The 56,284-nt window shown below is 71.0% G+C and carries 51 protein-coding genes and 2 tRNA genes (1 of these 53 only partly in view); 16 read left to right on the forward strand and 37 right to left on the reverse strand.

Going from position 1 to position 56,284, the window contains the following annotated elements; translation table 11 throughout:
- The first annotated feature begins 70 nt into the window (after positions 1 to 70).
- Positions 71 to 571, forward strand: a complete 501-nt coding sequence (locus tag AW274_RS18430; protein WP_198169272.1) for a VOC family protein — start codon at positions 71 to 73, stop codon at positions 569 to 571.
- Positions 572 to 1,203: 632 nt separating this feature from the next.
- Here the strand turns inward: AW274_RS18430 and AW274_RS18435 are convergent.
- A complete protein-coding gene (locus tag AW274_RS18435) occupies positions 1,204 to 2,013 on the reverse strand; it encodes a serine/threonine-protein kinase (RefSeq protein WP_157520397.1) in 810 nt (269 codons plus the stop codon).
- Positions 2,014 to 2,017: 4 nt separating this feature from the next.
- On the opposite strand from AW274_RS18435, the gene AW274_RS18440 reads away from it, so the two are divergent.
- From AW274_RS18440 to AW274_RS18450, 3 genes are all read left to right on the forward strand, one after another.
- Positions 2,018 to 2,212, forward strand: coding sequence for a hypothetical protein (locus AW274_RS18440; RefSeq protein ID WP_062433600.1), 195 nt, complete (start codon positions 2,018 to 2,020; stop codon positions 2,210 to 2,212).
- Positions 2,209 to 2,496: a hypothetical protein gene (locus AW274_RS18445; protein ID WP_062433602.1), complete on the forward strand. Its 288-nt coding sequence runs from the start codon at positions 2,209 to 2,211 to the stop codon at positions 2,494 to 2,496. The genes AW274_RS18440 and AW274_RS18445 overlap by 4 nt, the downstream gene beginning before the upstream one ends.
- 249 nt (positions 2,497 to 2,745) lie before the next feature.
- Positions 2,746 to 3,165, forward strand: a complete 420-nt coding sequence (locus AW274_RS18450; protein WP_198169273.1) for an SUKH-3 domain-containing protein — start codon at positions 2,746 to 2,748, stop codon at positions 3,163 to 3,165.
- Positions 3,166 to 3,391: 226 nt separating this feature from the next.
- Here the strand turns inward: AW274_RS18450 and AW274_RS18455 are convergent, their stop codons facing one another.
- From AW274_RS18455 to AW274_RS18485, 7 genes are all read right to left on the reverse strand, one after another.
- Entirely contained in the window at positions 3,392 to 4,216 is an 825-nt protein-coding gene (locus tag AW274_RS18455) for a GNAT family N-acetyltransferase (protein ID WP_062433605.1), read from the reverse strand.
- Positions 4,217 to 4,292: 76 nt separating this feature from the next.
- Positions 4,293 to 5,243: an RNA polymerase sigma factor gene (locus tag AW274_RS18460; protein ID WP_062433608.1), complete on the reverse strand. Its 951-nt coding sequence runs from the start codon at positions 5,241 to 5,243 to the stop codon at positions 4,293 to 4,295.
- A gap of 135 nt (positions 5,244 to 5,378) precedes the next feature.
- The gene (locus tag AW274_RS18465; protein ID WP_232320173.1) at positions 5,379 to 5,834 is read right to left on the reverse strand and encodes a QcrA and Rieske domain-containing protein; all 456 of its coding nucleotides are present in this window, start codon (positions 5,832 to 5,834) and stop codon (positions 5,379 to 5,381) included.
- 23 nt (positions 5,835 to 5,857) lie between these two features.
- Positions 5,858 to 6,547, reverse strand: a complete 690-nt coding sequence (locus tag AW274_RS18470) for a hemerythrin domain-containing protein (RefSeq protein ID WP_198169274.1) — start codon at positions 6,545 to 6,547, stop codon at positions 5,858 to 5,860.
- A complete protein-coding gene (locus tag AW274_RS18475) occupies positions 6,526 to 7,071 on the reverse strand; it encodes a fascin domain-containing protein (protein ID WP_062433615.1) in 546 nt (181 codons plus the stop codon). The genes AW274_RS18470 and AW274_RS18475 overlap by 22 nt, the downstream gene beginning before the upstream one ends.
- A 635-nt stretch (positions 7,072 to 7,706) precedes the next feature.
- Positions 7,707 to 8,012, reverse strand: coding sequence for a hypothetical protein (locus AW274_RS18480; protein WP_062433619.1), 306 nt, complete (start codon positions 8,010 to 8,012; stop codon positions 7,707 to 7,709).
- Positions 8,009 to 8,491 (reverse strand): trypsin-like serine peptidase, encoded by a 483-nt coding sequence (locus AW274_RS18485; protein WP_062433623.1) that lies wholly within the window; start codon positions 8,489 to 8,491, stop codon positions 8,009 to 8,011. The genes AW274_RS18480 and AW274_RS18485 overlap by 4 nt, the downstream gene beginning before the upstream one ends.
- 135 nt (positions 8,492 to 8,626) lie before the next feature.
- Here AW274_RS18485 and AW274_RS40365 point away from each other — a divergent pair, with 135 nt between their 5' ends.
- On the forward strand, positions 8,627 to 9,196 hold the full coding sequence (locus tag AW274_RS40365) for a hypothetical protein (protein WP_157520400.1): 570 nt from the start codon (positions 8,627 to 8,629) through the stop codon (positions 9,194 to 9,196).
- Between the two features lie 121 nt (positions 9,197 to 9,317).
- On the opposite strand, the gene AW274_RS18490 is transcribed toward AW274_RS40365, so the two are convergent.
- From AW274_RS18490 to AW274_RS18530, 9 genes are all read right to left on the reverse strand, one after another.
- Positions 9,318 to 12,146 carry a TIM-barrel domain-containing protein gene (locus AW274_RS18490; RefSeq protein ID WP_062433626.1) on the reverse strand — a complete coding sequence of 943 codons (2,829 nt, stop codon included), beginning with the start codon at positions 12,144 to 12,146 and terminating at the stop codon, positions 9,318 to 9,320.
- Positions 12,143 to 15,406 (reverse strand): TIM-barrel domain-containing protein, encoded by a 3,264-nt coding sequence (locus AW274_RS18495; protein ID WP_063813428.1) that lies wholly within the window; start codon positions 15,404 to 15,406, stop codon positions 12,143 to 12,145. Before AW274_RS18495 ends, AW274_RS18490 begins: the two co-directional genes overlap by 4 nt.
- The gene (locus tag AW274_RS18500; protein WP_062433629.1) at positions 15,403 to 17,547 is read right to left on the reverse strand and encodes a glycoside hydrolase family 31 protein; all 2,145 of its coding nucleotides are present in this window, start codon (positions 17,545 to 17,547) and stop codon (positions 15,403 to 15,405) included. Before AW274_RS18500 ends, AW274_RS18495 begins: the two co-directional genes overlap by 4 nt.
- Positions 17,544 to 18,587: a glycoside hydrolase family 15 protein gene (locus AW274_RS18505; protein ID WP_198169275.1), complete on the reverse strand. Its 1,044-nt coding sequence runs from the start codon at positions 18,585 to 18,587 to the stop codon at positions 17,544 to 17,546. Before AW274_RS18505 ends, AW274_RS18500 begins: the two co-directional genes overlap by 4 nt.
- Before the next feature lie 24 nt (positions 18,588 to 18,611).
- Positions 18,612 to 19,865 carry an ABC transporter substrate-binding protein gene (locus tag AW274_RS18510; protein WP_062433635.1) on the reverse strand — a complete coding sequence of 418 codons (1,254 nt, stop codon included), beginning with the start codon at positions 19,863 to 19,865 and terminating at the stop codon, positions 18,612 to 18,614.
- A gap of 18 nt (positions 19,866 to 19,883) precedes the next feature.
- Positions 19,884 to 20,690, reverse strand: coding sequence for a carbohydrate ABC transporter permease (locus AW274_RS18515; RefSeq protein WP_062433639.1), 807 nt, complete (start codon positions 20,688 to 20,690; stop codon positions 19,884 to 19,886).
- The gene (locus AW274_RS18520; RefSeq protein WP_232320174.1) at positions 20,683 to 21,612 is read right to left on the reverse strand and encodes a carbohydrate ABC transporter permease; all 930 of its coding nucleotides are present in this window, start codon (positions 21,610 to 21,612) and stop codon (positions 20,683 to 20,685) included. Before AW274_RS18520 ends, AW274_RS18515 begins: the two co-directional genes overlap by 8 nt.
- On the reverse strand, positions 21,609 to 22,790 hold the full coding sequence (locus tag AW274_RS18525; protein ID WP_062433641.1) for an ROK family transcriptional regulator: 1,182 nt from the start codon (positions 22,788 to 22,790) through the stop codon (positions 21,609 to 21,611). The genes AW274_RS18520 and AW274_RS18525 overlap by 4 nt, the downstream gene beginning before the upstream one ends.
- Before the next feature lie 88 nt (positions 22,791 to 22,878).
- Positions 22,879 to 23,733: a universal stress protein gene (locus AW274_RS18530; RefSeq protein WP_062433644.1), complete on the reverse strand. Its 855-nt coding sequence runs from the start codon at positions 23,731 to 23,733 to the stop codon at positions 22,879 to 22,881.
- Positions 23,734 to 23,853: 120 nt separating this feature from the next.
- On the opposite strand from AW274_RS18530, the gene AW274_RS18535 reads away from it, so the two are divergent.
- Positions 23,854 to 24,504: a response regulator gene (locus tag AW274_RS18535; RefSeq protein ID WP_062433663.1), complete on the forward strand. Its 651-nt coding sequence runs from the start codon at positions 23,854 to 23,856 to the stop codon at positions 24,502 to 24,504.
- Here AW274_RS18535 and AW274_RS18540 read toward each other — a convergent pair.
- The gene (locus AW274_RS18540; RefSeq protein ID WP_269750583.1) at positions 24,497 to 26,116 is read right to left on the reverse strand and encodes a GAF domain-containing sensor histidine kinase; all 1,620 of its coding nucleotides are present in this window, start codon (positions 26,114 to 26,116) and stop codon (positions 24,497 to 24,499) included. The two genes, AW274_RS18535 and AW274_RS18540, sit on opposite strands and share 8 nt — an antisense overlap.
- A 196-nt stretch (positions 26,117 to 26,312) precedes the next feature.
- Between AW274_RS18540 and AW274_RS18545 the strand changes: the two genes are divergently transcribed.
- Positions 26,313 to 29,837, forward strand: a complete 3,525-nt coding sequence (locus AW274_RS18545; protein WP_062433670.1) for a serine/threonine-protein kinase — start codon at positions 26,313 to 26,315, stop codon at positions 29,835 to 29,837.
- Positions 29,838 to 29,920: 83 nt separating this feature from the next.
- Positions 29,921 to 31,087 carry a cytochrome P450 gene (locus AW274_RS18550; RefSeq protein ID WP_062433671.1) on the forward strand — a complete coding sequence of 389 codons (1,167 nt, stop codon included), beginning with the start codon at positions 29,921 to 29,923 and terminating at the stop codon, positions 31,085 to 31,087.
- Between the two features lie 140 nt (positions 31,088 to 31,227).
- Here the strand turns inward: AW274_RS18550 and AW274_RS18555 are convergent, their stop codons facing one another.
- Positions 31,228 to 32,418 (reverse strand): ROK family protein, encoded by a 1,191-nt coding sequence (locus AW274_RS18555; protein ID WP_062433673.1) that lies wholly within the window; start codon positions 32,416 to 32,418, stop codon positions 31,228 to 31,230.
- A gap of 69 nt (positions 32,419 to 32,487) precedes the next feature.
- Here AW274_RS18555 and AW274_RS18560 point away from each other — a divergent pair, with 69 nt between their 5' ends.
- Together AW274_RS18560 and AW274_RS18565 are read left to right on the forward strand one after the other, a co-directional pair.
- Positions 32,488 to 33,129, forward strand: coding sequence for an HAD-IA family hydrolase (locus tag AW274_RS18560; RefSeq protein WP_062433675.1), 642 nt, complete (start codon positions 32,488 to 32,490; stop codon positions 33,127 to 33,129).
- Positions 33,122 to 34,333 carry an MFS transporter gene (locus AW274_RS18565; protein WP_063813434.1) on the forward strand — a complete coding sequence of 404 codons (1,212 nt, stop codon included), beginning with the start codon at positions 33,122 to 33,124 and terminating at the stop codon, positions 34,331 to 34,333. Before AW274_RS18560 ends, AW274_RS18565 begins: the two co-directional genes overlap by 8 nt.
- Here AW274_RS18565 and AW274_RS18570 read toward each other — a convergent pair.
- The 7 genes from AW274_RS18570 to AW274_RS18600 all read right to left on the reverse strand — a co-directional run bounded on the left by AW274_RS18570 (position 34,260) and on the right by AW274_RS18600 (position 40,815).
- Positions 34,260 to 35,417, reverse strand: coding sequence for a vWA domain-containing protein (locus tag AW274_RS18570; protein ID WP_083974457.1), 1,158 nt, complete (start codon positions 35,415 to 35,417; stop codon positions 34,260 to 34,262). The genes AW274_RS18565 and AW274_RS18570 overlap by 74 nt on opposite strands.
- Before the next feature lie 2 nt (positions 35,418 to 35,419).
- A complete protein-coding gene (locus AW274_RS18575; RefSeq protein WP_062433676.1) occupies positions 35,420 to 36,622 on the reverse strand; it encodes an AAA family ATPase in 1,203 nt (400 codons plus the stop codon).
- Positions 36,591 to 37,853, reverse strand: a complete 1,263-nt coding sequence (locus AW274_RS18580; RefSeq protein WP_062433678.1) for an ankyrin repeat domain-containing protein — start codon at positions 37,851 to 37,853, stop codon at positions 36,591 to 36,593. The genes AW274_RS18575 and AW274_RS18580 overlap by 32 nt, the downstream gene beginning before the upstream one ends.
- A complete protein-coding gene (locus AW274_RS18585) occupies positions 37,850 to 38,980 on the reverse strand; it encodes a leucine-rich repeat domain-containing protein (protein ID WP_232320175.1) in 1,131 nt (376 codons plus the stop codon). The genes AW274_RS18580 and AW274_RS18585 overlap by 4 nt, the downstream gene beginning before the upstream one ends.
- A gap of 2 nt (positions 38,981 to 38,982) precedes the next feature.
- Positions 38,983 to 40,578 carry an SDR family NAD(P)-dependent oxidoreductase gene (locus AW274_RS42040; RefSeq protein ID WP_062433681.1) on the reverse strand — a complete coding sequence of 532 codons (1,596 nt, stop codon included), beginning with the start codon at positions 40,576 to 40,578 and terminating at the stop codon, positions 38,983 to 38,985.
- A 27-nt stretch (positions 40,579 to 40,605) separates the two neighbouring features.
- A tRNA-OTHER gene (locus AW274_RS18595) sits at positions 40,606 to 40,677 on the reverse strand.
- Positions 40,678 to 40,742: 65 nt separating this feature from the next.
- Positions 40,743 to 40,815: transfer RNA gene (locus AW274_RS18600), tRNA-Gly, on the reverse strand.
- Between the two features lie 86 nt (positions 40,816 to 40,901).
- On the opposite strand from AW274_RS18600, the gene AW274_RS18605 reads away from it, so the two are divergent.
- The gene (locus AW274_RS18605) at positions 40,902 to 41,942 is read left to right on the forward strand and encodes a cupin domain-containing protein (protein ID WP_062433684.1); all 1,041 of its coding nucleotides are present in this window, start codon (positions 40,902 to 40,904) and stop codon (positions 41,940 to 41,942) included.
- 101 nt (positions 41,943 to 42,043) lie between these two features.
- On the opposite strand, the gene AW274_RS18610 is transcribed toward AW274_RS18605, so the two are convergent.
- Entirely contained in the window at positions 42,044 to 43,237 is a 1,194-nt protein-coding gene (locus tag AW274_RS18610) for an Nramp family divalent metal transporter (RefSeq protein WP_062433686.1), read from the reverse strand.
- Between the two features lie 261 nt (positions 43,238 to 43,498).
- Here AW274_RS18610 and AW274_RS18615 point away from each other — a divergent pair, with 261 nt between their 5' ends.
- Positions 43,499 to 44,299, forward strand: a complete 801-nt coding sequence (locus AW274_RS18615; RefSeq protein ID WP_198169276.1) for an alpha/beta hydrolase — start codon at positions 43,499 to 43,501, stop codon at positions 44,297 to 44,299.
- Here AW274_RS18615 and AW274_RS40380 read toward each other — a convergent pair.
- Genes AW274_RS40380 through chvE form a run of 6 tightly spaced genes read right to left on the reverse strand, consistent with a single transcriptional unit; the run spans position 44,205 to position 50,053 of the window.
- The gene (locus tag AW274_RS40380; RefSeq protein WP_157520409.1) at positions 44,205 to 44,663 is read right to left on the reverse strand and encodes a DUF3147 family protein; all 459 of its coding nucleotides are present in this window, start codon (positions 44,661 to 44,663) and stop codon (positions 44,205 to 44,207) included. The genes AW274_RS18615 and AW274_RS40380 overlap by 95 nt on opposite strands.
- On the reverse strand, positions 44,660 to 45,001 hold the full coding sequence (locus AW274_RS18620) for a DUF3147 family protein (protein WP_062433690.1): 342 nt from the start codon (positions 44,999 to 45,001) through the stop codon (positions 44,660 to 44,662). Before AW274_RS18620 ends, AW274_RS40380 begins: the two co-directional genes overlap by 4 nt.
- 57 nt (positions 45,002 to 45,058) lie before the next feature.
- Positions 45,059 to 46,081, reverse strand: a complete 1,023-nt coding sequence (locus tag AW274_RS18625) for a LacI family DNA-binding transcriptional regulator (RefSeq protein WP_062433692.1) — start codon at positions 46,079 to 46,081, stop codon at positions 45,059 to 45,061.
- Between the two features lie 24 nt (positions 46,082 to 46,105).
- A complete protein-coding gene (mmsB, locus tag AW274_RS18630; RefSeq protein ID WP_062433694.1) occupies positions 46,106 to 47,353 on the reverse strand; it encodes a multiple monosaccharide ABC transporter permease in 1,248 nt (415 codons plus the stop codon).
- Positions 47,354 to 47,390: 37 nt separating this feature from the next.
- Positions 47,391 to 48,941 carry a multiple monosaccharide ABC transporter ATP-binding protein gene (gene mmsA, locus AW274_RS18635; protein ID WP_062433697.1) on the reverse strand — a complete coding sequence of 517 codons (1,551 nt, stop codon included), beginning with the start codon at positions 48,939 to 48,941 and terminating at the stop codon, positions 47,391 to 47,393.
- Positions 48,938 to 50,053: a multiple monosaccharide ABC transporter substrate-binding protein gene (gene chvE, locus AW274_RS18640; RefSeq protein WP_062433700.1), complete on the reverse strand. Its 1,116-nt coding sequence runs from the start codon at positions 50,051 to 50,053 to the stop codon at positions 48,938 to 48,940. Before chvE ends, mmsA begins: the two co-directional genes overlap by 4 nt.
- 141 nt (positions 50,054 to 50,194) lie before the next feature.
- On the opposite strand from chvE, the gene AW274_RS18645 reads away from it, so the two are divergent.
- The gene (locus AW274_RS18645; RefSeq protein ID WP_232320176.1) at positions 50,195 to 51,085 is read left to right on the forward strand and encodes a bile acid:sodium symporter family protein; all 891 of its coding nucleotides are present in this window, start codon (positions 50,195 to 50,197) and stop codon (positions 51,083 to 51,085) included.
- Here AW274_RS18645 and AW274_RS18650 read toward each other — a convergent pair.
- On the reverse strand, positions 51,039 to 51,812 hold the full coding sequence (locus AW274_RS18650) for a class I SAM-dependent methyltransferase (protein WP_062433703.1): 774 nt from the start codon (positions 51,810 to 51,812) through the stop codon (positions 51,039 to 51,041). The two genes, AW274_RS18645 and AW274_RS18650, sit on opposite strands and share 47 nt — an antisense overlap.
- A gap of 12 nt (positions 51,813 to 51,824) precedes the next feature.
- On the opposite strand from AW274_RS18650, the gene AW274_RS18655 reads away from it, so the two are divergent.
- A complete protein-coding gene (locus tag AW274_RS18655) occupies positions 51,825 to 52,913 on the forward strand; it encodes an S-(hydroxymethyl)mycothiol dehydrogenase (protein ID WP_062433706.1) in 1,089 nt (362 codons plus the stop codon).
- Entirely contained in the window at positions 52,904 to 53,506 is a 603-nt protein-coding gene (locus AW274_RS18660; protein WP_198169324.1) for an MBL fold metallo-hydrolase, read from the forward strand. The genes AW274_RS18655 and AW274_RS18660 overlap by 10 nt, the downstream gene beginning before the upstream one ends.
- Positions 53,507 to 53,638: 132 nt before the next feature.
- Here AW274_RS18660 and AW274_RS18665 read toward each other — a convergent pair whose 3' ends face one another.
- Genes AW274_RS18665 through AW274_RS18675 form a run of 3 tightly spaced genes read right to left on the reverse strand, consistent with a single transcriptional unit; the run spans position 53,639 to position 55,447 of the window.
- The gene (locus AW274_RS18665) at positions 53,639 to 54,394 is read right to left on the reverse strand and encodes a hypothetical protein (RefSeq protein ID WP_062433713.1); all 756 of its coding nucleotides are present in this window, start codon (positions 54,392 to 54,394) and stop codon (positions 53,639 to 53,641) included.
- Complete coding sequence (locus tag AW274_RS18670; protein ID WP_232320177.1) at positions 54,391 to 54,918, reverse strand: RNA polymerase sigma factor; 528 nt, start codon at positions 54,916 to 54,918, stop codon at positions 54,391 to 54,393. Before AW274_RS18670 ends, AW274_RS18665 begins: the two co-directional genes overlap by 4 nt.
- 31 nt (positions 54,919 to 54,949) lie before the next feature.
- Entirely contained in the window at positions 54,950 to 55,447 is a 498-nt protein-coding gene (locus AW274_RS18675; RefSeq protein WP_062433720.1) for a hypothetical protein, read from the reverse strand.
- A 102-nt stretch (positions 55,448 to 55,549) separates the two neighbouring features.
- Between AW274_RS18675 and AW274_RS18680 the strand changes: the two genes are divergently transcribed.
- Positions 55,550 to 56,284 carry the 5' portion of an SAM-dependent methyltransferase gene (locus AW274_RS18680; RefSeq protein WP_062433723.1) on the forward strand. The gene runs 69 nt beyond the window's last position, so only the first 735 of its 804 coding nucleotides appear in the window; it begins with the start codon at positions 55,550 to 55,552; the stop codon falls past the right edge of the window.

The following is a 56,284-nucleotide window of genomic DNA, read 5'->3' on the forward strand; positions in this document are numbered from 1 at the left end:
GGGTGGTACCGGCGATACGCGGAAAACCCGTACCTTCCACCCGTGCGGCTCGTCCATGCATGGTCGGATCATGAGCAAAGTGACCAGGATGAACCACATCGGGGTGCCGGTCAGTGATCTCGCGCGATCCGTGAGGTGGTACGAGGACGTCCTCGGCATCGCGCCGAACGGCGTCACGATCGCGGCCGCGAACCCGGCGCTCGGCGCGGTCGTGGAAGTCGAGAACCCGTCGATGCGGGCGTCGTTTCTGCTGGCCGGCGACAACGTCCTCATCGAACTCATCCAGTACGACAGCCCACGGCCGATGCCCTTCGCGGGCCGCAACTGCGACGTCGGCGTCATGCACCTCTGCTTCGAGGTCGACGATCTCGACGCGGCGCACCGCGACCTGCTGGAGCGAGGTGTGCACGTCAACGCGGACCCGGTGGTCCTGCAGGACGGCGAGGGCGTGGAGGCGGGGGTGCTGGCCGGGACGAAGATCCTCTACCTGCGGGATCCCGACGGGATCCAGCTGGAACTGTTCGAGCTGCCCGACCAGGCGGTCCAAGGGCGCTCCGTCGAACAGAAATGATCATCTGGGAAAGGGCCGGCTGAGCTCCGGCAGGGCCACATGCCAAGAAGTGATGCCGAGGTGACCTGGTCGATCCCCGTCTCATAGCCGCTGACTTCGACGCACCGGGTGAAGGCGGTGTTGGTGACCGGGTGGCGGTCGAGCAGGGAGGGTTCGATCGCGCAGCTCGTCGAGACACCAGGAGCGAGGGCAGGACTGGGCGCCTTGGCGGCGGGGATGGCGACTACTTCCCGGTCGGCCGGCAGAGGGGTTTTCTCGCCGTCCAGCTTGCGGATGTCGTCTCCATCCACGTAGAGGTTCACCCAGCTCGCCAGCCGGTCCTGTCCGGTCAGGACGCGGGTGGTTCTCGGCGAGCCAGGCGATGGCGCGCACGGCCGCCGCAATCGGAGACGCGAGGCTGACCCATGCCGATGGGATGACGATGAGGGTCACGGCCTCAGGCCGCCCGTCCGGCCCGGGAGACCATGGGTTCAATCCCGCTGCTCGACGACGGTTCTCCTCCGCGACGGCCGCGGCGGGTGCTTAATCCTCGACATCGCCCAAGGCCGACCTCGACCGCGCACCGAGACCGTAGTTGATCTCGCGCACACCTTCCCTCTGGACGCCGCCCAGCAGGAGGAGTGGGACCGCGCCTATCCGAGCTGAGACCGGGCATCCCGCCAGGCGGCGCAGAACTCGGGCAACGAGGCGTGGCGTTCGGCGGGGTCGGGGCGGCAGGCCCGCGTGACCACCTCCTGCAGCGGCCCGGGGAGGTGGTCGCCGAGGAAGACCCGGACGGTGCGGCCCATGGTGAAGACGCTGGTGCGCTGGTCGATGAGCGCGCCCAGGGTGAACTCCTCGGGGGCCATGAAACGGGACGAGCCGAACATGCGGCCCATGTCGTTGCGGTAGGGCCCCGGGCGGTAGGTGTCCAGGTCGATCACGGAGACGTGGCGGGTCGTGAAGTCGTAGATGAGGCAACCGTCGTAGAAGTCCCCGGCCACTTCGCCGTCCCGGCCCAGCAGGTCGTGGACGTCGAAGACGGTGTCCAAAACGGCGAGGATGCGCTCGGCGGGCAGACTCCGGAACCGGTGGAAGGCCGAGGTGGGGTCGTCTCGGTGTTCGCGCGGGACCCCGACCAACTCGCCGTCGGCCCAGGCGTAGACGAGCATCGGGCCGTGCGCCGACTCGACGACCGTGTGCAGGGCCGGCAGCGCCGGGTGCCGGTAGGCCAGCGCGAGCCTGACCGCGTTTCGCAGCAGGTCGACGCGCTGGGCGTGGTCGAGGAAGGGGGTGTGGCCGGGGTGGCCCGCGGTCTTCACGAAGCAGCGTTCGCCGTCGATGACGACGCCGTAGGAGACGTTGCCGGAGTCCTGCCGGTCGAAGTGGGCGAAGACGGTTCCCAGCCGGGAGAGGTAGTGGTCGGGGGCCTCATCGGGCAGGGGCGGCGTTGCTACCGTCACCGGCATGAACGGCTCTCTTTCTGACGAAGAGTTCGACACCCTGAACGGCCTGCTGCGCCGCCTGTCGGAGTACGACCTGGACCAGTTCCTGCTCTGGAAGTTGCAGACCACCTACGGCAGGGTCTACATCAGCATCACACGTGACCACTGGCCCGGATCGTCCGACGAGACGTACAACGAGCTACCCCCGCTCCGATGATGGTGCTCGATGAGGCCGAGATCAGAGAGCACCTCGCTGGGATGGCCCGAGCGGGCGCCGAACCGGTAGATGTCATTCGATGGCTGCGGCGCGAACTGGGCGGCAACTTCTCCGAGTTCACGCTGACCAGATATCTCGTCGGCGTATTCGACGTCCCGTTCGTGAATGTACGGCGAGCTGCCGCATGGAGAGAGTTGCCCTACGGCGCCTATCTCTCGGATGTCGAGGTGAACGAGCTGCTCACCCCGCTCGTCGTCAAAGGCGGTCATGTCGAATCCAGGTGACTACGGGAGCACATGGCCGGATATGAGGGGCGTGCGTGCTCATCATGAGGGTCAGCCGGCGAGGAGGTATTGAGGCGCTCCGGCTTGCGTGCGCCGCTGAGAACGTGGCCGGAGGTCGCGGAGTACGCGGCCGTGCTGATCTCCAAGCGGTCAAGGTGAACTGGTCGAGCCTCTCGATCAAAGAAAAGGATGTCGCAGCTGTAATGGGTCCGTGGCAACCGACTAGGAGTGGACTCGTTGCACGCTGAGGTGGAGCGCATCCTGCGGGGTGCCGGATGGGAACCAGGCCGACATGTGGATACGTCGACCTGGCGTCACCTCCTGGAAGGCGACGGCTTCGTGATGCACGAGGCCGCAGAGAGGTTCCTGGGGGAGTTCGGCGGACTGTCCGTGGAATACGGCGGCGCAGGAATTTCGCGCGCCCGAGAGCCGTTCGAATTCGATCCACTTCTCGGATTAGGAGAGGATGACCGTTTTTCCGAATGGGGAGAGGTGATAGGAAAGTCACTCTTTCCTATCGGTGAGCTCGACAGGGGCAGGTTCTTTCTCGGCATCGACGAGGCGGGCGCGATCTACTTGGTGGCCGATCGGCTGGCCAGGTTCGGGGCAGGGGATACCGGAATAGAGCATCTCGTGCTGGGCGTAGCGCCGGAATGGCTCTGCCCTTGATGAAACGCGAGGCGTCCTCGTGCGGGGATGTCGTGCCGGCCGAGCAAGGCGGGGGTGGCCCCAATAAGACAGCGCAATAGATACAGCGCCCTCACCAGAGGTGAGAGCGCTGCAACCGGCAGGATCGTCAGCACGATCGCGAGGTCGTCCCTCCCGATCCACCGCGCACACCGTGTTCCTGCCCGGCTCCCAAGCGTCAGCCGTGTTAGGGAGCCCCGCCGACCGATCAAGAAGGGGCGTCGGAGCGCCAGAGCCAGTTCTGCCGGGTGTAGAGCGGTCGCAGGCCCGCTCTGATCATGTTGTTGAGCGACGGGTTGACCTCGCCGGTCGCCGGTTGGCCGGTTTCGGCGACGAGCCAGCGGCAGCCCGCCTTCGCGGCCGCTTCCGCGCGGATCGCGATCAGGGCCGACTGGGCTCCGCGGTTGCGGTACTCGGGGAGGGTCGAGCCGCTGTTGAGGGAGCCGAGCTCGCCGTGGATGAAGAGGTTCGCGCCGGCGACCATGCGGTCGCCGTCCCAGGCCGCGAAGGGGCGGGTGTCCGGGTCGTCCACTCCGGCCGTCAGCATCTCCGCGATGCCCTTCTCCGGCATGCCGAAGCCGCCGAGCACGACGGAGGCCCACTCCCGGGCGTCTTCGGAAGTCACGGGGCCGACGCGCAGGTCGGTCGTGCCGGGGGTGAAGTCGTCGATCGGGCACCACAGTTTCACGATCCGGCCGCCCTCCCGCAGCTGGTGCTCGGTGCGGATGTCGTCCCAGTCCGGCGGCAGGACGGACGGGGCGATCTGCAGGGTCGCGCCGGGGCTGCCCTCGCCCCGGTAGAAGTCGAGGATCCGGTCGACGAGTTCGGCGGTGACGGGCTCCTCGAAGCCGAAGCCGAGGGCTTTGCTCCAGAAGTCCGTCGGGTCGTCGCGCATCGACAGGGCGACGCCTCCGGCGATGCGGGTAGTGGTGATGCCGAGTTCGGTGCGCGCCGACAGTGGCGCGCCCGACTGGTATCGGTACATGAACTCCGCCTCGATGCCTTCGGCGAGGGCGGTCTGGTCAAGGTGCACGTTGATCTTCCCCGTTGATGTGTTCCGGTGACGTGGGCAAGACGCGGCGACCGGCGTGGAAAGTTCGATTTCCGGGCTACTCGGGTCGCGGAGCTTCCCGGCGGGGGAGCGGATGGAACAACCGCATCTTGCGGACCCTGCCGTCCACCAGGTGGTTCACCCAGACGACGGTGGGCGGGCAGTGGAAGGGGTCGTCGGGCGGGCTGAGCAGCTGGTTCTCCCAGATGACCACGTCACGGCCGATCACGACGCCGGCGTTGCGTTGCCGCACGCCGGCCGCCAGGTCGCGGTTCATCGCCCCAAGTAGGTAGTCGACGCCCCGCGTGACCGTGCCCTTCATCATGGTGACCTCGACGTCCGGGAGGCAGAGGTCGGTCAGCGCCTGCCCGAACGAGCCGTCGCGGGCGGCCCGCATCGTCTCCTCGGCCTGGCGGCGGCATCGCCGGATCGGCGCCGTCATGTCGTCGTGGGGCAGGCCGGCCGTGGCCAGCAGCGCCTCCGACAACTTGGCCCGCGCCTGGCTGAGTCTGCTGCGCACGGTGCCGACGGGGATGCCGCACACCTGGGCGATGTCCTCGTAGGAGGTGACGTCGGTGAAGTGGCGCAGCAGCGTCACCAGGCGCAGGCGCGGCGACAGTTCGTCCAGGGCGTGCCACACCCAGTCGCGATGGACGTAGTGGTTCAGCAGCCCCTCGGGATCGCGATCAAGGCGGGCCAGGAGCAGGGGCTCGATCTCCTCGACGGGGACGGGCCTCGTGGCGCGCAGCTGCGTCAGGCAGGCCGTGCGCACGATCGCCCGCAACCACGGCTTCAGGGCGGCCGGGTCGCGGAGATCGCCGATCCGGCGCAACACGATCAAGAGGGCTTCCTGGACGGCGTCCTCGGCGTCGGGACAGTGGCCGAGGATGCCGAACGCCACCGCCCGCATGTCCGCCTGGTGCATGGCCAGCACCCGGCCGAGTGCGTGCACGTCGCCGGATTGGGCCTCGCGGACGAGGTCGGTCGCGGTGAGTGAGGCGTTCTGCATGCTTTACAGGCTATTGACACCATGTGACTGCGTTTGCCGTCTGACGGTCATTCACGCAGGTCAGCGGCGTCCTGTGGGTAAAAGTACGCACTCGGGGCACTCCACCCCCCTCGTGGGGAGTGCCCCGATGCGGGTTCAGGCGAGGGTGATGGTGTCGCCGTCGACCTTGATCTTCACCTCCGGCAGGGGCTTGGTGGCGGGGCCGCCCATGACCTTGCCGTCGAGCCAGAACATGCTGCCGTGGCAGGGGCAGTTGATCATTCCGGACGAGACGTCGGCGATCGTGCATCCCTGGTGGGTGCAGACGGCGCTGAAGGCCCGGAACTCGCCCTTGGCGGGCTGCACGACGACGACCTTCTGGTCGGGGAAGACCGTGCCGCCCTCGACGGGGATGTCGGAGGTCTTCGCGAGCACGTCGCCGGGCTTCGCGCCGGCCGAGGGGCCGGCGGGAGTGGCGGCGACGGTGGTGTGGCCGGCGTGTCCACCGCAGGCCGCCACGACGGTGATCAGGCCGGCGCCGCCCACGCCGAGGAGGACGGCCCGGCGCGAGGCGTCACCGGCGTCGGCCAGGCCCCGCTGATCCTCGGTCACGGCGCAAGTGCGTTCACTGTTCATCAGCGCCGGCCGACGCGGGCGGGGGTGGCGGTGCCGTGGACGCGTCTGGCGTGCGAGGCGTACAGGCGAGGGGCGACCAGCGGCATGATCAGCCGGGCCATGAGCGGGGCGTGGGAGAGCACTTCTCCGACCACTTCGGGGTCGCCCTCGTACATGGTCATGCCGAGGACGAGCGGCAGGTCCTTCTTGGGGCTCTTCGACAGGCCGTGCTCACCGAGTTTGGCCCACTCGGCGGCGGTGACGAGCTTCTCCGCGAGCGGCAGGATCTTGTTCTCCTCCGTGGTCATGTGCTCCAGCAGCCGGTCGAACAGCACGTCGAACGCCCCGGCGAGGGCCTCGCCGTTCCGGGTCGTGGCCTTCCATCCCGGCAGCAGCATGGTGACCAGTTCGAGGGCGGCCTCGATCCCGTGGTGCTGCTCCTCCATCGTCGGCACGATGGCCAGGGCCTGGTCGCCGCCGCGCTCGAGGAGGAGCGGCCACAGGATGACGTCCTCGCCCTCGTGGTGCAGATGCAGGACGAGGCAGAGGAGTTCGGCATGTCGCGCGACGACGGCGGCGCGCTTGGTGTCGCCCTCCGCCACGTCCCGGACCAGCTGGGGGAGGAGCTGGAACTCCCGGTGCATCATCGTGTGCACCATGAACATGTCACGCACGTCGGCGCCCATGGCTAGGCGCAGAAGGTCAGGCACAGGATCTGGAACCTCTCGTACTTGTCGACGAAGGTCGCGCGGGCCCGGAGCATGGCGTAACCCTCGCCCGAGTAGTTCAGCTCGGCGGACACGTACCTGTCGTTCGCGAGCGACTTGATGGTGCAGTTGACGCCGTCGGCCGCGCACGCGACGTCGAACCTCTCCCATTCGCCCACCTTGGTGGCGCGTGCCCGGAGCATGCCCTTCTCGGCGTCGGCGTAGGTGACCTCGGCGGTGACGTAGCGCTTGGCGCTGGGCGAGTAGATGGTGTCGTGGCTCTTGCCCCGGCACACCTCGAACCGCTCCCACGCGCCGCCGGAGGAGGTCGCGCGGGCGCGGAGCATGCCCGACTTGCCTCCCGGGTAGTCGACCTCGGCGCTGACCACGCGGCGGTTGGCCGTGGACTGGATGAAAACGGGCGTACACCCACTCTCCGGCAGGCCCCTCGCGGCCGCCGGAGGCGCCGGGATCAGCACGAGCGCCGCCGCCGTCGCGAGTGCCAGGGGGAGCTTTCTGGTCTTCATGTTCCTGCTTTCTCCGGGTGGCCGGCGGCGGGATGCCGCGGCCCGGGAAGCAAGATGCGGTGGGTGAGGCCGGAAGTTCGATTTCTCTGGACCGATTTTTCCGGAGACGACACAGCGGGAGCGTCAGAACGAGCCTGAGGTCGTGCCTCCGATCCGCCCGCGCTGCTCCCACGCGTCGGCCGCGCTAGGGAACCCGGCCTGCTGCCGTTTCACGCCCTTCCACTGGACGGAAGCGCCGGACGGCAGCTTGGCGATGGTCCCCGTCCACGTTGGATGTGGGTCGGCGACAGTTCGAGCCGTGCCGTGCGGCACGTTCCCCACCGCACGAACACCGACTGCCCCGCGACCGCCGTCCCGTTGGCGCAGCTGAACGTCGTGGGGCGGGCGCCTGCCTGATGGTGAATGCCGCGTCGGCGACGACCCGTTCAGCGTCACCGCACTGGCCTGCGTGTCCGCTCCCGTGTCCGTCTCGGACGAATCCGTGAACTCCCTGACCATCCTGCTCGTGATGGCACGGCGGAGACGAAGAGTCGTCATACGCCTCGTAATGGAGCGGTCAATCGCCGCGAGGGTGGACCGGCCTTATTGCTGTGGCCGGAACACCCTCACTCGCATCGCAGCACGAACATCGAAAGTCACGGGCTCCAGCGTGCGTTTGCCAAGTCGTACAGCTGCTTGACGTAACCGTCGAAGTAAGGGCCGCTCCAGGTGTCGTAGCGGTTGTTCCCGTCGGTGTCTCGGACCTGACTGATTACCGAGTTCAGGTTGCCCACCCGGGAGATCGGCTCGTCTCCGTCGGAATCGTAGGCCCACAGGAAAGGCGACCCGTCCGCTCCCGGGGTGAACGAGCAGAGCTGTCCGTTGTAGGGACCCCATCCGACGTGTTCGTTGGCGTTCTGGTAGGGCGGGAGGTAGGCGATCGTCCCGTAGCACCATTTCATCGTCCATCCGCTGTACGGCTTGTCGCCGTCGGGATGGGCGTGGTGGGGTAGCCGAAAACGTACCCGCTCAAGCCGCTGGACTGGTTCCAGGCCAAGCCGTTGCCGCCGACGAAGTCGCCGATGCGCTGGCCGGATGGCTCGCCGGTCTGGCTGTCGAGCTTGGACACGTTCACGAAGCCGTAGTCGGAGTCGGGGTCCTCGAATACCGCCCAGTCCTCGAACACCCAGCCGACGAAGGGTGACCAGGCGCCGTACGGCCATTGGAGCATGCCGTCGTTGTAGCCGGGGATGAACGCCCAGTTCTCCCAGACCTCGCCCGTCTCGGGGTCGATGATGCAGTGCCCCGCGGTGGCGACGACGTTCTTGTATTGGCTGGTGACGACCATGCCTGAGCAGTAGAACCACTCATCGGTCGCCTCGCGGTGGATGAAGATCTTGCCGACGTTGATCGGATATTCCACGTCGGCGAAGGTCGTCACGCCGTTCCCGCCCGGAGGGGCGATGCCAGCGATGACGCCGGCCGGGCCAAGTAGCATTGGTTATGGCCATGGTGAGTCTCAGACGGGTAATACTCCATGGCGGGTGATGTTGGGAGAGGATTGATGTAGTTGGAAATGATCACATTTATCGGCCTTCTTTCTCTCGCTCGGATGAGACCGGTTATCGACATGGCGTCGTGTCCGCTTGTCCCGGAGATCGATGCAATCATTGATTCCGGCAAGTCGTCGCCAGGAAAAATCCCTTCCGACGTCATCCGAAGCGTTGAAGGTTGGTATAGCGGAATCGAGGTGATCGATGACGATGTGAAGCCCTTGTATTTCCAGGTGACGGCTGTCCATGTCGCCCTTACGGTGGCGTCGGAAGTGCTGTCACCTCGTGAGCGTGAATGGCGGGTAAACGCGGACATAAAAAACTTTTGGAAATCCTGCGACTCTCTCCTTCATGCGGGTGGAGGCTTCACCAGTCCAGTTTACTCGGGAATAAAAACCACGATGGAAGGTGTGGAGGATGTATGGATCGAGCAAGATGTGAAAAGCTTCAAAAATCCTCGCAGTGATGTTGTAGTCGAGTTCGGCCATAGGCTCGCTGCGATTCGATCCAACTATCCCAAGCGGGTGCGCATCGCCAGGCTGATCGCAAAGTGTGCAGGCTGGCCGATCCCGCCCCATCTTGCCGCGGAGTGACCTTGGACGAACATCGCCGAGGATCAGCGTCGTGGCGCCCAGCGTGAGCCGCTGACCTATAGATGAGTCCGAAATGGAAACAGCGCCCTTCCACAAGGGAAAGGCGCTGTCGCCGGAAGCGTCAGAACGAGCCTGAGGTCGTGCCTCCCGATCCGCTCGCCGGCGCCGTGAACACCGTGTTCCCGCCCGGCTCCCACGCGTCGGCCGTGTTCGGGAACCCGGCCTCCTGCCGTTTCACGCACTTCCACTCGACCGAAGCGCCGGGCGGCAGCTTCGCGATGGTCCCCGTCCACGTCGGATAGGAGGTCGGCGACAGTTTGACCGCGCTCGCCACCGACCACCCCCCGAGCTGCGGGACGTTGCCGACCGCGTAGACCGACTGCCCGGCGGTGGTCGTCCCGTTGGCGCAGCTGAACGTCATCGACGACGGCGTCTGCCCGATGGTGAACGCGAAGGTCTTCGCCGTCCCGACGGCCACGGACGCCGACTTGGCCACGATCACGCCGCCGCCCGCGTTGTACCACCCGCTGGAAGCCGCGTCGAAAGCGGTCTTGGACGCGTGCTGCGTCAGCGCGGACCCGTTCAGTGTCACCGCGCCGGCCTGCGTGTCCGCCACCAGTTCCACCACGTTCGACCGCGACGCCGGCGCCCCGGTGTACGTCCCGGACGACGCCGCGACCGTCACCGTGGCGACCGACCCGCTGAGGGACTGGCTCAGCGCGGTCGTCCGCACCGACCCCGTCTTGTAGCCCGTGGACGCCCCGTCATCCTCGTAGAGGGTGAAGGAACTCGCCGTGGAGGAGGCGTAGACCCGGGCGATCAGCTCGTTCCGGGTGGAGGCGTCGGTGCGTTTCCCGAGGACGTTCATGGTCTTGTCGTCCACGAACATCTTCGGAATGATCGCCCCGGCCCGAGCGAACGTCGGCAACCGGAACTCGCCGTTCACCCACAGCGGCCGGTCGTTGAACCACTGCCCGGTGGAGACGAGCTTCTCCCCGGTCGCGTAGTCGTACCAGGTCCCCGCCGGCAGGTACATGTTCCGCGACCGTTCACCGGCCCCGGCCACGACCCCCACCAGCAGGTCCTTGCCGATCAGCTTCTGGTGGCCCATCTCCCGGACGGCGGGATCGTTCTGGTACTGGTAGACGAGCGGCGGCACGACCGGCTCGCCGGTCAGGTAGGCCCGGTGCGCCAGCGAGTAGTAGTACGGCGTCAGTTCATACCGCCGCCGCAGGTTCCCCAGGTTGCTGGCCTCGTCGCCGATCGAGTCGGGTGAGGTCGCCGCGCAGTTGCACAGGTTCTCGGTGTGCGGCCGGAGCGGCACGTCGAACCAGGCCCCGTTGGCGAACCACTGCGTGTAGAGCTCGTCGAGGTCCGAGTCGAGCATCTCGCGGCGGAAGCCGCCGATGTCGGAGCCGTAGTAGTCGATGCCGGACATCGACATGTGCATCTGGGCGTTCTGCTGCTGCGCCAGCGCGGTCAGCTTCGAGCCGATGTCGGCCGACCACATCGCCACGCCGTGGCGCTGCATGCCGCCCGCGCCCGACCGGGCGAGCATGAACGGCCGCTTCGTGCCGGCCGCGTAGTTGCGGGCGATGCTCTCGGCCCACTTCAGGTTGTAGACGTTGTGGTAGTCGGCGTGCGCGTGTTTGCCGGGCAGCACCCCGGAGGTCCAGTCGGCGGCGTCGTACATTTCGGGTTCGCCCAGGTCGAGCCAGTGGCCCAGGATGCCCTGGTCGCTGAGGGCCTGCCGCTTCAGGCCGTGCCAGTAGTCGCCGGCCGCGTTCTGCGTCCAGTCGATCATGCCGCCGCGGCCCCACCAGTCGTTGGTCGTCAGGTAGGTCGGCGCGCACGACGAACAGCCCGCCCGCACCAGATACCCGCGTGAGGCCATGTCGGCGTGTTCGGTCCGGTTCCTGCCGATGTACGACTCCTCGATCGTCATCAGCCCCACGCCCTGGTTCGTGGCGTAGTCGGCGATCTTCGTCGACGGGGACGGGAAGTCGCCCGTGTCCCACGTCAGCGAGCCCATCAGCGTGTTGTCCGACCCGGCCGTCACGCCGCCGAACCACGGCAGGTCGAGCACGAACCCGTCCACGGGGAACTTCGCGGTGCGCAGCCCGGCCAGCCGGTTGTCGATCTCGGTCCAGTTGTCGTAGCCGAACTCCGACACCCACAGGCCGAACGCCTTCTTCGGCGGCACCGGCGGGCGGCCGGTCAGCTCCAGGTAGTCCTTGCGCAGGTCGGGCAGGTCGGGGCCGGTCATCGTGTACCAGCGGAGCTGGTCGCCCCACGTGTCGATGGTCCACGGGTCGCCGCCCAGGTTCCACTCCTGCTTGTAGACCTGGTCGAGGAACAGGCCGTAGTTCAGGTTGGACGCCCCCACCGCGAACAGCACCGGGATCTGGGTGTTCCCCACGGGGCCGTTGTCGGGGTCCCAGACCATGGCGTTGCCGTAGGTGCCGCCGGGGGAGCGGGTCCGGCCGACCCAGTCGCCGTCGGCGCTGCCGCCGGTGAAGAACTGCTGGCCGAGCCCGTAGGCGTGCTGGACCGAGCTCTTGGTCACCGAGAGCCCCTTCCACGCCTGCGACAGGTTGCGCGGGCAGGCCTCGTAGAGCAGCCGGGTGGGGTCGGAGACCTTCACGCAGAGCGTCCCGGCGGTGACCTCCACCTTCATGGCCGCCGTCGTGATGACGTTCCCGACCTGGCTGAACGACGTCGGCCCGGTGTAGTCGGTCTTCGCCACCTGCGGCGTCGTGAAGATCGGCGAACCCGTCCCGGGGCTGGTGCCCTGGGCCAGTTCGAAGTGGACGAGGTCGTCGTCGAGGAACTCGGCGATCAGGTACGTCGACCCGCTGGTGAACTGCACCCGCTGCACGGCGGCCTGGGCGGGCAGGGCGACCAGGAAGCTGCTCGCCAGCACCGCGAAAACCACGAGAAATCGTTTCATGGCCGCGCCACCACCAGGTTGTCCAGGTTGATGCCGTTCGACGCGTACTCGATCTTGATCGACCGTGCCCCGGCGGTGAGGCTGGTCGTCAGCGTCGCGGTGCCCCACGTGTCCCAGTTCGCCAGCGCCGGCAGGTTGAGCGTGCCGACGGAGACCCCGTCCACGTAGACGGTCCGCGTCGAGGCGACCGTCGTCGAGTAGCGGAACTTTAGCTGGTGGCTGCCGGTCGCGTCGGCCCTGACCTGGAAGGTCACCGAGTCGCCGGAGGAGGCGAAGCCGTCGACGAAACCGGTGCCGGTGTAGCCGGGGTGGTCGGTGTTGGTCGACACGCCGACGCCGGCGCCGAACTCGGCCTCGTAGGCGGCCTTGTCGACCCCGTTCAGGGTGACCGACCGCGCCGACCCGCTGGCGGCCAGTTTCACGTAGGTGAGCTGCTGCACCGGGTCCCACCACCAGCCCTCCGACGCCGACTGCAACGCGGCGAGCGAGGCCCGCGCGGTCGCGCCGGTCACCGACGACGGCTGGGTCGAGGCGACCTGGAGCGTGCTGGTCGTGGTCAGGGCGGGCACCGAGACGCCGACCGTGTGCGCGGGCCAGTTCTCGGTCGAGGTGACGGTCCGGTTCAGGCCCGCCGAGTCCTCGAAGTAGGAGTACGACGAGGTGCCCGACGGATAGATGCGGAAGACGAGGTTGGCGTACGAGGAGACGCTGTTCGAGATGTTCCCGCCCAGTTGGTAGGACGCGTTCAGGTTCAGCGGGATGATCGCCCCGGCCTTGGCGTATACGGGGATCGTGTCGAGCCCGGCGGTGTAGGTCTTGGTGCCGGGGCCGGTGAACCGGCCGCCGTTCCACAGGTCGTACCACTCACCCGACGGCAGGTAGACGTTCTTCGACGTGGCCCCAGCCGTGGTGATCGGCGCCACGAGGAGCTGCGGCCCGAACATGTACTGCTGGTCGAGCGCGGCGGCCGTCGAATCGCCGGGGAACGCGAAGCTCATCGCCCGCATCATCGGCACACCGGTCGTCGACGACGACTTGGCCTCGGTGTAGAGGTAGGGGATCAGGTTCATCCGCACGTTCGCGAACTTCCGGAAGTACGGGATCACGTTCGTGTTCCCGGTGCGCGCCTGCACGTTCCACGGCGTGCGCGCCTCCGAGACGCCGGGGTTGGCCTTCTCCGAGTGATACTGCATGACCGGCGAGAACACCGCCTGCGCCGCCGAGCGCAGGTAGAGCTCCGCGCTCGGGAAGTCGCCGGTGAACCCGGCCAGGTCCCACGCGGTGTAGGGCACGCCCGACTGCCCGGCCGACAACTGCGCCCGCACGGCCTCCTGGAAGGCGGGGAACGAGGAGTTCTGGTCGCCGGCCCAGAAGATCGACGTCGACTGCGCGCCCGCCGTGCCCGCCCGGCTGAAGATCGTGCCGTCGGGCTTCTTGCCCTTGACATAGGTGTTGTACGCCGACAGGTAGGAGTTCGGGTAGGCGTTGTGCATCTCGTCGCCCTTGCGGCCGTCGGCGAACGACACGTTCCGGCCGAAGATCGCCTCGGAGCCGTCGGTCTTGAAGCCGTCGATCCCGACGTCGTCCATCAGGTAGTCGCGTTTGCTCATCCACCAGTTGCGCGCGGCGGCCGAGGTGAAGTCGGGCACCATGCTGTCGCCGAACCACTGGCCCGTCGGCACCCGGTAGACCCCGCCCGGCTGTGACGCGACGTAGCCCTGCGCCTGGGCGTAGGCCTTGTCGTTCACGTGCTGCTGCGGCGCGGTCGGCGGGTTGGTGTCGAAGTTCTCCTTGAACACCGGAATCTGCCAGAGGATGACCTTGATGCCCTTGGCGTGGGCGTCGTCGACCATCGCCTTCGGGTCGCTCCACGCGGTCCCGGCCGGGAACGTCAGATCGCTGAGGGCGAGTTTCCCGCTGCCGGGTTTCGCCGTGTACGTCGCGCCGTGCCACACGTAGAAGGTCGCCTCGTCGCTCCACTGCTCCAGCACGATCGCCGAGTGCGGGATGTTGTGCGTGGTCGGGTTCGCGAGCTCGGCCGTCACCTCCGACTGGGTGTTCCACTCGTTGGCCGACATCCAGAGCCCGAACGCCCACTTGGGTGGCAGTTGCGGCCGGCCGGTCACCGCGGTGTAGTCGTCGACGATCTCCGCCGGGGTGCCCGCGAAGAAGTGGTAGTCGAGCGTCGAGTTCAGCGCGCCGTTCGTGTCGACGGTGAATCCGGCCAGGTCGGTCAGGTGGGTGTTCAGGTTGAAGACGGAGTAGCGGGTCGAGGGCAGGTAGACGCCGTACCCGGCGGAGTTCAGGAAGAACGGCGTCGACAGGTAGGTGCGCCGCCACGACCCCTGGTCGCGGTACTGGTTGTAGACGAAGTTGTGCACGTCGGTGCCGCGCTGGTCGAGGCGGTCGTAGCGTTCGCCGAAGCCCTCGAAGCGCTCGCCCGCCGGCGAGAGGAAGTGGTCCTCGATCTTCGTGATCGTCGAGACGCCGTCGCTGGCCCAGCCGATGTTGCGGAACACCGACGGGTCGTACTGGCGCGTGATCAGGGTGGTGCCGTCGCCCTTGTAGACCGACAGCCGGTAGGGCGTCTTCTGGATCTTCAGCACCAGCGACGACGTCGTGATCTGCAACGTCGAGGCCGAGTTGACGACCGTGTAGCCCGACACGCCGCTGATGTTCAGGCCGCTCCCGGAGGGCGCGATCTGGGTGCGGAACCGGTCGAGGGCCGGGAACGCGAACCGGATCTTCGGCGTGAACGACCCGGCCGAGTCGCCGGTCGTCACGTCGACGCTGGTGCCGTTGTTCACGTACGACGTCACGTTCGTGACCGTCGACCACGACGTCACCTTGAACGTGAACGGCCCCACGCTGCGCTGGCCCGTGCCGTTGACGTCGGCGTTGACGGTGTAGGAGATGGAGTCGCCCCGCACGAACGAGCCCATCGCGATGCGCCAGTAGGTGTTGTTCCCCTGGTTGTAGTCCCAGGCGGCGCCGATCGGGGTCTGCGCGACGCCGTTCTTCGTCCAGGTGATCCAGACGGTCTGACCCGGCTCGATCGGCCAGGTCGTGGCCTTGAGGGTGACGGCCTCCCCGGCCATCGGGTCACGGGGAGCACGTTCGGTCGGCTCGGTGGAGTAGAGGTCGTCGATGCCGGTCGGGTTGTGGTGCACGCCGCTGAGGGCGGCCGCGGGAAGGGCATGCAACATCGTGGCCAGCAGGGCGAGGACCACGACGGTGACGCCCGAGCGTAACCGGGTCATGCGAACATTCCTTTCAAACGCGGCCAGTGCTCCGAGGCGCAGAGCACCGGAGGACGCTCGATGGGCGCGGGAAGGACGACCTCCCGCCCACCGGTGAGCACCGCGCCGGTCCACACGTCCACCCACTCGCCCGGAGGCAGGTAGGCGGCGATCTCGGTGGCGCCGGGCGTGGTGACGGGGACGACGAGCAGCGCGTCGCCCAGCTTGAACTGCAGGGGGTACGACCACAACTCGTGTTCCATGTGGTCGAAGAACAGACCCCGCATGAGCGGCTTGCCGCCGCGGGCCGCCACCGCCGCCTGCTCGGCCAGGTAGGGCACCAGGCGCTCCCTGAGCTGCGCGAACCGCCGGAAGACCGGGATGACCGTGGCGTCGCCGGTCTGTTCGGCGATGTTCCAGGGCGTGCGGTCGCGGATCGGCGTGCGGTGGTGGTTGAACTCCGAGTGGTACTGCATGATCGGCATGAACGCCGAGGTCCCGGCCGCGCGCAGGTAGAGCTCGGCGGTCGGCAGGTCGCCGGAGAACCCGGCCAGGTCCCAGCCCCAGTAGACGATCCCGCACGCCGAGGCGGTGATGCCGGCGCGGATCGACGACGCGAACGCCGTCCACGTCGAGTCCTCGTCACCGGCCCAGAACACGCCGTGCGGCTGCGAGCCGGTGAAGCCGGCCCGGCTGAAGGTGACCGGGGCCTTCCCGTGCGCCCGCAGCAGGTCGCCGAAGGCCCGCGCGTAGTGGACGGGGAACAGGCTGTTCCCGTCGTCGCCCCGGCGGCCGTCGGCGTAGCGCAGGTCGTGGCCCCAGGCGTGCTCGCCGCCGTCGGTCTTGAAGCCGTCGACGCCCAGCTCGGAGACCAGGTAGGCGCGCTTGGCCGTCCACCAGTCACGGACCTCCTGCGACGACAGGTCGGGCATCAGCGCCAGCGGGAACCACCAGCCCCGGTTCCGGTACGGCCTGCCGTCGGCCTCCCGGACGCCGTAGCCCTTCTCGGCCAGCTGCCGGGCGTCCACGGCCGCCTGGTGACGGGGGTGCGGGCGCATCTTCTGCAGCGGGATCTGCCAGAGCAGCACCTTGACGTCGCGGGCGTGCAGCTCGTCGATCATGCCCTTCGGGTCGGGCCACGGCCCGTCGGCGGGGAAGGCGTAGTCGCTCAGCGTGTGCGGTTCCTCCGACGGCTCGTAGACCGCCCCCCGGAACGCCGTGAACGTCGTCTCGTCGCTCCACGCCTCGATGACCAGCGCGCCGACCGGGATGTCGTGCTCGCGGTGCCGGTCCATCTCGTGCATGACCCGGGCCTGGGTGTTCCACTCGTTGCCGCTGGCCCAGAGCCGGAACACCCACGAGGGCAACTCGGTCGGGTGGCCGACCTCGCCGAGGAAGGCCGCCAGCACGTCGGCGGGCGGCCCGTCGTAGAAGACGACCTCCAGGTCGTCGCCCGCGACCTCCGCCTCGACGGTCAGCAGGTCACCCTCGGTGGAGTACCAGGTGCGCCGCGACGTGCGGACGTGGAACCCCCACGGCTCGTCGCCGACGACGAAGGCGAAGGGCATCGGCAGGTACGTCCGGTTCGCCGCCCCCTGCCCCTTGTACTGCTCGAACACGACCGCGTCGAGATCGTTGCCCCGCTGGTCGACGGCGTTGAACCGCTCCCCGAACCCGACCAGGTGGTCGCCCGGCGCGAGCCGCACCGCGAACCTGACCCGGCGCGCCCCGTCGGCGTCGGCCAGCTGCTCGACCGACCCCGGCACGACCCGGTCGGCCCCGGCGACGCGGACCTTCCCGGGCGTCCACCGCGCCGCCGACACCTCGAACCACCGGCTGGTCCGCCCCGGCGCCCGGAACCGGTAGCGGTAGCGGGTCCCGAACGCCAGCGGCCCCGTCGTCACCGTCCACGACCCGCTGGCGGCGCGGGCCGCCTTGGCCTGGGCGGCGGCCAGATGCCCGCCGTCGGTGACGACCGGCCCCTCGGTGCCGTAGAGGGGCGTCATGGGCAGGTCGGCGCCGTTCCACTCGCAGACCACCTCGGCGGCCGACGACCGGACCCGCAGCTCGACCGGCTCACCGTCGAGCGGCAGCACGGGCACCCGCTGGTCCTCCGATTCGGCGTAGGGGTGGCCGGAGCCGTGGGGACGATGACGGATCACAGTTCGGCCTCCAGCATCAGGTACATCCCGTGTGACCACAGCAGGGGAGTGGCGACCGGGCCCCAGCGCCGGATCCACTCCTCCTCCCGGTCGGGGAAGAGCAGCACGTCGGAGACCTGCTCGGGCAGGTCGCCGGTCGGACGGGCCTGGGCGGCCATCCAGTCGAGGTAGCGCCGGGCCTCCTCTGGGCGGCCGGCGGCGGCGTGGTTCAGGCCGAGGAAGCCGGCCAGCAGCACCCACCGGCCGCCGCCGTAGAAGGTGTCGGCGCGGTAGCGGTGCACCCCGCCCTCGTGGGCGAGCTGCCGCTCGACCTCGGCGACGGTCGCGACGGCCACCGGGTGGTCGGGGGCGTACACGCCGAAGGGGGCGACGCACGCCAGCAGGCTGGCGTCGACCTCGTCGGAGCCCAGCCACTTGCGCAGGTGGCCCTTGTCCGCGACGCCCTCGGCGGCGATCAGCTCCTCGATGCCGCCGATCGCCTCCTTGACCTCCGGGTCGGCGACGCCGAGCGAGACGGCGGCGCGCAGCCCGGCGTGGATCGCGCCGAGCGTGGCCACGTGGCGCTGGTCGACGTGCTCCTCCCACCAGTCGTAACACGGGCTGTCCCAGAACGCCGCCAGGTAGCGGGAGGTCAGCCGGACGGCCTCCATCGGGACGTCGGCGGAGTGGCGGCGGGCGTGCTCGGCCAGCTGCCACAACCAGGTGCCGTAGCCGTCGAGCTGGTGGTCCCACCACTCGTCGGAGCCGTCGGCGCCGTCGAGGGTGAACCGGGTCGGCAGCATCTCGCCGGGTGAGAGGGTCGCGTCGTGGCGCCGGGCGATCAGGTCGTCGATGTGCGCGGCGCGCGCGAGGACCACCCGCGCGCACCACTCGTGGAAGGCGCCGACCGAGTCCTTCTCGCCCGCGCGGGACATGCCTTCGGCGATGAACGCGCCGTCGCGCAGCCACGCGTAGCCCGCGTAGGCGGAGAAGGTCGGGCAGGCGGGATAGGCCCCCGAGGGCGACTGATTCTCGCGGATCACCCGGACGCTGCGAGACATCAAGTCGATCATGCTGGTTCTCTCCTAGCCGAGAAGGGCGTCGACCTTGGACGCGGCTTCGGTCAGGGCCTCTTCGACCGACTTGCGGCCGGCCGCGGCCTCGGTGAGCTCCTGGGTGACGGCGTCCTGCATCTCCTGCTGGCGGGCGATGACCGGCGGCAGCGCGATGCTGTTCAGCGAGTCGAAGACGGCCTGGCGGTTGGCCGGGACGGGGTCCTTCAGGTAGCCCTGCAGCACCGCCTGGTCGGACACCGGCGGCAGCTCCCACGAGCTGGCGATCCGGGTCGTGGCGGCCACGTCGGAGCTGCTCAGGAACTTGGCCCAGGTGTACGCCTCACGCGGGTGCTTGGTGGTGGCCGAGGCGGCGACCGAGTTGTGGAACACCGCGCTGGCCTTCTGGCTGTCGCCCGGCTCGACGACGACGTCCCACGTGAACGGCACGTCCTTCAGGCCGGCGAACTGCCAGATGCCGTTGTGCCACATCGCGAGCTTGCCCGACTTGAACAGGTTGGTGTCGAAGTCGGCGGTGCCGCCGATCTCGGCCTCGGTCGGCATCGTCTTGCCGACCTTGCCGACCAGCCACTTGGCGGCCTTGACGCCCTGCGGGCTGTCGAACGTCGACTTGCCGCCGCTCATGAACTCGCCGCCGGCCTGCTTGAGCGCCTTGTAGAACTCGAAGAACGTGACCGGCTGGAAGTCGCCGTACACCCCCTCGGAGGTGAGCTTCTCGGCGGCGGCCTGCTCGTCCTCCCAGGTCCAGTCGGCGGTCGGCAGCGGGACGCCGGCCTTCTCGAACAGGTCCTTGTTGTAGAGCAGGACGACCGTGGAGAACGACGCCGGGAGCGCGAACTGCTTGCCGTCGTGCTTGAAGGCGTTCAGCGACTCGGTGGCGTAGCCGGAGGTGTCGGTGTCGCCGCCGGCCGTGCCGAGGTCGAGCAGGCTGCCCGCGGTGGCGTAGGTGACGAAGTTCTCGTAGTTGAGCTCGAAGGTGTCGGGCGCGGTCTGGCCCGCGATGCTGGTCTGGAGCTTGGTGAAGTACTGGTCGTAGGGGGCCGTCTCCACCTGCACGTCGACCGTGGGGTTCTCCTTCTCGAACGCCGCCACGATCGTGTCGAGGTCCTTCACGTGGTCGGGGGCGGCGGAGAAGGTGAAGTAGCGCAGGGTGACCTTGCCGCCTGCGGCGGGCTCTTCCGTACGGGTCGCCGAGCCCTGGGAGCAGGCGGTGGCGAGCAGGGCGGTGATCAGGGTCGCCGCGGCGACCCGGGCTGATCCGGCCATGGGGGGTTCCTTCGGTTGTTATTTCAGCCCTGACTGGGCCACGGACGCGATGACGTGCTTCTGGGCGAACAGGTAGAGGACGAGGATCGGGACGACGCTGACCACCGACCCGGCCATGACGACGTTCCACTCGGTGGTGAACTGGCCGTGCAGGTTGGCCAGGCCGAGCGGGAGGGTCATGAACTCGGGCGACCTGATGATCACCAGCGGCCACAGGAAGCTGTTCCAGCTGGCCATGAACCCGAAGATGGCGAACGTGGCGAGGGCCGGGCGGATCAGCGGCAGCACGACCAGGGCGAAGATCCGGAAGTGCCCCGCGCCGTCGAGCACGGCGGCCTCGTCGAACTCCTTCGGCACCTGCCGGACGGCCTGCCGCAGCAGGAACACGCCGAACGCGGAGGCGATCGTCGGGGCCAGCACGGCGAAGTAGGTGTCGGTCAGGTTGAACGTCCGCATCTCGATGAACAGCGGCACGACCAGCACCTGGAGCGGCACCATCAGCGTCGCCAGGTAGACGGCGAACAGCGCGCCCCGGCCGGGGAAGGGCAGCCGGGCGAAGGCGTAGGCCGCCATCGAGCTGGTGACGAGCTGGAACACGGTCGAGGCGACGGCGATCCAGAGGCTGTTGAACATGATCCGCCAGAACGGCATGGTCTCCAGCAGCCGTTCGTAGGCGCCGAAGCCCGCGCCTTCGGGGGTGAAGTCGGGCGGGGTCTGCAGCACCGCCCCGGCCGGGGTCAGCGACGTGATCACCGCCCACGCGAACGGGAACAGCATGATCAGCGCGCCGAGCCCGACGACGACGTACCGGCCTGCTCTAGCCATAGTTCACCCACCGGCGCTGGCCCCGGACCTGGATCAGTGTGACCACCAGCACGACCGCGAACAGCAGCCACGACAGGGCGGATGCCGCACCGGCGCGGCCGTACTTGAAGGTCAGGTTGTAGACCTGCTCGACGACGACCTGGGTCGCGCCGGCCGGTCCGCCGCCGGTCATGACGTGGACCTGGTCGAAGACCTGGAACCCGTTGATCAGCGAGATGACGACGACGAAGAACGTGCTGGGCGACAGCAGCGGCAGGGTGATGCGGCGGAACCGCTGCCAGGCGTTCGCGCCGTCGACCCGGGCGGCCTCCAGGTACTCGTTCGGGATCGCCTGCAGGCCCGCCAGCAGGATGATCATCACGAAGCCGAGGTCCTTCCACGCCGAGGCGAGGATGATCGAGGGCATCGCCCAGTCGGGGTCGGTCCACCACCCGGGGCCTTCGAGGCCGACCAGGCCGATCGCCCAGTTAACGATGCCCGAGGCCGGGTTGAGCAGCCACTTCCACAGCAGCGCGACGACCACCCACGACGTGACGACGGGCAGGAAGTAGATCGCCCGGAACAGGTCGCGGCCCTTCATCGCCCGGTTGAGCAGCATCGCCAGGCCGAGGCCGCCCGCGTAGACGAGCGGCAGGTAACCGGCGATGAAGTAGAGCGTGTGCCCGAACGCGGCCCGGGTCTCCTCGCTGGACAGCAGGTCGGCGTAGTTGTCGAGGCCGACCCACTTCATCGGCGTGATCAGGTTCCACTCGTGCAGCGACGTCCACAACGACCCGGCCATGGGGATCAGGGTGAACAGCAGCAGCGGGACCGCGCTGGGCAGCAGGAAGACGGCGACGGTGAGGGCGTAGCGGAGACGCTTCCGCGGCGGGCGGATCGGCTGCTTGACGCTCGCGGCCGGCGGCGTCTCGGTGAGGGTCACGGGGTCGCCCCTATCAGCCGGGCCCGCACCATCCGGCCCTGCTCGCCCGCCGCGCCCTCGGTGTCGAACGGGGTGGCGAGCACCAGCGCGGCCGCGCCCTGGGCCCAGGAGGTGTCGTCCCAGCCCTCGACCTCGATCTCGATGTCGCGGCGGCCCGGCATGAGCTGGCGGCGGACCGCCGCGTCGAAGCCGGCGCGCCAGAACTCCCAGTGGGCGGTGCCCTCGCCCAGAACCACGACCACCTCGGGGTCGACGACGTTTATCAACCCGGCGGTCGCCCGGCCCAGGACCGCGCCGGCCTCGGCGAAGACCGCGCGGGCGGTCGCGTCGGAGGCCGCCAGGGCGCCCAAATCGTCGGCCGTCGCCACGGCGAGCCCTCGGGCGCGGGCCGCGGCCACCAGCCCGGCCGCGCCGACGACCGCCTCCAGGCAGCCGGACGCCCCGCAGCCGCAGACAGGGCCGTCGACGGCGACCGGCACGTGCCCGAACTCGCCCGCGCCGCCGCGCGCCCCCCGGTAGACCCGGCCGTCGGCGACGATCGCGGCGCCGACGCCCCGGCCGATCGTCAGGACGAGGAAGTCGCGGTGGGTGCGGCCCCGGCCGTAGAGGCGCTCGGCCACCGCCAGGGCGTTGACGTCGTTCTCCAGCAGGACGGGGAGCTTGAGGCGGCGGCGCAGCCGGTCGCCCACGGGCATGGCCTGCCAGCCCAGCGTGGGGGCGTTGCAGGTGCCGACGGCCTGGTCGTCGACGCTGCCGGGCACGCAGACCCCGACGCCCAGCAGCGGCGGCACCTTGCCGAGCACGTCGGCGACGGCCTCGGCCAGGTCGCCGAGCGCGTCGGGGGAGGAGGGGTCGAAGGGGCTCTCCCAGGAGCCCAGGACCTCGCCGTCGAGGCGGACCTCGACGATGACCAGGTGCTCGGCCGTGACCTTCACCCCGAGGGCCCGGCCCGCCGTGCCGGCGAGCCCCAGGCGCTGGGCGGGCCGGCCGCCGCGCGACGGCTGGAGGTCGAGCTCCTCCAGCATGCCCGCCGCCATGAGCGCCTTGGTGAGCTGGGTGACCGTCGCGGGGGAGAGGTCCAGCTCCTTGGCGATCTCGGTGCGGCTGAGCGGCCCGACCGTGCCGAGCAGGGCCAGGATCGCCGTCCGCGTGAGATCGCCGCGATCGGTCGCAGCCATCGGGCTCACTTTCTTTATTGGTAAAGTTAGTCCCGAAATATGGCTGCTCACGTGGGCACTGTCAAGGGTCCGAAACCAGATCGAAACCTCAGTGCCGGGCGCACGGGCGGACCACCGCGATCGGGCAGCGCGCGTGCCGGAGCACCCGGCGGCTGACCGAGCCCATGACCATCGATCCGGCCCGGCCCCGGCCGTGCGAGCCGACCACGACGAGGTCGGCCTCCCGTGACGCGTCGACCAGCGCCTCGACCGGATGCGCCGAGCGCAGGTCGTCGAAGACCGGCAGTTGCGGGTAGCGGGTGCGGAAGGTGGCGAGCTGGCTGGTCGCCACGGCCCGCTGGCCCGCCCGCACCGCGTTCAGGTCGAACTCGATCTCGGGGGCGTAGGGGTGGGTGGGCAGCGACCAGGCGTGCAGGGCCCTGATCTCGGCGCCGTGCAGGTCGGCCTGCTCGAAGGCGTAGGAGATGGGGGCGGGGCAGTCGGCCGTGTCGTCGAGGCCGACCACGACCTCGCCCGCGCGCCGGCCGGGCGGTTCGCGCACGATGATCACCGGGCCGGTCGCGTGGCCCGCCACCTGCATGCTGACCGAGCCGAGGATGCTGCCGGCGGTCCGGCCCATGCCCCGGCTGCCCAGCACCAGCCCGGCCGACTCGTCGGCCAGGCGGCGCAGCACGTCGGCCGGGCGGCCCTCGACGTTCTCCAGGCGCATCGGCAGGCCCGGACGCCGGTCGCGCGCGGCCTTCTCGGCCTCACTCATGATCCGGCAGGCCACGTCGGCCAGCGCCGCGTCGAGCTCGGGGGAGTCGGCGAGCTCGTAGGGGGATCGGTCGACGACGTGGACGATACGCAGCCAGGCGCCCCGGCGGGCGGCGTCGTCGGCGGCCCATTCGACGGCGGCGAGCGACGTCGCCGAACCGTCGACACCGACTGTTACATCCCTCATGACTCCCCCTTGGTCTCCGCCCTCTCTCCCATGACAACGCTTGAGCTGGGCAAATCCCTAGGGTCGAAAGTCCCTAACCAGACAAGGAGTGACTTTGGTCCCTATCTAGCCACAAAAGGGATGAATAGGTTTGAAGACATGATTCGGGTATTCCTTGTGGACGATCACGAAGTGGTGCGGCGCGGCGTGGCCGCCCTCCTGGAGGCGGAGGACGACATCCGCGTCGTCGGCGAGGCCGGGTGCGTCGCCTCCGCGGTCGCCCGGATCACCGCCCTCCGGCCCGACGTGGCGATCCTGGACGTGCGGCTGCCCGACGGCAACGGGGTGGACGTGTGCCGCGAGGTCCGCAGCGCGCTCCCCGACCTGCCCTGCCTGATGCTGACCTCCTATGCCGACGACGACGCCCTGTTCCAGGCCGTGATGGCCGGCGCGTCGGGTTACGTGCTGAAGCAGATCCACGGTTCCGACCTGGTGGGCGCGGTGCGGGCGGTGGCCGGGGGCCGGTCGCTGCTCGATCCGAAGGCGACCACGACGATGCTGCGCCGCCTGGGCGAGCGGCGCGACCCGCTGGCCGCGCTGACCGACCAGGAGCGCCGCATCCTTGAGCACATCGGCCAGGGCATGACCAACCGGCAGATCGGCGACCAGATGTTCCTGGCCGAGAAGACGGTCAAGAACCACGTCTCGCGGCTGCTGGGCAAACTGGGCATGCAGCGCCGGACCCAGGTCGCCGTCTACGCGGCGAAGATGCAGTCGGACGGGGTCAGCTGAGCGGGACCCGCCACTGCAGGTGGGTGCCCCTGCCTTCGCGCCGGGCCACCTCGAAGCAGCCGCCGAGGTTCTCCGCGCGCTCGGCCAGATTGCGCAACCCGCTGCGCCGCCCGTTGGGCGGCAGCCCCACCCCGTCGTCGTCGACGGTCAGCGTCACCTCGTCGCCCGCCTCCAGCGACACCTCGACCCGCTTCGCCGCGGCGTGCCGGACCACGTTCGACAGCGCCTCCCGCAGCACCGCCAGCACGTGGTCGGCGATCTCCTCGGGCACGCCGTAGTCGAGCTGGCCGTCCAGCCGCAACATCGGCCGGAAGCCCAGGTCCCCGTACGACTTGTCGACGATCTCGGCCACCCGGGCCCGCAGCCCCGACTCGTCGGGTCCCAGCGGGCCCTGGAGGGCGAAGATCGTCGCCCGGATCTGGCGGATGGTCGCGTCGAGCTCGTCCACCGAGTGCCTGACCCGGGCCGCCGCCTCGGGGTGCTCCATCAGCCGGACCGTGCTCATCAGCGTCATCGCCACCGCGAACAGCCGCTGGATCACCACGTCGTGCAGGTCCTTGGCGATGCGGTCGCGGTCCTCCAGCAGGCTGATGCGCTCGGCGTCGCGCCGCGCCTCGGCGAGCTCCAGTGCCACGGTGGCCTGGGCCGCGAACGACTTGAGCATCTCCAGCGAGGAGGTGGTGAACGGGATCCGGCCGGGCCGCTTCCCCAGGCCCAGCACCCCGCGCACCGAACCGGCGTTCCCCAGCGGGATCGCGGCGGCCGGCCCGATGGGCAGCCCGCCGATGGTCTCCCATCCGGCGGCCGTCATGTCGTTGACGATCAGCGACTCGCCCGTCTTGTACGCGTGGCCCGCCAGCGACGTGTCGAGCCCGATCTCCCCGCCGATCAGCCCGCCGAGGCCCTCGGCGACCAGCGCCCGCAACGAGGTGCCGCCGTCGACGGGGAAGAACACCAGGGCCGTGTCGGAGTCGGCCATCTCCTTGATCCGCTTGGCCACCTTGGCGAGCACGTCGCCGGGCCCGTCGCCCGACAGCAGGCTCGTCGTCACCTCGGCGGTGGCCTGCAGCCAGAGCTCGCGGCGGCGGGTCTCCTCGTACATGCGCGCGTTCTCGATCGCCACCCCGGCGGCGGTCGCCAGGGCGACGACGACGGCCTCGTCCTCCTCGTCGAAGTCGGCCCCGCCGCGCTTCTCGGTCAGGTAGAGGTTGCCGAAGATCTCGTCCCTGACCCGCAGCGGCACCCCGAGGAAGGACCCCATCGGGGGATGGTCGGCGATGCGGGACAACCGCAGGGGTTTCGGCTCCTTGATCAGCTGGTCCAGCAGGCCGAACTCGTGGGGCCAGTCGCGGATCCGGGCGGTCTCCGTCTCGCTGAGCCCGGCGGGGAGGAACTCGACGAGGCTGTGGTCGTCGCCGATCACGCCGAGGGCGCCGTAGCCGGCGTCCACGAGGCGGGTGGCGGTCTCGACGATGCGCCGCAGGACCGTCTCGAGTTCGAGGTCGCCGCCGATCAGCACGACCGCTTCGAGGAGGGTGTGGACCCGGTCTCGGGTGGCGAGCACGGCGTCGAGCCGGGCCTGGAGCTCCGAGAGGAGGTCGTCCAGTCGCATGCCGGGGATCAATTGACGGGCCATAATCCCATCTTGCTTCGCATAATTGGACAAAATGCCCCGCGTTGGGTCAGCAGATCCGATGAAGCGACGCCCCTGGCTGATGGGGGATGCAACCGGAAGTCAAGTCCCGGCGTGGACTCCCGGTACGGTGATCTTCCGCGAACGCGGACGACCGTGAGCAGGGGGCCTCGCGATGGATGATCCCGAACGGATCGGCGACTACGCGATCGCCCGCAAGCTGGGCAGCGGCGGCCAGGGCGTCGTCTACGAGGCGTACGACCCCGCCGGCGAACGGGTCGCCCTGAAGCTGCTCCACGGCGCGGCGGGCATCGCCCGCCCGGTCGAGAAGGAGATCGCCGCCGCCCGGCGGGTGGCCGCCTTCTGCACGGCCCGGGTGATCGCCGTCGACCTCACCGGCGCCCGGCCCTACGTCGTCAGCGAGTTCGTCGACGGCCCCAGCCTCACCCAGGCGGTGGCCGACCAGGGCCCCTTCGAGGCCGACGCGTTACGCCGCCTCGCGGTCGGCGTCGCCACCGCGATGGCGGCCATCCACGACGCGGGCGTCGTCCACTGCGACCTCAAACCCGACAACGTGCTGCTCGGCCCCGACGGGCCGCGCGTGATCGACTTCGGCATCGCCCGCATCGTCGACAGCTCCCTCACCGCCTCCCGGGGCGTGATCGGCACCCCCGGCTACATGGCCCCCGAGCTCTTCTCCGGCGGCCACCCGACGGCGGCGGCCGACGTGTTCGCCTGGGGCGCGGTGATGGTCTTCGCCGCCTCGGGCCGGGCGCCGTTCGCGCGCGAACACGTCGCGGCCGTGATCAACGACGTGCTCCGGTCGGAGGCCGACCTCGGCGCGCTGACCGAACCGCTGCGCTCCTGGGTCGGCGCGGCCCTGTCGAAGGACCCCGCCCGCCGCCCCACCGCCCACGAGCTCCTCATCGGCCTGCTTTCCGGGGAACACGGCCGGTTGTCGGCCGCCATGGACGAGGGCCGCGAGGTGGCCGCGCCCATCGGCGTGCGCGTTTCCCGGCCGCCGCTGGGCGACCTGGCGGAGGACGCCTTCGCGCAGGTCCCCGCCGACGCGCGGCCGGTCGCGGAGCAGCTGTTGCTGCGCATGCTCGACGGCGACCGGCTGGTCGGCGTCGACCCGGCGGAGCTGGGCGACTCCCGGGTGTTCGCCGCGGTCGACGTCCTGACCGCGCGGAAGGTGCTCAGGGCCCGCGACGGCGAGGTGGTCCTGGGCAACCCGGCCCTCCGCCACGCCTGGCCGCGCCTGCGCGAATTGATCGCGGAGGAACGCGCCGGGCTGGCCACCTACCAGCGGCTCCGCGACGCGACCCGCACCTGGGACCGGCACGGCCGCCGCGAGAACGACCTCTACGACGGGGCCGCGCTGGAATCGGCGACCTTCTGGGCGGCCACCCTGCGCCGGCGGCTCGAACTCACCCCGGCCGAGCGCGACTTCCTCGCCGGCAGCGGGGGCCTCGGCCGCAAGCGGCTGCGCCGCCGCCGCGCCCTGACGTTCGTGCTGGTGGTCCTGCTCGTGGCGACCACGGGCCTGGCCGCGCTGGCGGAGATCAACCGGCGCGGCGTCGAACAGGCGCAGGTGCTGGCAGTGGCCCGGGAGCAGGCCGCCCGCGCCGAGACCCTGCGCGACACCGACCCGGCCGAGGCGATGCGCCTCACCGTGACGGCCGCCCGCGGCGCCGACCTGCCGGAGACCCGCGCCGCCCTGCTCGGCTCGCTCGCCCAGCCGAGCCTGGCCCGCCGCACCACGCGGGCGGTCGGGCTCGGCCAAGACGGGCGCTCGCTCGTCGAGGTCCGCGACGGCACGGCGGTGATCAGCGACGCGGCGACCGGGAAACGGCTGACGACCGTGCCGGGGATCGAGGGCGACGTCGTGCACGCCTGGTTGTCGGGCGACCGGCGCTGGCTGGCGTCCATGAGCTGCGGCGACCAGTTCTGCCGCGAGAACGCCAGGATCGCCGTCCGGCGGACCTCCGACGGCCGGCAGACCGGGGCCGCGACGATCCGGGAGCAGTTCCTGGAGCCGCAGCAGATCTGGTTCGACGCGTCGAACCGCCTCGTCCGGCGCACCCCGTGCGGCCGGCCGGGGGTGCTGGTCGGGCGGCGTACACCCGGCACGCTGGCCGGCTGCGCCGACGACACCGGCTTCGGCGTGCACGACCTCGCCACCGGGAGGATCGTCTCCCACCGCCGTCCCACGGGCGGCCGGTACGCGGAGTTCGCCACGCTCAGCCCCGACCGGGGGCTGCTCGCGGTGCAGCTCCACCACGACGCCGACGACCGGTCGCCGATCCAGATGTGGGCGGTGGACGACCGGGGCGTCCTGGTGCGCGACGTCGCGTACGCCGCCCACCCCGACTACGCGACCCCCACGATGGACAGCGGCTCGAACGAGTGCGGGCCCACCTCCCTGGTGTTCGACGAGTCGGGCGAACGGCTCGCCGGGGAACGGTGCGGCCTGGTGGCGGTCTGGAACCGGGTCGGCAACGGCGGCTGGTCGCCGACGATGCCGGCCGAGTACGAGCCCGGCACGGTGCCCATGGAGGTCGTCGCGAGCGTCCCGCACCCCGTCGGGGCCCGCCTCGGCTTCAGCCCCGACGGGGGCACGCTGACCCTGGCGTCCGAGGGCGAGGTCCGGCTCCTGGACACCTCGACCATGGCGCGGCCCGGCGGGGGCGCGACCACCTTCGACCACCTCCGGACCCCCCGGATGCAGGCGGCGTTCAGCCCCGACGGCGCGCTTCTGGCGATCATGGACCAGTCGGAGCTGCGCCTGATCGGCACCCGCACCGGCGAGGTGATCGCCGGTTTCCGCGAGCCGTGGGTCTCGCCGGAGTTCCGGGCCCCGCTGCAGGGCGGGGGAGCGCCGCCGATGGTGTTCTCGCCCGACGGGCGCGTGCTCGCGGTGAACGGCGCCGGCGCCGAGGTCGTGCTGATCGACACCGGCGCCGGGCGCGTCCTGCGCACGATCACCCTGCCGCACGCCCGGAAGCCCGCCGGCGAGCCCGGACTCGGCGACCTCCTCGCAATGGCCTTCTCGCCCGACGGGTCCCTGGTCGCCGCGATCACCCACATCGAGGACGAGACCTCCCCCAACTACGGGTCGAGCCTGCTGGTCTGGCGTGTCCGCGACGGCGAGCGGGTCGACGAGGTGAAGGAGGTCATCGGCCACACGCTGACCTTCGCCGCCGACGGCGCCACCCTCTACGTCGGCCACCCCGACCACGGCGTCTGCACGGTCCGCCCGGCGGCCGGGCAGACCGACTGCGGCTTCCGCATGCCCGGCTACGTCACCGAGAACCTCGCCCGCACCCCCGACGGCGGCCGCCTGCTCCTCGGCGTCGCCGACGGCTCGCTGGCGATCTGGAACCCGAGGACGCGCGAGGTGGAGGACCGCGTCATGCGCGGCCACGCGGCCGAGAGGGTGGTCACCGCCGCGTTCAGCCCCGACGGGACGATGCTCGCCACCGGGAGCGACGACGACACCGTGCGCCTGTGGGACGTGCGGGCGCGGCGCTCCATCGGCCTGCCGTTCCAGCACGCGGGCGACCTGCTGGCGGTCGCCTTCGACGCCGACGGCCGGACGGTGCGCACGGCCGACGCCTCCGGGGCCGTGCACGCGTTCCCGCTGGACACGCCGAGGATGCTGGAGGCGGTCTGCCGCCGGGTTTCCTGCCGGCCCTGATCGTGTCCGTCGGGGAGGTTGCGCGGGCGGGGCGGGCAAGGGATCTTGCTGTGGGTACGCCGGTCCCCCTACAGGAGATCCCCATGACGCTGCCCCTCCACATGCGCCGCCAGGGCTTCGACCCCGACCCCGACCTGGCCGCCGTGCGCGCCGAGCCGGGACTGACCAAGGTGCCCACCCCCTATGGCCGTGACGCCTGGCTGGTCACCCGCTACGACGACGTGCGCGACGTGCTCAGGAACGCCGAGCTGTTCAGCTACGGGCACGGCATCAACCTGCCGCCGATGAGCGAGGAGCAGGCCAACCGCCTCAAGGCGGGCGCGTTGCTGATGATGGACCCGCCCGACCACACCCGCTTACGCCGCATGCTCACGCCCGAGTTCACGATGCGCCGCATCCGCCGCCTCGAACCCCGGGTCAGGGAGATCGTCGCCGACCACCTCGACGCGATGGAGCGCGCCGGCGCGCCCGCCGACCTGGTCGCCGACTTCGCCCAGCCGATCCCGTCGCTGGTCATCTGCGAGCTCTTGGGAGTGCCCTACGCCGACCGCGCCGACTTCCAGACGCGGTCGCACACCCTGCTCGACTTCAACCAGCCGCCGGAGGTGCGCGGGCAGGCGCAGGTGGCGTCGTCGGCGTACATGGGCGAACTGGTCGCGCGGGCCCGGGTCGAGCCGGGCGACGACCTGCTCGGCATGCTGGTCCGCGACCAGGGCGACGACGTGACCGACGCCGAACTGGTCGGCCTCGGCGGCCTGCTGCTGCTCGCCGGGCACGAGACGACCGCCAGCATGATCGGCCTCGGCACGCTGGCCCTGCTGCGCCACCCCGACCAGCTCGACCTCGTCCGGAAGGACCCGGAGAAGGTCGACGGCATGGTCGAGGAGCTGCTGCGCTGGCTCACCATCATCCACACGGGCGCGATCAAGGTCGCCGCCGCCGACACCGAGATCGGCGGCGTCCCGGTCGCGAAGGGCGACGCCGTCGTCGTCTCGCTCCCCGCCGCCAACCGCGACCCCGCGCTGACCGACGACCCCGACGCCTTCGACGTCACCCGCCGCGACCTCGCCCACGTCGCCTTCGGCTACGGCGCCCACCACTGCATCGGCGCACCGCTGGCCCGCATGGAGATGCGCATCGCCTTCCCGGCCCTCTTCGACCGCTTCCCGGGCCTGCGCGAGGCGGGCGAGCCGGTGTTCCGCTCGTTCAACGTCGTCTACGGACTGTCGAACTTCCCCGTGGCCTGGTAAGAGTTCTCGCTCCGTTACGGCTCCGTCGTAGAAATTCTTGCTCCGTTACGGCTCCGCCTACCATGGCGCCGCCCGCCGCCCCCAGTGGCGGGCGGCGCACCGGCGCTCCGCACCGCTCACCGCCCTCGCCGCAACGGGCCTCAGCTCTCAGTGGCCCGGTCACGCCAGGTCGACACGCCCTCCGTGGTGAGGAAGGCGTCGAAGACCATCTCCGCGGTGCCGATTCGCGGGGCCGCCGCACCCAGCCGGGAGGCCGCGATCAGGCCCGGGTCGCCCCGCCGGAACGCCATGAGCCGCTCCTCGCACCCGGCGATCACCACCGGAGCCGCGACCTCGTGAATCCGGGCGCCGAGCCCGGAGAGCGTCACCGTCCGGGGGTCGTGCGCGTTGACGAGGGAGCCGATGCCGCGCCCGAGCGCGTGCGCGACCGTCTCGACCGCCCGCCTGCTCCCGGCGTCGCCGGCGGCGGCCCGCGTGATCAGTTCCCCGGCGTGGTGGAGGCGCCGGTGGACCGGCACGTCCCGCGCGCCGATCAGCGCGTTGGCCCCCACGTCGAGATCCCAGCACCCGGCCGACCCGCAGGGGCACGCCGCGTGGGGATCGCCCGCCAGGGGCAGATGGCCGAACTCGCCCGCCACGCCGTGGGCGCCGGCCAGCGGCCGCCCGCCGACGACGAGCGCCCCGCCCACGCCCAGGGACACGTGCAGGTGGAGGCCGAAGTCGACGCCGCGCAGGGCGCCCCGCCGCGCCTCGGCCAGCGCCGCCAGGCCGGCGTCGTTGCCGAGCAGGACGGCGGGGCCGCCGTCGAGCCGGAGCAGGGAGATCAGGTCGACGTCGTGCCAGCCCAGGTGGATCGCGTCGATCACCCGGCCGTCGCGCACCGCGGCCGGGACGGCGACGCCGACCCCCACCACCCGCCCGGCGAGGCCGGCCACGCACCGCCGCAGCGCTTCAGAAAGGGCGGCCAGCACCTCCGAGGCGAGCCCGGCCGTGTGGTGGCGGCAGTCGAGCAGCCGCGACGCCCCGCCCAGCTCGGCGGCCGAGATCGACCAGGAGTCCTCCCGCAGGTCGACGGCGAGCGCGAGCGGCCCATGGGGGTGCGGCCCGACCAACTGGGTCGGCCGTCCGCGCGGCCGCTCGGCCGGCGGCTGTTCCCGCACCATGCCGGCCGAGACCAGCTCGCCCATCAGCACGGTCGCCGTACCGCGGGCCAGCCCGAGGTCACGGGTGAGCTGGGAGCGGGTGAGCTCCCCGCCCCCGGCGTGCACGGCACGCAGCAACCGGGTCAGGTTGTGGAGCCGCAACTCGCTGCTCGTCGTGGGTGCGTGCACGCCCCCATTGTGGCAGCGGTTCCCACCCCTTTATGCTCTCGGCAAGAGCAAAATATCGATGGGGTGGCGATGAACGACTTCTGCGCGGTGCTGTTCGATCTCGACGGCACACTGGCCGACTCCGACGCCGCGGTGGCCCGAGCCTGGGCCGCCTGGTCCGCCAAGCGCGGCGTCGACCTTGAGACGATCATGCGGGTCTCGCCGGGACGTCCGGGCGTCGAGACCATCGCCGAACTCGGCGCCGGCCTGACCCCGGCCGAGGTCCTGGCCGACGCCGAGGAGAACCTGCGGATGGAGGAGGCCGACCTCGACGGCGTCTCGGCCGTCCCGGGAGCCCTCGACCTGCTCGCCTCCTACGAGGATCTCGGCGTGCCCTGGGCCATCGTGACCTCCTGCCCCCGCCCGCTGGCCCTGGCCCGCATCGGCGCCGCCCGGCTGCCCCGGCCCCGGGTGATGGTCACCGCCGACGACGTCACCCGGGGCAAGCCCGACCCGGAGTGCTATCTCCTCGCGGCGGAACTCCTCGACGTCGAGGCCCGCCGCTGCCTGGTGGTCGAGGACGCGGTGGCGGGCGTGCGCGCCGGCCGGTCCGCCGGGATGACGGTCGCGGGGGTACGCGGCGTTCCCGGCGCCGACCTCCACCTCACCGGCCTGCCGGATCTGACGTCCCTCGCCGGACGCTGCGCGCACCGGCACGCCGTCGATGCCTGAGCGGCTCGCGCTGTCGATCTACTACGGCCTGGTCGGCGTGCTCAACGCGTTGTGGGTGGCCACCCTGCCCGCCGTCGATGAGCGGCTGGCGCTCGGTCCGGGCCGGATCGGCACGCTGCTGCTGCTCATGGCGGTGGGCGCGCTCGCCGCGATGCCGTTCGCCGGGCGGGTGGCCGACCGGTGGGGCAGCCGCCTTCTGCTCCGGCTCGTGACCCCGGTCTGCGCGCTCGCCCTCGGCGGGGCCGCCCTCGCGCCGTCCTTCGGGGTGCTGGCCGTCGCCGTCGTGCCGCTGGGAGCCGCCACGGGCGTGGTCAACATCGCGCTGAACGTGCACGGCGTCCAGGTCGAACGACGGCTCGGCAGGCCCGTGATGGGCAGCCTCCACGGCGTGTGGAGCCTGGGCGGGGTGGTGGGCGGCGCGGTGATCACGGCGGCCCTGGCGGCCGGGGCCGAGGTGCGGACGCTGATGGCGTCGGGGGCGGTCACGCTGCTGGTGTCGTCCCTGCTTCCCGGCCGCTGGTTGCGCGCAGGTCTCCCGGACCGGGCCGACGGCTCCGACGGTCCCGGGTCACCCGTGGCGATGGGTGCGGGCCTGGTCGCGCTGATGGGGTCGGTGGTCTTCGCCGCGTACCTCAGCGAGGCGACCGCCACCGACTGGGCCGCCGTGCACGCACGATGGGAGCTGGCGGCCGGACCGGCGGCCGCGTCGTTCGTCTACACCGCCTTCGCGACCGCGATGACGGTGACCCGGTTCCTCGGCGACCCGTTGCGGGCCCGGCTCGGGCCGGCCCGCACGATGAGGCTGGCCGGAGCCGTGGCGTCCACCGGATACGGGCTGGTGCTCGTCGCTCCGCTCGCCGGAACGGCCGGTCTCGCCTGCGTGGTCGCGGGCTGGAGCCTGGTCGGGGCGGGCATGGCCATGGTCGTGCCGGTGATCTACAGCACCATCGGGGCGGCCGCGGGCCGGCCGGGGCGGGTCCTGTCGGCCGTCACCACGGTGAGCTTCGGGGGCGCTCTCACCGGACCCGCGGTCATCGGCTACGTCGCGGAGATCCGGTCTCTGCAGACCGCGCTGGTCCTCCCCGCGGTCTTCGCTCTGTACGTCACCCTGGCGGGTCCGGCCGCCATCCTCAGCGTGGCACGCGCACCGTCTCCACCCACCCCGGAGGAGGCGGCGGGTTCTCGCCGATCAGAGCCGCGATGAGCCGGCCCGACTCCGGCTCGCCGGGCCACGGCGTGTGGCCGTCGGTCAGCACGATCACCACGTTGGGGCGGTCGCGGCCCGCCAGGGCGGCCGTGATGCCGACGCGCATGTCGGTGCCGCCGCCGCCCGCCAGCGTGACCTGCTCGGCCGAGGTCACCCGCGAGACCGCGTGCACGTCGGCGTCGCAGGCCAGCACCGTCACCCGGTTGCCGTGCACGCCCACCTCACGCAGCACCCCGGTGATTTCGGCCAGCGCCGCCGCCAGGTCGTCGTCGCCCATCGAGCCGGAGGTGTCGACCACGATCGCCACCCGGGGCAGCGGCCGGCGCAGGCTCGGCAGCACCACCCCGCGCAGCGCGGCCGAGCGCCGCGACGGGCGGCGGTAGGTGTAGTCGACCGCGCCGCCCGCCCAGGCGACCGCCTCGCGGACCGCCCCGGTCAGCACCTGCCGCCAGTCGACGACCGGTTCGAGGACCTGCTCGGCCCACCGCGCCCAGCCGTGCGGCAGGGTGCCCCGCGAGCGCCGGTGCGCCCGCATCGCCTCGGCGGTGTGCCGCCGCAGCGACTCGGCCTCGACCGGCCCGACGCCGGGCACCCCGTCGGCGATCTCCCACTCCGACGGTCGGCCGTGCGCGCCCGACCCGCAGTCGACCAGGTGGTCGTGCGGCGGCAGCAGCGGCACGTACTCCTCGAACAGGCGCCCGGTGGCCAGGCCGAACAGGCGCGGCTCCATCCGGCCCGCCGGCAGCGGCAGCCGGTCGGCGAGCAGGTCGTCGTTGATCTCGCAGTCCTGCGCGACGTTGACGCGCAGCCGGTCGCGCTGGTCGGCGGCCGGCAGCCGGGCGGCCCGGCCGTGGTGGTCGCGGAGCAGGTGGCTGACCTCGTGGATCCAGACGGCGGCCAGTTCGTCGACGGGCGTGGCGTCGACGAACGCGGGGGAGACGTAACAGCGCCAGTGCGCGTCCACGCCCATCGTGGGCACCCGGGCGCTGGGGACGATCGAGAGGGCGTACAGGGCGGTGGCGAAGTAGGGCCGGTCGGCCGCCGCGCGGTAGCGGGCGGCCAGCAACTTCACCCGGTCCATGCTCAGAGCGCGCCCGACAGCTGGAGGAGGTCGACGAAGGCGTCGATGCCCGGGGGCACCGGCCAGCTGAGGTCGCGCATCGCGGCCAGGTCCATCGCCGCGCGGGCCGCGACGTCGGGCACGCCCGCGTCCACGGCCTTGGCGAGCACCACCCACCCGGCCTCCCAGCGGCGCCGGGTCAGGTCGCCCTGCACTGCCGCCACGACCGCCGTCAGGAAGGCGAGCTGGCGGTCGCCGCGTTCGGGGAGCTGGAACGCGGCCGGGTCGGCGAGCACCCGGTCGGGGTCGGGCAGGTCGAGTTCCTCCAGGTAGGAGATGAGCTCGACGCCCGCGCCGTCGCCCACCGCGCCGACCACCGCTGCCGCCAGGGCCTCCCGGCCGGTGCCGCTCGCGTAGGCGACGGCGAGCAGTTTCAGCGCCATCTCCCACGTGCGGGGCGAGGGCCACGCGCCGCCCCGGCTCTCGGCGTCGGCGGGCAGGTGGTGGACCAGGCCCGGACGCGCGGTCAGGAAGCCCGAGATCGCGCCCCGGGCCCGCGCCACCGCGCCGGAGACGCGCGTCGCGTCGATCGACGGGACGCGGGCGGCCGGCCAGGTCCCGGCCAGGCCGCGGGCGACGGTCCGGGGGTCGTGCGTCCAGCGCAAATGCACGAACCGGTTGGCCAGCGGCGGGCTCAGGTGCCAGCCGTCGGCCGCGCTCGACGGCGGGTTCGCGGCGGCCACGACGCGCACCGGCTCGGGCAGCTCCAGGCTGCCGACCCGGCGTTCGAGCACCACCCGCAGCAGCGCGGCCTGCACGGCGGGCGGCGCCGACGACAACTCGTCGAAGAAGACCAGCCCCCGGCCCAGCGTGGTCACCCGCACGGCCCAGTCGGGCGGCGCCATCGGCACCCCGGTCGCGGCCGGGTCGTCGCCGACGATCGGCAGCCCGGCGAAGTCCGACGGCTCGTGCACGCTCGCGATGACCGTCTCCAGCGGCAGCCCGAGCCCGGCGGCGAGCTGCTCCAGCCCGGCCGACTTGCCGATGCCCGGCTCGCCCCACAACAACACCGGCAGGTTCGCCGCCACCGCCAGGGCGAGCGCCTCCAGCTGGGCGCTGGCGGCCGGTTCGGTGCGGAAGACCCGCAGCCGCCGGTTGATCTCGTCGGCGGCGGCCAGGCCGCCGAGGTCGCCGTTAATCCTCGTCCTCGTCCCAGTCGTCGTCATCGTCGTCGTAGCTCTCGTAGCCGACGCCGATGCCGGGGTGGTCGCGCTCGATCTCGTCGCGCAGGGCGACCAGGTCGCGGCGGCGGCGCCGGCGGATGAGGTCGGCCATCGACCAGTCCTCCCAGTCGGTCGCGTCGATCCGCGCCCCGGCCGCGCGCAACGCGTCGACCAGCGCGGGCGACCCGTAGGAGGCCACGGCGTGCAGCAGCGGCGTGCGTTCCTGGTAGTCCTCGCCGTTCACGTCCAGGCCCGCCGCCAGCAGGCGGGGCAGCAGCACGGTGTGGTCGACCAGGTGCAGCAGGTGCATCAGGGTGCGCTGGCGGCCGTCGCGGACCCGGGGGTCGACGCCCGCGTCCAGGAGCCGGAGCACCGCCGGGGTGTCGCCGTGCTGGGCGTGCAGGAACAGCGCCCAGCGCTGGGCGCGCAGCCTGCGGGGGAGCCGGCCCTGGCCCGACGTCCACGACTGCTCGACCGCGAAGCAGCCCGAGACGGCCCCGCCGAGGGCGCGCATGGCGCGTTCGCGGCGCCGCTCGTCGGCGCCGTGCTCCAGCTGGAGCCCCCCGCCGCCCGAGACGACCTGGTGCCAGACCCCGCCGCACCGCACCCTGACCGGCTCGGGCAGCGCGGGCTCCGGCGGGCCCGACTCGGCCGGCGGGAGATCCGGGCAGAGCGCCTCCCTGACCAGCGGGTGCAGGTCGCCGGGGGTCAGCAGACCGGCGTCCAGCAGCACCCGGTCGGGCAGCGTCGCGTCGGCGCGGTCGCCGAGTCCGGCGGTGTGCCGGGCGTCCCAGAAGTGCCGCTCCGACGTCCAGTCGACCTGGGTGATCATGTACGGGTCGTCGTCACCGTCGTCGGCCGGGACGAGGTCCAGCTTCAGCCGCTGCGGGCCCTCGCTCAGCTGGGGCGTGAACGCCTGGAGCTGGGTGTCGCCGTAGCGGGCCAGCTTGACGTGGTGGTGGGTGCCCAGCGTGCCGCCGCCGTTGCCGCTGCGCGGCAGGTGCCAGCGCAGCAGTTCCGGTACGAGATTCCGCAGGTCGTCGGCGAGCGCCGGGTCCTTCTCCGCCAGGGCCGGGTCGAAGGCCACGTCGACGGCGGCGGCCGCGCAGGCGCCCTGCCAGTCTCCGGCCCGGCGGCGTTCGGCCGACCGCTCGATCATCCAGCGCGGGACGGCGTAGCGGCGGGCGTGCCGCCAGCGGCTCAGTTCGTCGCGGTCGTTCCTGTCGTAGATCATCGGAACAGGCTGCCGATCGCGACCAGGTCGGGGTGGCCGGGACCGGCCGGGCGCAGCCGCGCCGTGAACGACCGCTTCACCTTGCGGGGCAGGCCGGGGCCGAGGCCGACGTACTCCAGCCGGGTGTCCTCCGGTACGCGGGCCAGCAGGCCCTTCGCGCCGCGCCCGGTGAGGCCGGTGTGCCGCAGCTCCAGGCGGCGCAGCGGGCTGCCGGGCAGGGCGGCGGCCAGCACCTCCGCTCCGACGTCGCCCGTGGTGTTGGCGGGGGCGCCGAGGCTGCGCTCCGACGGCGGGCGGCCGAGGTCGAGCGACTCGATGCGGTCGAGCGCGGCGGCCAGCGCCGTCGCGCCGTCCGGTCCGATGCCGTTGCCGCCGAGGCCGAGCCTGACCGGGCGCGCCGGGTCGCCCGCGGCGGCCAGCACGGCCGCGCCCTCGTCGCCCAGGTGGTTGGCCGGGAGGTAGAGCTCCCGCACCCCCGCCTCGGCGACCAGCCGCGCCAGCAGCGGCGCGTCGGCCGGGCCGATGCCGTTGCCGCCGAGGAACAGCCGCTCCAGCGGCGCCTCGCGGCGGACCAGGGCGTCGGCCAGCACCTCCAGCGAGGCCGACGACAGGCCGGTGTTCACCAGGTCGAGCGTGCGCAGCGTGTCGTTGCGGACGAGCATCGCGGCCAGCGCCCGCACGCCGTCCGCGCCGATCGGGTTGCGCTTGAGCCACAACGCCCGCACGCTCCGGTCGCCGCCCAGCCGGTCGGCCAGCGCCGCCGTGCCCTCGGGGCCGATGCGGTTGCAGCCCAGGTAGAGGGTGCGCAGGGGGTGCCCGCCGGCCAGCGCGCCCGCGACCGCGCGGGCCCCCTCGTCGCCGATGGCGTTGGTGCCGAGCAGCAGGTGGACGGCGTGCGGCGAGGCCGTCGCCGCCGGCAGCAGCCGGGCCACGCCCGGGGCGCCGAGACCCTGCTTGCACAGGTCGACCCGGCCGTCGGGGCGCAGCGCGCCGAGCGGGAAGATCTCGTCGGCCGCGACCGCCCGGGTGTCGGCCAGCCGGGCCAGCAGCGGGTCGAGGGCCGCCGCCTCGGCCAAGGGCACGTCGGGGTGCTCGATCGCCGGGCAGCGTACGGGCACAGGCTTCACGGTCACCACTCCACCGATCGGTAGTCCTTCAGGAAGAGTCCGGAGACGGGGTCGCCGCCGACCCCCCGGACGACGGGGTCGTACACCCGCGCGGCCCCGTCGATCACGTCGAGCGGCGGCCGGAAGCCGCTTGCCGCCCTCTCGGGGTGGGGCCGCTCGTCGGTGCACCACCCGGTGTCGACGCTGTTCATGTGGATGCCGCTCGCGGCGTAGTCGGGGGCGGCGGTCCGGGTGAGCATGTTGAGCGCGGCCTTGGCCATGTTCGTGTGCGGGTGCCGGACGGTCTTGTTCGCCCGGGAGAAGCTGCCCTCCATCGCCGACACCTGCACGACGTAGCGGTCGGGATGCGGCGAGGCTTCGAGCAGCCCCCGCAGCCGCGAGGTGAGCAGGAACGGCGCGAAGGAGTTCACGAGCTGCACCTCCAGCCACTCGGCGGGGTCGACCTCGTGCAGCCGCAGGCTCCAGCTGTTGCGGTCGCGCAGGTCGAGCGGCTCCCCGGTCTCGTCGAGCATCCCGGCGGGGAAGAGCGCCTCGAGGTCCGGGACGGCGGTGAGGCTCTCCGGCGCGGTGGCACCCGCGACGCCGATGCCGGGTGAGGCGGCGATCGCGGCGGCACTCCCGGCGTTGTCCAGGCGGATGCCAGCGGCGGCGCCAATCGAGGTGCCGACCGCGCCGCCGATCGAGGTGCCGATCGAGGTGCCGATCGAGGCGGTGGACGCCGGGCGGTGGCCGGTCGTGCGGCGGATCCGGGCGGCCAGGCCCTCCAGCGGGACGTCCTCCGCCGCCAGCACCTCGCGGTGGTAGGCGGCCGGGCGGCGGATCGTCTGGGCCGCGTTGTTGACCAGGATGTCGAGGTGGTCGAAGCGCTCGTGCACGGTCTCCAGCAGGCCCGCCACCCCGGGCAGGTCGAGCAGGTCGACGCCGTGGACGTGCAGCCGGTCGAGCCACCGGTCGGCGTCGGGCACGGCGGCGTAGCGGCGGGCCGCGTCGGCCGGGAACCGGGTCGTCACTAACACCTCGGCACCGTCGCGCAGCAGCTTCAGCGCGGTGTGGAAGCCGATCTTCACCCGGCCGCCGGTGACCAGCGCCCGGCGTCCGCGCAGGTCGCAGCGGGCGACCCGGCGGGCCAGGTTCTCCTCGGCGCAGGCCGGGCAGAGCCGGTGGTAGACCGAGTCGACCCGGTCGTAGGCGGCCTTGCACACGTAACAGCGACGGGTGCCGATCAGCGGCCGTGACCCCGCCGGGGTGTCGACCGGCGGCCGTGAGCCCGTCGGGGTGTCGACCGGCGGCCGTGACTCCGTCGGGGTGCCGACCGGCGGCCGTGAGCCTGGCGGGGTGCCGACCGGCGGCCGTGAGCCCGCCGGGGTGTCGACCGGTGGCGCGGAGCCGGGGTTCTGGTCGCGGTGGCGTTCGGCGGCGGCGGTGACGACGTCGTCGTGCCGGCGGCGGTCGGCGTTCCTGGCCGCCTTGCGGGCCTTCTTGTCGGCCCGGTAGACCTGCGCGGCGGCCTCGCGGACCCGCGTCCAGCGCTCGTCGCCGGGATCGGCCGCTCGGGCCTCGGCCAGGACCCGCAGGCAGGTCTCGACGTCAGAAGCCACGCGCGTCCCCCTCTGGCAAAAAAGTGACACGGCCGACCGGATTCGAACCGGCGTCCTCCGCATCGCTTTGGGGCGCGACGACCTCTGCGCTACGACCGTGTCGCCGGAAGGCTAGCGCACATCTCCGACATTCCGGATCTTGTCCGCGTGATTCGCGGAGTGCGCACGATCGGCCGGATTCGAACCGGCGTCCTCCTCATTGGCTACAAGGCGCGACGACCTCTGCGCTACGACCGTGCGCCCGAACACTAACGTGTCAATCCCCCGGCTTCCGACACATGCTGCTTAACCTGGGAAAACTGTCGTATTCGGGGGAGCATGCCATGCGCAAGTCGCCGCACATCACGTCGCTGGGGAAGGTCCGGCCCACGTTCGAGAACGACCTGGGGTCCGTCACCGTGGTCGACGAGAAGGTGCTGCCGATCCTCGACGGGCTCTCGCTGAAGCGGGTGTTGCTGGAGCCGGGCGCGATCCGCGAGCCGCAGTGGAACGTCAACGCCAACCAGCTCGGCTACGTCGTCTCGGGCACGGTCCTGGTGTCGATCCTCGGCAACGCCGACGCGTTCTCGTCGTTCGTCGTGCGGCCGGGGCAGATGTACCACGTCGAGTCGGGCGCGGTTTACCACATCGAGAACATCGGCGCCGACCGCGCCGAGCTCGTGCTGGCCCTGCGCAGCGAGCGGCCGCAGCACTTCTCGGTGCGCGACAGCTTCACCGCGATGACCGACGCCGTGCTCGGCAACACCTTCGACCTCCCGGCGTCGGCGTTCGCCGCGTTCGACCGGTCGCCGGCCCAGCAGATCGTGCGCCGCGCCGGATCGGTCGACGTGGCGCCGACGGCCAAGCTGCCCAACGCCAAGCTGTTCGACATCGAGAGCCAGGCGCCGGTGCTGACCTACTCCTACGGCGACGCGCGGATGGCGCGGCACCAGTTCTGGGCCGCCCTCGACGACATCTCCATGTACTCCCTGCGCATCAGGGAGAGCGGCATGCGGGAGCCGCACTGGCACCCGGTCACCGCCGAGATGGGCTACGTCGCCAAGGGCCACGCCCGCATGCGCGTGCTCGACCCCGATCTGAGCCTGGACGAATACCTCCTCGGCCCCGGCGACCTCTATTTCGTGCCGCGCGCGTTCCCGCACCACATCGAGGTCATCGGCGACGACGAAATCCACTTCCTCATCTTCTTCGACCAGCCGATGCCCGCCGACATCGGTTACAAGGCCACCGCGACCGCCTTTTCACGGGAGGTCCTCGCCGCGAGTTTCGCCATTCCCGAGAGAGAACTCCCGCAGTTGCCGTTCACTCCCATCGACCCGCTTTTCGTGCCGCGCCGCAATCCCAGCGACCCCGTGGGCAAATAGCGCCAGCAGGGAGAGCGTCAGGGTGAGCCGGAGGTCGGCGTCCAGGAAAAAGGAGACGCCGGCCAGCGCGGCGCAGGCGCGGACCTTCGCGCGGTCGGTCGTCACAGCAGCATCGTGATCGGCAGCGAGCAGCCCAGCAGGGCGACGACCGCCGCCGCCGTGCCCGCGATCCAGGTCGTGAGGGGCGCGTTGACCAGCGGGCCCATCAGGTCGCGGTCGCGGCAGAAGTACACGAGCAGGAACAGCACCACCGGAACGCCGAGCGAGATCACCACCTGGCTCAGCACCAGCAGGTCGGTGAGCGAGACCCCGGACAGCAGCGCCAGCACGGCCGGGGTCATCGTCACGACCCGGCGCGCGTGGACGGGCACCCGCACGTTGAGGAACCCGCGCATCACGACGTCGCCGGCCAGCGTGCCGATCCCGGACGACGACAACCCCGACGACAGCAGGGCCACCGCGAACGCCAGCGCGGCGAAGCCGCCCACGCGGGCGGCCAGTTCGGCGTGGGCGGCCGACAGGTCGCCCGTCCAGGTGCCGCCGCTCGCGACCCCGAGCCCGGCGCCGAGCGCGATCATCGACACGTTGATGACGGTGGCCACGCCGAGCGCCAGCGAGCAGTCCCACCTTAGGATGCGGCGCACCAGCGCGGGCTGCGCGCGGGCGGCCTCGGTCGACATGCCGCGCCCCTGCACCAGGGCGGAGTGCAGGTAGACGGCGTGGGGCATGACGGTCGCGCCGACGATGCCCATCGCCAGCAGCAGCGCCCCCGGCCCGCCGAGGCTCGGCACCAGCCCGGCCGCCAGGCCGCCCGCCGACTGGTGGCCGGTGGCGACGATGTCGTAGCCGACCCCGGCGCCGACGAACATCAGCGCCGCCGCGCTCATCAGCTCGAACGGCCGGGTGCGCCCCTTGCGCCGCAGCTCCAGCAGGGCCAGCGAGATGACCGCCGTGGTGATCGCCGACAACCACACGGGCATGCCGAACAGCAGCTGCATCCCGATGGCCGCCCCGACGAACTCGGCCAGGTCGGTGGCGAGCACGACGATCTCGGCCTGCGCCCACAGCAGCAGGCTGCCGCGCCGGCCGAACCGCTCGCGGCACAGCTCGGGCAGGTTGAGCCCGGTCGCCATGCCGAGCTTGGCCGCCTGGAACTGCACCAGGATCGCGACCAGGCTGGCCAGCACCACGACCCAGACGAGCAGGTAGCCGAGGGTCGCCCCGGCGGTGAGGTTGGTGGCCACGTTCCCCGGATCGACGTAGGCGATGGCCGCGACGAACGCCGGGCCCAACATGGGCGCCAGCGCGGGGACTTTCCGAGTTGATGGCCGGATGCCGGATTTAGCGGGATTGGGGCGAGCAATCACAGTGATTTCCCTAATTGTTGGGTATTGGAAATCGCCACACCGAGTCAAATGTTCCCGTAGGAGGTAAGCGGTGAAACTCGGCCCCATTAATTGCGCATTTACGATAAATCTGGATATGTTCGGTTAATGGCCGATATGAGCAAGGCTCCAGGGCGTGCTCGCCGGCCGACGCTGATCTGGGGGAGAACCGTGTCGAAGTCGCTCCTGGCCGTCGTCCTGATCCTCACGGGCGCCGCACCGGCCCACGCCGCCGAGGCGGACGCCGTGCGGGTGTGCCCCGTCAAGCCCACCGTCGTCCTGGTCCACGGCGCGTGGGCCGACACCTCCAGCTGGGCCGGTGAGGTCCAGGAACTCCAGCGGTCGGGCTACACCGCCCGCGCCATCGGCAACCCGCTGCGCGACCTGACGAGCGACGCGCAGACCGTGCGCGACTTCCTGAACACCGTCCAGGGGCCGGTCGTCCTGGTCGGCCACTCCTACGGCGGTTCGGTCATCACCAACGCCGCCACCGGCGACCCCGACGTCAAGGCGCTGGTGTACGTCGACGCGGCCGCCCCCGCAGCGGGCGAGAACACCATGCAGCTCAGCGGGCAGGGCTCGGCCCTGGGCGGGAAGCCGGAGACCCTCTACGACCAGACCGCCGCGCCCGGCACCAGCGCCAAGGACCTCTACCTGAAGAAGGACGTCTTCCAGAACTCCTTCGGCCAGGACCTGCCCAAGACGCGGTCGGCCGAGTTGTGGGCCGGGCAGCGGGCCGCCTCGACGGCCGCGTTCATGACCCCGTCGAAGGAGCCCGCCTGGAAGACGATCCCGTCGTGGTACTTCATCGCCTCCGGCGACAAGATCATCGTGCCGGAGTCGCAGCGCGCGATGGCCAAGCGGGCCAAGTCGAAGGTCACCGAGTTCGACGGTGGCTCCCACCTCGCCCTGGTCTCCCATCCGGAGGCCGTGACCCGCGTGATCGAAGACGCGATCTGCTCGCTTCGCTGACGACGTACAGCAGCGCGGCCACGACCATCCACGCCACCAGCGACAGCAGCAGCACGAGCCACGACGGGAGCCGGGTCGCCAGCAGCCAGACGCAGACGGCGAACGCGGTCAGCCCGCCGGCGCCGAAGATGGCGCCCATCGCGTCCTTGGCGGCCGGGCCGCGTTTGTGCTCCTCCTCCTCGATGAGGGTGAGGGTGGCGCCCAGGATGGCGGGGAAACCCAGCCAGACGCCCCCGGCGAGCGGTCCCCAGCGCTCGCCCACCAGGCCCGCGACCACCGAGATGGCCGCGCCGAACACGAAGCGCACCGCGAGGTCGCGCACCCGGGTGTGCCGCAGCCGCGACGCCCGGAACGTCACCTTCACGAGATCACCGTCCAGCCCAGCCAGGCCACCAGCGCCCAGAGGACCAGCGCTCCGGTCGAGCCCTTGAGCGCGCCGAACCGGCGGACCATCGGCACCGCCAGCGCGCAGTAGGCCACCAGCGCGATCCCGCCGGCGACCATGCCGAGGCCCGACTCGGCGAGCTCCTCGCGTCCGTCGCTCACCGCGGTGATGACCATCCCCCCGATGGCCACGGCCGGGGCGGCGGCGAAGATGCCGGCGAACCGCTTCGGCGAGGTCGCCTCCCCGAGCAGCGCGAAGCACATCACGAGGACGCCCCCGAACACCCCCCGGGCCACGATCAACCACACGTCGTCCATGGAAGACCGTTGCCCGCTGGGGTGCTCCGATCAGGTCACGGGCCGGGTAATTCGGTTTTACCGGCGGCTGGTCGACTCCCGGACGACCAGTTCCGGTTCGACCGTGCGGCGTTCGGAGGTGTCGTGGCCGACCATCCGGTTCAGCAGTAACTGGAACGCCTGCCGCCCGAGGGTGGCGAAGTTCTGCCGGACCGTCGTGAGCGGCGGCCAGAAGTGGGCCGCCTCCGGCACGTCGTCGTAGCCGACCACGCTGACGTCTTCGGGCACCCGGCGGCCGGCCTCGCGGAAGGCCCGCATGAGACCGAGCGCCATCGGGTCGTTCGCCACGAACACCGCCGTCACCGACGGGTCGCGCGACAACCGTTTGCCCTGTTCGTAGCCGCTGTTCGCGGACCAGTCGCCGGCCAGCGGCGGCGGGACCTCGCGGCCGCGCAGGGCGTGCCGCCAGCCCTGCATGCGGTTGTTGGCGTCGATCCAGTTCGCCGGGCCGCTCAGGTGGTGGACGGTCTCGTGCCCGAGTTCGAGCAGGTGCCGGGTGGCCCTGACCGCGCCCGCGTGGTGGTCGACCGCCACGGCCGGCACCGACAGGCGCTCGCCGCCGCCGACGTCGACCACCGGCAGGTCGGGCGGCAGGTCGCGCAGGCCGTCGGCGGCCGACTCGTGGGGCACGATCACGATCACGCCGTCGACCGACTGCTGGCGCAGCCGGTCGACGCCCTCGGCGATCGACCGCCGGGTCATCGCCTCGAGGCTGGCGATGTTGACCAGGTAGTCGTGTTCGCGGGCGGCGCGCTCGATGGCGTAGAGGGTGGAGGCGGGGCCGTACAGAGTCGTGTCGAAACTCACCACTCCGAGCACGCCCGAGCGGCCCGTCACGAGGGAACGGGCCGCGAAGTTGGGCCGGTAGCCGAGCTCCTGGACGGCCGCGAGGACCCGCGCGCGGGTCTCGGGGCGCACCTTCTCCGGAGCGTTGAGGACGCGGGAGACCGTCATCGCCGAGACGCCCGCGAGGCCGGCGACGTCTTCGAGAACGGCCGCTTTGGTGCGTTCGGCCGGCTCGCCGCCGGGGGAAGTGGTCATGGGATCCAAGCCTATGACCTTGACCTAACGGGCGGCACGCCGCTTGGCCCACACGTCGAATGCCACTGCCGCGAGTAGCACGACGCCCTTCACGAGCATCACGCGTTCACTCGGCGATCCGATGAGGGACATGCCGTTGTTGATCACACCCATGATCAGACCTCCCGTGATCGCGCCGACCACCTTGCCGACGCCGCCCTGCACCGCCGCGCCGCCGATGAACGCCGCCGCGATGGCGTCGAGCTCGAAGGCGTTGCCGGCGGTCGGCCCGGCCTGGTTCAGCCGGCCCGCGAAGATGACCCCCGCCAGCGCGGCCAGCACGCCCATGTTGACGAAGATCCAGAACACGACCTGCTTGACCTTGATGCCCGACAGCACCGCCGCCTGCAGGTTGCCGCCGATGGCGTAGACCTGGCGTCCGAACACCGCCCGGGTCGTCACCAGCGAGTACGCCAGCACGAGCAGGGCCAGCAGCACCAGCACCCAGGGAAGGTTGCGGAACCGGGCCAGCTGGACCACCACGAACATGATGACCGCGGCGGCCGTGACGATCTTCAGCAGGAAGACCGGCAGCGGGTCGACGGCCTGGTGGTAGCCGAGCCGGGCGGTCCGGGTCCGCCACTGCGACAGCGCCATGCCGCCGACGACGAGCACCCCGACGAGCAGCGAGAAGATGTCGGCCCCGCCGAGCATGCCGAGCCCGATGTTGCCGAAGTAGCCGTCGGTGAACCCGTTGGAGAGGGTGCGGACCGGGTCGGGGAACGGACCGATGCCCTGGTTGCCCAGCACGGTCAGCGTCAGCGCCCGGAACAGCAGCATGCCGGCGAGCGTGACGATGAAGGCCGGGATCCCGAAGTACGCGATCCAGAACCCCTGCCAGGCCCCGATCAGCCCGCCCGCGATGAGGGTGAGCACGAGCGCCACGGGCCACGGTATGCCGTAGTCGACCATCAGCACCGCGGCGATGGCGCCGGTGACGGCGACCACCGACCCGACCGACAGGTCGATGTGCCCGGCGATGATGATCAGGATCATCCCGATCGAGAGGATCAGGATGTAGGAGTTCTGGACGATGATGTTCGAGATGTTCTGCGGCTGCAGCAGCGCGCCCTCGGTCAGGATCGTGAACAGCACCACGATCAGCGCGAAGGCGATGTAGATCCCGCTCTGCCGGATGTTCAGCGAGACCCCGAAGACGGTGGTCCGGGCGGGGCCGGTCGACGGCGGTCCGGCGGGGGCGGCCGGGGCCGTGGCGGGGGAGACGCTGCTCATCGGACCTCCAGATGCGGGTCCAGGGCTCGATAGTCGGTCATCGGGCTGTGTCCTTGGTGGTCAACGTGGTCATAAGTGTCATCAGGCGTTCCTGGGTGGCCTCGTGCCGGGGGAGTTCGCCGGTGATGTGGCCGGCCGACATCGTGTAGATGCGGTCGCACAGGCCCAGCAGTTCGGGCAGTTCCGACGAGATCACCAGCACCGCCTTGCCGCTGTCGGCGAGGCGGTTGATGATCGAGTAGATCTCGTACTTGGCGCCCACGTCGATGCCCCGGGTGGGCTCGTCGAGGATCAGGACGTCCGCGTCGGTGAAGATCCACTTCGACAGGACGACCTTCTGCTGGTTGCCGCCGCTCAGCTTCCCGGTCACGCTCAGCACGCTCGGGGCCTTGATGTTCATGTCGTGGCGGAAGCCCTCGGCGACGCGGTACTCCTCGTTGTCGTCCACCCAGCCGCGCCGTGCCAGCCGCCCGAGGTCGGCGGCCGAGATGTTGCGTTTGATGTCCTCGATCAGGTTCAGCCCGTAGCGCTTGCGGTCCTCGGTCGCGTAGGCGATGCCGTGGCCGATCGCGTCGCGGACGTTCCTGATCTCGACCTGCTTGCCGTCGCGGTAGACCCGGCCCGAGACGTCGACGCCGTACGACCGGCCGAAGACGCTCATCGCGAGTTCGGTCCGGCCCGCGCCCATCAGCCCGGCCAGGCCGACGATCTCGCCGTGCCGTACCGAGAGGGCGGCGTTCGAGACCACCACGCGGTCGCGCTGCACGGGGGAGTGCACGGTCCAGTCCTCGATCCGGAACGCCTCCTCGCCGATCGACGGCTCGTGCGGCGGGTAGCGGTGCTCCAGGTCGCGGCCGACCATGCCCGAGATGATGCGGTCCTCGGTGACGTCGTCGGCGTCCATGTCGAGCGTCTCGATCGAGCGGCCGTCGCGCAGGATGGTGACCCGGTCGGCGATCGCGGCGATCTCGTTCAGCTTGTGCGAGATGATCACGCAGGTGATGCCCTCTTCGCGCAGGCCGCGCAGCAGGTCGAGCAGGTGGGCCGAGTCCTCGTCGTTCAGCGCCGCGGTGGGCTCGTCGAGGATGAGCAGCCGCACCTCCTTCGACAGCGCCTTGGCGATCTCGACGAGCTGCTGCTTGCCGACGCCGATGTCCGAGACGACGGTGACCGGGTTCTCGGGCAGGCCCACCCGGTCGAGCAGGACCCGCGCCTCGTGGTTGGTCCGGTTCCAGTCGATCAGGCCGCGCCGGGACCGCTCGTTGCCCAGGAAGATGTTCTCCGCGATCGACAACTGCGGGCAGAGCGCCAGCTCCTGGTGGATGATGACGATGCCCCGCTGCTCGCTGTCGCGGATGCCGGCGAACCGGCACTCCTGGCCGTCGAAGGAGATCTCCCCCTCGTACGAGCCGTGGGGGTAGACCCCCGACAGCACCTTCATCAGCGTCGACTTCCCGGCGCCGTTCTCGCCGCAGATGGCGTGGATCTCACCCCGGCGCACGGACAGGTTCACGTCCTGGAGCGCCCGTACGCCGGGGAAGGTCTTGGTGATCTCCTGCATGCGCAGGATGTCGCCTGGGGATGTCATTGCAGTTCGGAGGCCTCGTAGTAGCCGGAGTCGACGAGCGTCTGGGTGTTGGACTTGTCGACGATGACCGGGTCGAGCAGGTACGACGGGACCACCTTGTTGCCGTTGTCGTAGTCGGTCGTGTTGTTGACCTCCGGCTTGCCGCCCTTCAGGACGGCGTCGGTCATCTTCACGGTCACGTCGGCGAGCTGGCGGGTGTCCTTGTAGATCGTCGAGTACTGCTCGTCGGCGAGGATCGACTTGACCGAGGCGAGCTCCGCGTCCTGACCCGTGACCACAGGGTACGGCTGCTCAGAGGTGCCGTAACCGTTGGACTTCAGGGCCGACAGGATGCCGATCGACAGGCCGTCGTAGGGGGAGAGCACGCCGTCGACGTGGTCGCCGCCGCTGTAGGTCTTGGTGAGGATGTCCTCCATGCGCTTCTGCGCGGTGGCGGGGTCCCAGCGCAGGATGGCGACGGTCTTGAAGTCGGTCTGCGTGCTCTTGACGTTCAGGACCTTCTTGTCGATGTACGGCTGGAGGACCGACATCGCGCCGTTGAAGAAGAACGTCGCGTTGTTGTCGTCGGGCGACCCCGCGAACAGCTCGATGTTCAGGGGGCCCTTCGTCGAGTCGTCCACCTTCAGGCCCGCGAGGAGCGAGGTGGCCTGCTGGACGCCGACCTTGAAGTTGTCGAAGGTGGCGTAGTAGTCGACGTTGGGGGAGTTGCGGATCAGCCGGTCGTAGGCGATGACCGGGATCTTCTTGTCGGCGGCCTGCTGGAGCTGCGTCGTGATGGCGGTACCGTCGATGGAGGCCACGATCAGGAGCTTGGCGCCCTTGGTGATCTGGTTCTCGATCTGGTTGATCTGGGTCGGGATGTCGTTCTCGGCGTACTGCAGGTCGACCTGGTAGCCGAGCTTCTCGAGGCCCGCCTTGACGTTCTCACCGTCGGAGATCCAGCGTTCCGACGACTTGGTGGGCATCGTCACACCGACAAGGGCTCCTCCGGTGCCGGCGGCGGCCGACTGGGAGGCTTCGGCGTCAACAGTCTTCTGGGTGGATCCGCACGCGGCCAGGGCAGTGGCCATGAGTAGAGCGGCGGCGATCCGGGGGAATCTCACGTGCGTCATGCGAAGACTGTTATCGCTAACATAAAACGTGTCAATAGCTCGTTATGAAACCGAGTCAACGGGATGGGAGCGTTACCATCCCTTGATCGCGGCCAGGACGGCTGCTACAACCGGCGGAACCCCCGAAGAATACGGTGTTCCGTGCAACAGTCGATCCTCACCACCGTCGCGCTGCCCGCCGCCCTCGCGCTCATCATGTTCGGCTTGGGCCTGTCCCTGACCCTCCGCGACTTCGCCGACGTCGCCACCCGCCCCAAGGCCGTCGTGATCGCCCTGGTCGCCCAGGTGCTGATCCTGCCGGCCGTCTGCTTCGGCCTGGTCGTGCTCTTCGACCTCGAACCCCTGCTCGCCGTCGGCATGATGCTGCTGGCCGCCTCGCCCGGCGGCACCACCGCCAACCTCTACAGCCACCTGTTCGGCGGCGACGTCGCGCTGAACGTCACCCTCACCGCGGTCAACTCGGTGCTGGCCGCCTTCACCCTGCCCCTCGTGGTCAACCTGTCGATCGGCCACTTCGTCGAGGACGGCGCCGAGCTCGGCCTCCAGGCCGACAAGGTCCTCCAGGTGTTCGCGCTGGTCCTGATCCCGGTCGTGATCGGCATGCTGGTCAGGGCCTGGAGACGGTCGTTCGCCGACCGCGCCGACAAGCCGGTCCGCATCGCCTCGGCGCTGGTGCTGGCCGCCGTCATCGTCGGCGCGATCGTGCAGGAGCGCGAACGGCTGCTCGACCACCTCGCCTCGGTCGGCCTCGTCGCGGTGCTGTTCTCGGCGATCAGCCTCACCGTCGGCTACTGGCTGCCGCGCCTGTTCCGGGTCGAACGCCGCCAGGCCATCGCCTCGGGCATGGAGATCGGCATCCACAACAGCACCCTGGCCATCACCATCGCCCTCAGCCCGACCCTGCTGAACAACTCGACGATGTCGATCCCGCCCGCCGTCTACGGGGTGCTGATGTTCGGCACCACCCTGGTCTTCGGCTACGCCGTCAGGGGTTCGTCCAGACCCGCGCCAGCGTCGCCGGATAGGGGATGACCTCGGGCTCCGACAGCAGCTCGCGCAGCCGCCGGTCGAACTCGGGCAGCCGCGTGCCGAAACGGTGCCGGGTCGAGCTCGACATCGAGTACACCTCCGCGACCCGGGTCTCCGGGTCGCGGGTCAGGGTGCCGGCCGTCCGCATGCTCAGCCGCTTCGGGCCGGCCCAGCCCGCCGCCGCGATGATCTCCTCCTCGTCGCCGAGCCTCGGCACCCGGTACTCGCCGAGGAACTCGGCGATCAGCTCCTTGACCCGCGGCGGGATGCGGCCCGGCCGGTGCATCTCGGAGACCAGCACCAGGTGGCCGCCGGGCCGGACGAAGGTCCGCAGCCGGGCGGCCATCAGCGCCCGGTCGGTCCAGTGGAACGAGCGCCCGAACAGCGCCGCGCCGAGCTCGCCCGGCTCGAACGCCAGGTCTTCGGCCCGCGCCCTGACCCAGGCGACCGACGGGTCGCGGCGGCGGCCCCGCGCCAGCATGTCGGGGTCGGGGTCGACGCCGACCACCCGTCCGCAGAAGGGGGCCAGCGCGACGGCGAGCAGCCCCGGCCCGCACCCGATGTCGGCCACCACCGACCCGGGGCCGAGGCCCAGCTCCTTGGCGAGCACCTCGGGCAGCTGCGCGGCGTAGGGGAGGCGGCCGAGCTCGTAGTAGTCGGCGGCGCCCTTGAACAGATCGTCATCCCGCGGGGGCACGGCGTCCTCCTTCCGGTCGGAGATCCAGTCCATCACAATCGGTCCATGACACACGAAGTACGCGGCGTGGTGGCCCGGGCCAAGGGCGCCCCGGTGACGCTGGAGACGATTCTCGTGCCCGACCCGGGCCCGGGTGAGGCGCTGGTCAAGGTGCAGGCGTGCGGCGTCTGCCACACCGACCTGCACTACCGCGAAGGCGCGATCAACGACGACTTCCCGTTCCTGCTCGGCCACGAGGCCGCCGGCGTCGTCGAGGCGGTCGGCGAAGGGGTCACCGAGGTCGCGCCCGGTGACTTCGTGATCCTCAACTGGCGCGCCGTCTGCGGCCAGTGCCGCGCCTGCCTGCGCGGCCGCCCCTGGTATTGCTTCAACACCCACAACGCCACCCAGAAGATGACCCTCGCCGACGGCACCGTGCTCTCCCCGGCCCTGGGCATCGGCGCGTTCGCCGACAAGACCCTCGTGGCCGCCGGGCAGTGCACCAAGGTCGACCCCGCCGCGGGCGCGGCCGTGGCCGGCCTGCTGGGCTGCGGCGTGATGGCGGGCTTCGGCGCGGCCATGAACACCGGCAACGTCGGCCGGGGCGACTCGGTCGCGGTCATCGGGGCCGGCGGCGTCGGCATCGCCGCGGTCATGGGCGCGCGGCTGGCCGGCGCGGCGAAGATCATCGCCGTCGACATCGACGGCCGCAAGCTCGACTGGGCCAGGAACCTGGGCGCGACCCACACGGTCGACTCCTCCTCGACCGACCCCGTCGAGGCCATCCGCGACCTGACCGGCGGCAACGGCGCCGACGTCGTGATCGACGCGGTCGGCATCCCGAAGACGTACGAGCAGGCGTTCTACGCCCGCGACCTGGCCGGCACCGTCGTGCTCGTCGGCGTGCCGTCGCCGGAGATGCGCCTCGACCTGCCGCTCCTCGACGTGTTCGGCCGAGGGGGCGCGCTCAAGTCGTCGTGGTACGGCGACTGCCTGCCCACCCGCGACTTCCCGATGCTGATCGACCTGCACCTCCAGGGCCGCATCGACCTGGCGGCGTTCGTGTCGGAGGAGATCCCGCTCGACGGCGTCGAGGCCGCGTTCGAGAAGATGCACCACGGCGACGTGCTCCGGTCCGTGGTGGTCTGGAAGTGACCCGGATCGACCACGCCGTGACGTCGGGCACCTTCAGCCTCGACGGCCAGACCTTCGACGTCGACAACAACGTGTGGGTCCTCGGCGACGACGCCGAGTGCGTCGTCTTCGACGCGCCCCACGACGTCGACACGATCCTGAAGGTCGTCGGAGGCCGCCGGGTGACGGCCATCCTGGCCACCCACGCCCACGACGACCACATCCGCCAGGCCCCGGCCTTGGCCGAGGCGACCGGCGCGCCGATCCTGCTCCACCCGGACGACCTGCCGGTGTGGCGGCTCACCCACCCCGACCGCGCCCCCGACGGCGAACTGGCCGACGGGCAGACGATCGAGGCGGGCGGCACGACGCTGACCGTGTTGCACACGCCGGGGCACGCGCCCGGGGCGTGCTGCTTCTACGTGGCCGACCTGGGGGTCGTCTTCACGGGCGACACCCTGTTCCAGGGCGGGCCGGGCGCGACGGGGCGGTCGTTCTCCGACTACGACACGATCGTCGCGTCGATCAGGGAGAGGCTGCTGACTCTGCCTCCGGAGACCGTGGTGAAGACGGGCCACGGGCCCGACACCACGATCGAGGCCGAACGCTTCTGACGTGCCACGCCGGCCGGGCCCGCCCACGCGCGCCCGGCCGCCGTGCTCACGAAAAACGTCCGGACGTTCTCCCGACCGCGAGTTCTTCTCCTCACGAGGCCGCTGGTCGGGCTGCCCTGACCACCCCGGATGTCAGCACAGACCCCCGGTGTTCACGGGGCCGACGTTCGCCGGCACGTCCGCGGTCGGCCCGGCCAGCAGCAGCGCCGTGTCGGCCGCCCACATGACGCCGTCGTGGACGTACCAGTCGTCCTCGGCCGCGCCGCCGGCGGCCGTCACGGAGGTGACGCCCTTCTCCGCGAGCAGCGCCTTCACCGCGCCGAAGCGCAGGCTGCGGAAGTCGACGCAGTGCAGCGGCTCGCCGGGGGCGTCGATCTGGCCGGGCATGGCATAGCGCTCCCCAGGGGCGGCCTCCCGGCCGAGGCTGATGTCGATCCCGCCCGACTGGCCGGCCCCGATGCGCAGGGCGACGACGCAGTCGGTGAGGACGCAGTCGCCCTCCTCGGTGAGGAAGTCGACGTCCCGTCCGCTGACGGGGATCGCGGTGCCGACCAGGCTGGGCGCGGCCGGGACGGTCCGCAGGGTCACGTCGAGGCCGACGCCGCGCAGCAGGTTCCCGTAGGTCTCGGGGTCGGCCGTCAGGTCGTGGACGGTGACCACGTAGGCGTCGCCGTCGCGGCGGATGTCGAGGGCCGCCGCCGGGCTGGGCCACGCCGCCCAGGTCACCGCCGCCGCGGTGACGGCGGCGACCGGCGCGGCCACCCGGGTGCGGCGGCGTCTCGGCGTGGGGAGCGTCTTGACCGCCTCCAGAAGCGCGAGAGCGCCGGGCGTGATCGGGACGTCGTCACGCAAGGGGTTGATCCGCGCCACCATCTCGTCGGCGTTCATGAGTGTCCTTTCGCGAGGGATCCGGCGCGGGAGCCGTACCGGGACAGGTCGAGGTCGGCCGCGGCGAGCAGCCGGGCGAGGCGTTTCCTGGCGCGGTGGAGGCGCACCCGGGCGACACCCTGCGGGCAGCCGAGCACCGTCGCGATCTCGGCGGTGGTCAGGCCCTCCCACCCGGCCAGGGAGAGCACCTCGCGGTCGAGGTCGCTGAGCCGGGCGAAGGCGGCGCGCACGGCGTCGCGGTCGCCGTCGGGCTCCACGTGGGTCCGGGTCGCCAGTTCGGCGCGCAGCCGTTCGGCCAGGGCGGTGTGCCGGTGGCCGGCCCGCCGCTGGTTGGCCAGCACCCGGCGGGCCACCCCGAACAGCCACAGGCGGGCCTCGGCGGGGATCGCGTCGCGTTTGCGCCAGGCGGTGGCGAAGGTCTCGGCGATCGCGTCGGCCGCGTCGTCGGGTAACGCCGCGCGGCGTCTGATGTAGCCCATCACCGCCGGGTAATGGGTCAGATAGAACTCGTCGAATGCCGTCACGATGAGGTAAGTGTCCGGACCCCGGCAGGAGTTACAGGACGGACGCCGTGACGCCCACGATCGCCAGCAGCAGACCGCCCAGCGACAGAACCGCGCCCGCGACGGCCGCCACCCGGCGGCCCGGGAGGCGGGCCCAGTACATCAGCACGTAGGGCAGGAAGCCCAGCCCGCCCAGCCCGACCCCCGCCAGGCTCAGCGCCGCCAGCACGCCCTTGGTTCCCGCCGGCGCCGCCCGGTCGCCCTCGGGGGTCAGCTGGGCCGGGGTGGTCTCGCCCGCCTCGGAGTCGGGGGAGGCGTCGACCGCGACCGCCGGGCCGCCCGAGGCCGGGGTGAAGACGCCGTCGCAGTCGTAGCGGCCCTGGCCCAGGGTCACGCACGACGTCACGGTCAGGGTGCCGGGGGTGCCGACCTGGCCGGTGGCCAGCAGGAACGACGGCACCGAGCCGTAGAAGGACAGGCCGCAGACGGCGAGCCAGCACAGGATCAGGATGGTCTTCCCGATGGGGCCGGGGCCGGTGGTCTTGCTCATGGGGCCCAGTTTGTCTGGGACGACTTGTACTGGTCTTGTAACGTACTTTGCCCCAGAAAGTATGATCTTGGCGTCCCGGACTTTTCCGTACAGGGAGCCGAAATGGCCGACGAATACACCAATCCGCGTGCCGACTACGCGGCCAGACTCAATACCAGCACGCCGCACGCCGCCCGCATCTGGAACTACTGGATGGGCGGCAAGGACAACTACGCCGCCGACCGCCAGGCGGGTGACGCGGTGGCGTCGGTCTACCCCGACATCGTCACGATGGCCAAGCAGTCGCGGAAGTTCCTGATCCGCGCCGTGAAGTGGGTGGCCGAGGAGGGCGGCGTCAAGCAGTTCCTCGACATCGGCACCGGCCTGCCGACCATGCAGAACACCCACGAGGTCGCCCAGTCGGTGCACCCCGACGCCCGGATCGTGTACGTCGACAACGACCCCATGGTCCTGGTGCACGCCCGCGCGCTGCTGGTCAACACCACCCCCGAGGGCGTGACGACCTACGTCGAGGCCGACTACCACGACCCCGAGCTGATCGTCGCCGACGCGAAGAACGTGCTCGACTTCACCAAGCCGATCTGCGTCATGTTCATGGGCGTGCTCGGCTACGTCGAGAAGCTCGACGAGCTGAAGTCGATCGTCGACCGCGTCATGGCGCACGTCCCGTCGGGCAGCTACATGATCTTCTGGGACAGCACCGAGGGCGAGGAGATCGGCGACGGGGCCGACAAGCTGGTGGAGTCGGGCGGCGTGCCCTACTACCTGCGCAGCGTCGAGGAGCTCAAGACGGTCTTCGACGGCCTGGAGTTCGTCGAGCCGGGCCTGGCCGCGCTG

The sequence above is a fragment of the Herbidospora daliensis genome, assembly GCF_001570585.1.
Classification (GTDB): domain Bacteria; phylum Actinomycetota; class Actinomycetes; order Streptosporangiales; family Streptosporangiaceae; genus Herbidospora; species Herbidospora daliensis.

What these genes read in the sequence shown, in the direction of transcription:
- AW274_RS18445 (WP_062433602.1), top strand. Translation starts at nt 2,209, where the DNA reads ATGATGGTGCTCGATGAGGCCGAGATCAGAGAGCACCTCGCTGGGATG.
- AW274_RS18550 (WP_062433671.1), top strand. Translation starts at nt 29,921, where the DNA reads ATGACGCTGCCCCTCCACATGCGCCGCCAGGGCTTCGACCCCGACCCC.
- AW274_RS18430 (WP_198169272.1), top strand. Translation starts at nt 71, where the DNA reads ATGAGCAAAGTGACCAGGATGAACCACATCGGGGTGCCGGTCAGTGAT.
- AW274_RS18665 (WP_062433713.1), bottom strand. Translation starts at nt 54,394, where the DNA reads ATGAACGCCGACGAGATGGTGGCGCGGATCAACCCCTTGCGTGACGAC.
- AW274_RS18610 (WP_062433686.1), bottom strand. Translation starts at nt 43,237, where the DNA reads ATGTTGGGCCCGGCGTTCGTCGCGGCCATCGCCTACGTCGATCCGGGG.
- AW274_RS18440 (WP_062433600.1), top strand. Translation starts at nt 2,018, where the DNA reads ATGAACGGCTCTCTTTCTGACGAAGAGTTCGACACCCTGAACGGCCTG.
- AW274_RS40365 (WP_157520400.1), top strand. Translation starts at nt 8,627, where the DNA reads ATGATCACATTTATCGGCCTTCTTTCTCTCGCTCGGATGAGACCGGTT.
- AW274_RS18675 (WP_062433720.1), bottom strand. Translation starts at nt 55,447, where the DNA reads ATGAGCAAGACCACCGGCCCCGGCCCCATCGGGAAGACCATCCTGATC.
- AW274_RS18475 (WP_062433615.1), bottom strand. Translation starts at nt 7,071, where the DNA reads ATGAAGACCAGAAAGCTCCCCCTGGCACTCGCGACGGCGGCGGCGCTC.
- AW274_RS18625 (WP_062433692.1), bottom strand. Translation starts at nt 46,081, where the DNA reads ATGACCACTTCCCCCGGCGGCGAGCCGGCCGAACGCACCAAAGCGGCC.
- AW274_RS18620 (WP_062433690.1), bottom strand. Translation starts at nt 45,001, where the DNA reads ATGGACGACGTGTGGTTGATCGTGGCCCGGGGGGTGTTCGGGGGCGTC.
- AW274_RS18525 (WP_062433641.1), bottom strand. Translation starts at nt 22,790, where the DNA reads ATGGCTGCGACCGATCGCGGCGATCTCACGCGGACGGCGATCCTGGCC.
- AW274_RS18480 (WP_062433619.1), bottom strand. Translation starts at nt 8,012, where the DNA reads ATGAAATGGTGCTACGGGACGATCGCCTACCTCCCGCCCTACCAGAAC.
- mmsB (WP_062433694.1), bottom strand. Translation starts at nt 47,353, where the DNA reads ATGAGCAGCGTCTCCCCCGCCACGGCCCCGGCCGCCCCCGCCGGACCG.
- AW274_RS18580 (WP_062433678.1), bottom strand. Translation starts at nt 37,853, where the DNA reads ATGATCTACGACAGGAACGACCGCGACGAACTGAGCCGCTGGCGGCAC.
- AW274_RS18545 (WP_062433670.1), top strand. Translation starts at nt 26,313, where the DNA reads ATGGATGATCCCGAACGGATCGGCGACTACGCGATCGCCCGCAAGCTG.
- AW274_RS18505 (WP_198169275.1), bottom strand. Translation starts at nt 18,587, where the DNA reads ATGTCTCGCAGCGTCCGGGTGATCCGCGAGAATCAGTCGCCCTCGGGG.
- AW274_RS18575 (WP_062433676.1), bottom strand. Translation starts at nt 36,622, where the DNA reads ATGACGACGACTGGGACGAGGACGAGGATTAACGGCGACCTCGGCGGC.
- AW274_RS18510 (WP_062433635.1), bottom strand. Translation starts at nt 19,865, where the DNA reads ATGGCCGGATCAGCCCGGGTCGCCGCGGCGACCCTGATCACCGCCCTG.
- AW274_RS18515 (WP_062433639.1), bottom strand. Translation starts at nt 20,690, where the DNA reads ATGGCTAGAGCAGGCCGGTACGTCGTCGTCGGGCTCGGCGCGCTGATC.
- AW274_RS18490 (WP_062433626.1), bottom strand. Translation starts at nt 12,146, where the DNA reads ATGAAACGATTTCTCGTGGTTTTCGCGGTGCTGGCGAGCAGCTTCCTG.
- AW274_RS18650 (WP_062433703.1), bottom strand. Translation starts at nt 51,812, where the DNA reads ATGGACTGGATCTCCGACCGGAAGGAGGACGCCGTGCCCCCGCGGGAT.
- AW274_RS18530 (WP_062433644.1), bottom strand. Translation starts at nt 23,733, where the DNA reads ATGAGGGATGTAACAGTCGGTGTCGACGGTTCGGCGACGTCGCTCGCC.
- AW274_RS18565 (WP_063813434.1), top strand. Translation starts at nt 33,122, where the DNA reads ATGCCTGAGCGGCTCGCGCTGTCGATCTACTACGGCCTGGTCGGCGTG.
- AW274_RS18535 (WP_062433663.1), top strand. Translation starts at nt 23,854, where the DNA reads ATGAATAGGTTTGAAGACATGATTCGGGTATTCCTTGTGGACGATCAC.
- mmsA (WP_062433697.1), bottom strand. Translation starts at nt 48,941, where the DNA reads ATGACATCCCCAGGCGACATCCTGCGCATGCAGGAGATCACCAAGACC.
- AW274_RS18560 (WP_062433675.1), top strand. Translation starts at nt 32,488, where the DNA reads ATGAACGACTTCTGCGCGGTGCTGTTCGATCTCGACGGCACACTGGCC.
- AW274_RS18570 (WP_083974457.1), bottom strand. Translation starts at nt 35,417, where the DNA reads ATGGACCGGGTGAAGTTGCTGGCCGCCCGCTACCGCGCGGCGGCCGAC.
- AW274_RS18495 (WP_063813428.1), bottom strand. Translation starts at nt 15,406, where the DNA reads ATGACCCGGTTACGCTCGGGCGTCACCGTCGTGGTCCTCGCCCTGCTG.
- AW274_RS18460 (WP_062433608.1), bottom strand. Translation starts at nt 5,243, where the DNA reads ATGCAGAACGCCTCACTCACCGCGACCGACCTCGTCCGCGAGGCCCAA.
- AW274_RS18605 (WP_062433684.1), top strand. Translation starts at nt 40,902, where the DNA reads ATGCGCAAGTCGCCGCACATCACGTCGCTGGGGAAGGTCCGGCCCACG.
- AW274_RS18655 (WP_062433706.1), top strand. Translation starts at nt 51,825, where the DNA reads ATGACACACGAAGTACGCGGCGTGGTGGCCCGGGCCAAGGGCGCCCCG.
- AW274_RS18540 (WP_269750583.1), bottom strand. Translation starts at nt 26,116, where the DNA reads ATGCGACTGGACGACCTCCTCTCGGAGCTCCAGGCCCGGCTCGACGCC.
- chvE (WP_062433700.1), bottom strand. Translation starts at nt 50,053, where the DNA reads ATGACGCACGTGAGATTCCCCCGGATCGCCGCCGCTCTACTCATGGCC.